This window comes from Flavobacterium poyangense (assembly GCF_011751075.1).
Taxonomy (GTDB): Bacteria; Bacteroidota; Bacteroidia; order Flavobacteriales; family Flavobacteriaceae; genus Flavobacterium; species Flavobacterium poyangense.
The window spans coordinates 115,344-173,014 of record NZ_JAALLN010000005.1; the positions used below are offsets into that span (position 1 = coordinate 115,344).

Genomic DNA, 57,671 nt, shown 5'->3' on the forward strand with positions numbered 1-57,671 from the left:
GCTTTTGAAGGATTATTTCCAAACAAAAAGCCACAACTTACTTTTGATCAAAAAGAAACAAGAGTTTACGGAAACAATGGGTGTAATGGTTATAGTGCTACTTATACTTTAAATGGAAAAAAACTTTCTTTTGGAGAGGCTGGACCAACAACAATGATGTTTTGTGAGGGCGGAGGAGAACAGCAGTTTTTGCAACAAATAGCTAAAATTACAAGTTATACTGTTGATAAAGACGGAAAATTAAATTTAATTGAAGGAGATGTTCCAATGATGAGATTTAAAAAGGTAGCAAAGTAGTTGAAATAACGGAGTACCAAAAAAAAGAAATAAACCCCTGTATATGATCAATATACAGGGGTTTGTTATTTAGGTGTCAACATTGCTCTTTAGAGAAGCTATCTGTGTTTAAAGATGTTTTATAATATAGTCGATGATATCTTTAATGATTTCGTCTACCGCATTTTGTTCAGGGTTGAACTTGCTACCATCAAAATATCTCGCATCAGTACCATTTCCGGTAGGAGAGCGATGGTGTACATCGATAGATTGTCTCCAAAATTCAGCGTGATTTTTCCACTCTTCCTTATTTACCAATGCCGGTTGTGTAAACCAAAGATTCCATGATAAAGTATTTCCGGCCTGGAGCATATTTCCTGAACCTAGATTAAAAGCGGTCATTATCAGTTTGTTAAAATCATCAACTATTTTGTCTTTGGTGAGTTTGATATCTCCAATTTCTACTGCAAGATACGCTTTAGCAAATGCTTCAGCTTCATGTAAAGCAAAGGAAGGATTTTCGAATTCCGGATTTAGTCCGTGTATGACTTCAAAGATAGGTTGACTTGGATCATTTTGTTTGTGTGTGGTAACTCGGATCGCATGCTCTTTATTAAGAGGGAATTTAGGAAAACTGTATTGCAGCAAAGGCCAAATTTCTTTTATTTTATCTCCTTGTTGTTCGTTTGGGGACAACCAAATCTTGCCTTCAACGGTCATGTCTATTGCAATTTCTTTTGTTACTTCATTCACCCAGCCTCTTTGTCCGGTAACGGTAACCTCTACGTTGATGCAAATTTCATCTTTAAGCCAGACTCCTTGCTGTGGACAGATAACAGAATATACTCTTCCTTCGTCAGTATAACCCGCTCTTGAAATATAAGGAGCAAATTGCTGATAACATCGTTTCGGATTGGGACTGCCTTTTTGCGTTTCCCAACTAAATTCCGGCCACTTTACGCCAAGTTGGCGCTGAAGAAAATTAATATTATCCATATTGCCTAACATGGGCAAAGAGGAAAGATCTCTGGTCGGATATAACATTGGCGAACCCGCTGGAGGGAATCCGCCAACCCATCCTGCCGGAATGGGTGTGCTTTGATTGTCTTGCATGGTGTTGTTACTTTTTAAGGATTAAGTAACAAACTTAATGTAATGTATAATCCTACAAGAGCGTAGAATTACCCGTTTTTATGGATTTGTACTTTACAAATCCATAAAAACAACAATCTTTACTATTGGGTTTAATGGATGCGTTTTACCAGTAGTTATTTCTGTAAAGGGCTTCTATTCTTTAAACAATATAATAGTCGCCTTATAACCTGTACCAACATTCCACTCACTTGCATTAATTACAGCCCCTTTGTCATCATAGACTTCAAATTGTGCAGTATTAGGAGAAGCAAAACCTTCGTTTAAAGCTTCAAAATCGATTTTATTAATACCTTCTGTGAGTTTTATTTTGAATTCTTTAAAAGTTCCGTCCAGGCTAACTTCGGGCTCTACTATTTTATCATTGAGGTATATTTTGATCTTATCTCCATCAACATAAGCAGCATCGCGATAACGGATTGTAGAAGTAAAGGATTTAGTCTTAAAACCTCCTAAATATTGATTTCTCCTGTAATAAATACCCTCAATATTAGCTTCTTTTTTATATAAACTCGGATCTTTAAAAAGTTCAGCCGGCTCGATTTTGAGAGGGTCCGGTTTCTCTACCGGGGCAGGAGGAGCGATTTTTGGTGCAATCTCTTTTGGAGGAATAACTTCTTTTTTTTCTGATTCTTTTGCCGGGATTCGTTTGAATTTAGGATTCAATTCATCCTGCGCATATCCTTGTAAGGATGCACCAACCAATATAATTAAAAGCAATATAGTTTTCATTTCTTCTAGATATTAATAAATATACATAATGGGTATTAAGTGAGACACTTTATAACCTATAAGTATAAACATTTAATTAAGCCATTTATTGTATGAATAGAAAGTAATAACAGGAAAAGCAATGGTATTCAGTAGGTTAAGAGGAAGATAAAAGGTTTCATTAGAATTGCTTAAATCGTTTAACATTGACGACTTATCCAATAATGTATGATAAGCCTTATTTGTGGGGATTAAATTTGGATTTTGGGAGGATTGGTTTCAGATATAAATTATAATTGATCGAGTATTGTTTAATTAAAAGGTTTTGTTTTTTTCTGTATTATTTTAGCAACTGTTTTATAGGATAAATCTTAAAAAAAGCACGTGAATTATTTTTTGATTGTAAGATGTCGTTGTTTGAAAAATGAGAGTTCATGTTCATTAATCCATGTGATGTTTTTTGGGGAAAATTAAAATTATCACTGTCAAGGAGTGATGTCTTTATTGTATTAGTAAAGAATGATAGTAAATTTTAGTTTTTTATTCTTTAAAAATAGTATTTCAGGTAATCTGTCTGTTTTTATGATATTAGGGGATGTCATCGACAGGCAGGTTCCTGTTAATACTTGTTTAGAAAAATTATGACGATTATAAATTGAAATACTTTGGTTATTAATTTCTTTAATCTGATTGACTGATTTAACGGTTTATTTGTTTTAGAAATCGAAAAAAAAGATTTAGAGGAGACTATAGAAATAAAATATTAATCAAAATAATACTAATCAGGAATATGAATATGAAATTATATTTAATTACTTTTTTTTTACACGTTGTATTTTGTTTTGGACAAAATAGTGTTGTTACAAATAATGGGATAATGTCAGTAAAAGAGAATACTGTAGTTTCCGTATACGGGGATTTCAGTAATTCATCAAACGCACATTTTCAGAATGATGGGGATGTCTCTTTTAAGCAAAATTTTCGCAATGATGGTGTAGTAGCATTTAATGACAATCAAAATGGGTATACCAGATTTACCGGTTCAAAGACACAAAACATAGAAGGTACTGCAGAATCTCAATTTAAAAATGTTCATTTTTTGAATACTAATAGTTCTGATGTCAATGTTTTTAATATCCGTGGAAATATTGCTATTGATGGAATGGCCATGTTTGAAAAGGGTATTTTAAACAATAGAGATTTTGGAGGAGCTATAAGTTTTGGTCTTGATGCAGCAAATAGTTTGGCTTCAGATTTGAGTTTTGTTAATGGAGATGTCTATAAAGCAGGTAAATCGGATTTTACATTTCCAATTGGAGCCAATAAAAGTTACAGACCTTTTATTATAACTGGTTTGGACAATGAAAAGATTTTAAATGCAATGTATTCTCCAACAAATTCAGATGCATTGTATCCACATGCGATGAAGGAAGAGTCTATTGAATTAATTGAAAATAATGAATATTGGGTAGTGGATAAGGATAAAGCCGATAATGCAGCTGTTTTTGTTTCATTAAGCTGGTCAGATGATGTGTCTCCGTCTGAAATTATTTCCGATACTAAAAAAATTGGAATTGTAAAATGGAATGTGCAAGACAAAAAATGGATCGCAATAAATAGTTCTTCCGATCCACAGAATAAGATCGTTACCGCAGTAGTGAAAAGTGATGCTAAGGGGGTTTTCGCTTTGGCTAAGATAAAATCGGTTGAATCAACTTTGCAGGTATTTAATGCCGTTTCTCCTAATAATGACGGAGTAAATGATTATTTGAAAATTGATAATATTGAAAAATACCCCTATAATACCGTTGAGGTCTATAATAGATGGGGAGCCAGAGTTTTTAAAACCAACAACTATAATTCTTTTGGAAATGTTTTTAATGGATATATGCATGGCAAAGGACTTAAAGTAGGGACAGGAAAGCTTCCGGCGGGTACCTATTTCTATCTAATTGAATATGGAGCCGGTGCAGACAAAAAATTGAATACACAATCAGGTTATTTATACCTTAGCGAATAATTGCAAGAATACTTTAGGTATTAGCTTCCAGGGGAGAGGAAAAATAAAAAATATCATTTTATTATTTGGTCGCTCGTAGATGAAAAGTACTTATTTATTCTTGTCTGGGTAGTGTGCCAATATTGAAAATTGGTTCGTTTGAACCCGATTAGTAAGTAATTACGATAGTTAAATAATTAGAGATTCAGTTTGTAATAGTAAGTACTTGTAGCTTAATATATGGATAAAAAATCTTTTTGATTAATAAATCCATTTAATCTGTGGCTGTTTTTTCCGCCATTGATTAAATGGATTTATTAATTTATTCTGTGTTCATATTCTGTGGTTTTTTAAGTTTCATAGTAGGTTTTTCGGATCAACATGAAAATCTCTGGAGAGATAAAAGTCTTCGTAAGTATTGTGTTTGTTTAATTGCAAGAGTCGCAAAGATTTTGCGCAAGGTTCGCTAAGATAAAGAATAACAGTTTCAATAAAAGCTTTGCGGATTTCTTTGCGATAATATAGTAACAAAAATCCTTGCGACTCTTGCGGTTAAACTAACTGCATATTCCGACAGAAGAAGAGGGGGGGATAAAAAGTCCACAACTTTTGAGCTTGATGCATAAAAAGGTGCCTGCATTTGTATTAATTTAAAAATTAGAATACCTGGATTTTTATTTTTTATCAAATTTTTCGGTCTTTATTTGCTTGCCGGGTTAAATATTGTAAGATTTTAGTTTTAATTCTGATTTATTCTAATTGTCTTTGTGAATTTGAATTAGTGTTTTAAAAATATTTGGATGTCAAATTATACTACTTAATTGTTAAACATTAAATTATTTGCACAATTATAATTTATAAGTAAACGATTATTAATTGGTTTTAAGCGAATGTGTTTTTTTGGATTTTCTTCGTAAGATATAAACATTATCAGAGAAGAATTTATGAAAAAAATTACAACAGGAAAAAATGTCTTTTTTCTATTACTTTTTTTAGTAAGTATTGATTTTAGCATGTGGGCACAGATGGATCCACAATATTCGCATTATATGTACACTACTACATATATCAATCCTGCGTATGCGGGAAGTGAAAATTTTACCAATATTACAGGCGCATATCGTTCACAATGGATTGGTTTAGACGGAGCGCCAAAAACGGCATTGTTATCGGTAAATGCACCATACAATGAAAAAATTGGAATTGGAGCTTCGTTGGTTAATGATAATATCGGAGCAATGCAGGAAAATAATCTGGCGATTGATTTATCATATGGACTTAAATTTGAGAATTTTAAAGTTGCTTTTGGTATTAAAACTTCTTTAAATCTATTGAGTGTTGATTTTTCCAGATTAAAGATTTATAACGAGGGAGATCCAATCTTTGCTAATAATATAAATAATCAGATTAAACCTAATATAGGTACTGGTGTTTATGCATATTCAAATAAGTTTTATGTAGGAGTGTCAGTACCCCAGATGCTTATGACGAAGCGGTATAACGCAGAAAATTATTCCGTCATTAACAAAAAGTTACATGCATATTTTATTGGGGGCTACGTATTTGATCTGGACTACAATCTAAAATTAAAACCCGCTTTTATGCTTAAAGCTGTTGACGGTGCTCCGATGCAAGCTGACGTATCAGCTAATTTCCTTTATGCAGATAAATTTAATGTCGGAGTTTCATATCGAATTGGTTCTAGTTTTAGTACACTTTGCGGATTTCAGGTAACAGACAATCTTTTTTTGGGATATGCGTATGATACAGAGGTGACTAAGTTATCTAATTATAATTCGGGATCACATGAATTATTTGTTGGATTTAAAATTTTCAAAAGAGGAAGCTCCAAGCTTATTAATCCACGGTTCTTTTAACTTTTGGGCTGATAGATTATTGGCAAAACACTATGTTTAATTAGATCATGTTTAGGTACTCATGAACTTGCATTAGCTTATAGAGGACTAGGAGAGATGTACTAAATGTTCCAAATTAATCAATAATGAAATGTAATTCTTTTTTATAGAGGTGGATTTTTATGTATGTGAATGAGCATAAATGGAATAGACGAATTGGAGTTAAATTTGGATGACTTTTTGAAGTAAAATTCAATTCTTTAAGAAGTTATTTGTGAATAAAGTAATACATTTAGAGAAGATTTTTTATCAAAATGATAACATTTAAAATGATGATTGGAAATAAATTTATTTTTCTTCTTTGTTTTGTAATTCTATTTTTAACGTCTAAAACATATGGTCAGTCTGATTTAGATTTTGAAGCAATTGATAGTGTAATTGATGGGTACCAAACGCATAAATATTCATGGTGTAGAGATAGATTAGAGATACTAAAAGATCAAAACAAAAAAATCCCAAAGATATCGCAAGTTATTTATGCAAAATCGGCTGAGTTTATGGCTTCAAGAAAATTATATGCTTCAGCCGAAATGGAAATGAAAATTGCTCTTAATACTTGTAATAATGAGAAGTGTTATCCGGAAAGAGGTATTGTAAATATGATTAATGCCGATTATTATTTTGATCGTGATAAAATTGTAAAGGCGTTAGAAATTATTCTTCAGAACAATCTTCAACTTGAAAATTTATCACCCTATTCGACAGTATTATGCGACAGTTATTTGCAGACGGTAAAGTACTATGACAATTTAGAATATTTTGGAAAAGCAAAAGAGTTTTTAAAGAAAAGTCTTTTGCTTTCTAAAAAAATCAGCTACCATGTTAATTTGTCAAAAATATACAATCAGTATGGAAGAATATTAAGCAAACAGGGAATGTCTAAAGAGGCGCTAAAGTATTTTAGAGCATCCATCGTGAATGATAACTTGAATAAGAATTTTAGCCTGCATGGTTGTACCTATAACAACATGGCTTCAGTCTACATAGGTTTGAAAAATTACGACAGTGCTTCTTTGTACTTAAGAACAGCATTGAATCATACTTCGAAGGGATATGTGCTGAATACTGATTTGAGGAGTCTCGAAACTAGTATAAATAAAAGAATGGCATTAGTTCTGGAAAGACAAAAAAAAATTGACAGTGCCCTTTACTATGGAAAAAGAGCTTTAACTTATTATTCAAGCAATAGTTTTTTTTTAAACGATCAGGAAAGTTTGTATGGAATTCTTTCTGAATGTTATGAAAAAAAAAGAATGCTTGATAGTGCACTATATTATCGAAAGTTAGAGCTAATTGAGCTTAGAAGTGTACGATTTTTAGAAAAAAAAGATTTAATAGACAAGACTACGCAACAAGCACGAATTAAATTTCAGAATGAGGATATTAAGTTATTGAATAATAGGAATCAATTGGAACAAGAAGTGTTTCAGAGTGAGCGGATTATAGTGTTTGTAATCATGCTGTTGATAGGTCTTATTCTGTACGGTTTTTATCGAAAAAATATGCTGCGGGAGGAACAAATTGCCTTACAATTAGAGCAGAAAGTACTAAGATCTCAGATGAACCCTCATTTTATATTTAATGCTCTTGTGGCTATCCAGAACTCAATGATGGATGCTAATATTTTAGTATCAGCTTCTCACGTGGCAAAATTTGCTAAGCTAATAAGACAGAACTTTGATTTTACACAAAAAGAGTATATTACCTTAGAGGAAGATTTAGATGCATTGAAAAATTATATATCGGTTCAAAAAATGAGATTTGGGGAAAGTTTTGATTACAATATAGAATATGAAAATGTTGAGATTGAGACTATTTTAGTTCCGCCTTTATTATTGCAGCCTTTTGTAGAAAATGCCATAGAGATTGGTTTTAAAGGAATTGAAGAGGTCGGGATTCTAAAAATAAAAATATTTAATGTTTCAGAGAACAGAATTGGCTTTTGTATTACAGATAATGGGGTTGGTTACAAGGTGGTTCGGGATAATAAGTTGCATTCTACAGCGATTTTTAAAGCCAGACTATCGCTACACAATAGTCAGGATTTGAAAAGTTTCAGGGTCTCGTCAAGACCAGATTTTGAAGGAACTAAAATTGAATTTAAATACACAATAAAATATGTATAAAGTATTAATAATTGAAGATGAGGTAGCTGCTGCTTCAGCTCTTGAAAAGATGTTATTTATTCTGGAGCCGGAATTTAGGATTTGTGCTAAAATTTCAAGTGTGTTTGAGAGTCTTGTCTTTTTGAAAGATACGAATGTAGACATTGTCTTTCTTGATATTCAGTTAGCAGATGGAGATTGTTTCGAATTGTTGTCAAAAATTCCGCAAATTAATTTTTCAATCATTTTTATCACAGCCTATAATAATCATGCAATAAGAGCTTTTAAGTTTAGTGCAATTGATTATATTTTGAAACCGGTTGATCCGGATGATCTTGCCAAAGCAATAGCAAAGGCAAAGGAGAAGATTAACAATAGGGCTCAGATTGAGTATTTTTTAAGCAACAGAAAGAAGGAAGTGCCGCGTTTAACCCTTAATGTGCTGTCTGAAATTTTCTATGTCGATATTGATGATATTATCAGACTGGAAGCCGATACCGCGTACACAAAGTTTGTTTTGAAGAATAAAACAATTTTGGTGTCAAAAAATATGAAATACTACGAAGACTTGTTGAGTGAATACGATTTTATAAGAGTTCATAATTCACATTTAGTGGCTAAAAATAAAATAGTATCTAAGAAACTGGCACATGTGGTGATGAGTAATGGGGATGAAGTACCTGTTTCTGTACGAAAAAGATGTTTATTTAAAAAAGGAAATCTTTGACTTTTTCTATTAAAAATAAGCCCTTTTGATTAATTGGTGTGAAATTGTTTTATTCGGGGATCAGTAAGGATGTCGGTTTGGGTAAGATTGACCAAAAAAAGATTCAGATTAGGGGCTGATGAAAAATAGATTTTTAAGCTGCTGTCTTAGTCGTTAGAGTAAATTAAAAAATGATGGGATATTTAAATTTCATCATTTTTTTTTGCTTTTGTATTTTCAAATTGGATAAACTGTATGTCGGTTTATTTTGATGTTTTTTAGCTTAATGGCATTGTTTATTAGTTAGCAGGATCAAAAAAAAGCGTATTGTAAATTTAGAAAATGCTTAGATTAATGGAATAATCAAGTCTGGATTTATAGTTTTTTGGATTAGAATTAATGGTAAACGTTTTAAAGCAATGAAAAAACAAAAAGTGAAAATCTAAAATGTTCACTTTTTTTATACTTAGTCAATTGCTTTCGCACAGATTGGCTTCATTCTTTGTTGGTACAAATTTGTTTTAGAATAAAAAGACTTAATACTGGAACATAACTTTTCTTCCATTTAAAAATGAAAAATACACTATTGCTTTTTGCTCTTCTCTAAATAGTGTCCATTTCTGTTCTAATTTATTCACTTTGTTTACTTGTAAGTCTTGAAAGAAGGTGACAATTGAATTGGTTTTGCCGTACACTAAAGCAATTAACAAAATGTGTTTTTATATCACAGAAAATCAAAAATAATAAAACAATAATATATTAAAATTTTACTAAGGAATACTTTGTAAAATGTTTTAAATGTTAAAGTGGATACTTCAAATATCAATTCGAATAGCACATCAGTAAAGTGGATTTGTTAATAATTGGACTACTTTTTTACTTAGCGTCAAATTAAAAAGAATTTATATGAAAAAAGAGGTACTTGGTTTCTTCACATTGTTTCTTATAGGAGGTCATGTTAGTAATGCTCAGGTTGGAATTGGAACTCTTGTTCCTAATGCATCAGCCCAGTTAGACGTTACTGTCGCTAATGGATTAAATAAAGGGATATTAATTCCTAGAATTTCTCTTAAAGGTACAACAGATGTTACTACTATTCAGAATGGAAATGTTGAGAGCCTTTTGGTTTTTAACACGGCAACTATTTTAGACGTAACACCCGGATATTATTATTGGTTTAATAATAAATGGAATAGGATGGTAATTTCGGATGAATTGAAAAATTTATCAGGGTCAAATGGTCTTCCAGGAGGAGCCGGAGCCCCAGGTACTCCGGGAGTAAACATCCCTGCAGGAGTAAATTTCTATTTTGATACAGCTACAAAGATTGTGTATGCACTAATTCCGGGGATGAATCCTTCATTAAAAGCAAGTTGGGTTTCTTTAAATGGTAAAAATGGATTGGACGGTTCAAATGGTATTGCTGGGGCAAATGGCGCACCTGGTGTTCCGGGTACACCAGCGATTGACAGTAGTACCGAAATGTATGTAGATTATACTACAGGAATTGTTTATGTACGTGACCCGAAAGATAAAACCAAATGGATGGCGGTGAGTAACGGTAAAGATGGTCTTCCTGGAGGAGCGGGAGCTCCAGGTACTCCGGGAGTAACTATACCAGCAGGAGCAACGTTCTATTTTGATACTGCAACAAAAGTAATGTATGCATTGATTCCCGGAGCAGATCCTTTATTAAAAACAAGTTGGGTTTCTTTAAATGGTAAAAATGGACTGGACGGTTCAAATGGTATTGCTGGGGCAAATGGTGCACCAGGTGCTGCAGGTACACCGGCGATTGACAGTAGTACCGAAATGTATGTAGATTATACTACAGGAATTGTTTATGTACGTGACCCGAAAGATAAAACCAAATGGATGGCGGTGAGTAACGGTAAAGATGGCCTTCCTGGAGCTCCTGGAGCCCCTGGTACTCCGGGAGTAAACATCCCTGCAGGAGCAACGTTGTATTTTGACACCACTACAAAGACAGTGTATGTCTTGACTCCGGGAGCGGATCCTTCATTAAAAGCAAGTTGGGTTTCCTTAAACGGTAAAAATGGATTGGACGGTTCAAATGGTATTGCTGGGGCAAATGGTGTACCAGGTGCTGCAGGTACACCGGCGATTGACAGCAGTACCGAAATGTATGTAGATTATACTACAGGAGTTATTTATGTGAGAGATCCAAATGATAAAACGAAGTGGATAGCGGTAAGTAATGGTAAAGATGGTCTTCCGGGAGGCCCTGGAGTACCGGGTGATCCAGGAGTAGTTATTCCTTCTGGGGCAACAATTTTTGTAGACACTACAACCAAAACCGTATATGTTTTAGAGCCTAAATCAAATCCGGAAAATTGGATTCCATTAAGAAGTGGAGCAAAAGGAGACAAAGGAGACAAAGGAGATACTGGTTTACAAGGTATTCAAGGTGTAGATGGTATTCAGGGTATTCAAGGAGCAAAAGGAGATAAGGGTATTCAAGGAGCCAAAGGAGACAAGGGAGAAAAAGGAGATAGCGGAGCTCAAGGGATTCAGGGTATCAAAGGAGACAATGCTATAGCCGGTATTACACCAAGAGGAGCTTATAATACGACTGTGTCTTATGCAGTAAATGATTTGGTTACTTATAATGGTTCTGCTTATTTATGTCATACTGCCTCTACAGGTAATGTTCCAACGAATCCGGGCTTTTTTCAATTATTTACTTCTGTTGGAGCCCAGGGAATTCAGGGACCAAAAGGAGATCAGGGTGTAGCAGGTGCCAAAGGAGACAAGGGAGAAAAAGGAGATAGCGGAGTTCAAGGTATTCAGGGTATTCAAGGTGCTCAGGGAGTTGCCGGAGTTCAGGGTATCAAGGGAGATAATGCTATATCAGGAATTACTCCAAAGGGAACTTATAATGCAGCTGCATCTTATGTTGTAAATGATTTAGTTACTTATAATGGCTCTGCATATTTATGTCATACGGCTTCTACAGGTAATGTTCCAACGAATCCGACCTTTTTTCAATTATTTGTTACTCAGGGTGCTCAAGGTATTCAGGGAGCCCAAGGTATTCAGGGTATTGCCGGAATAAAAGGAGATACTGGTTTACAAGGTATTCAGGGTGTAGATGGTATTCAGGGTATTCAAGGAGCAAAAGGAGATCAGGGTATGGCTGGTGCCAAAGGAGACAAGGGAGAAAAAGGAGATAGCGGAGCTCAAGGGATTCAGGGTATCAAAGGAGACAATGCTATAGCCGGTATTACACCAAGAGGAGCTTATAATACGACTGTGTCTTATGCAGTAAATGATTTGGTTACTTATAATGGTTCTGCTTATTTATGTCATACTGCCTCTACAGGTAATGTTCCAACGAATCCGGGCTTTTTTCAATTATTTACTTCTGTTGGAGCCCAGGGAATTCAGGGACCAAAAGGAGATCAGGGTGTAGTAGGTGCCAAAGGAGACAAGGGAGAAAAAGGAGATAGCGGAGTTCAAGGTATTCAGGGTATTCAAGGTGCTCAGGGAGTTGCCGGAGTTCAGGGTATCAAGGGAGATAATGCTATATCAGGAATTACTCCAAAGGGAACTTATAATGCAGCTGCATCTTATGTTGTAAATGATTTAGTTACTTATAATGGCTCTGCTTATTTATGTCATACGGTCTCTACAGGTAATGTTCCAACGAATCCGGGCTTTTTTCAATTATTTGTTACTCAGGGTGCTCAAGGTATTCAGGGAGCTCAAGGTAATCAGGGTATTGCCGGAATAAAAGGAGAAAAAGGAGAAAAAGGAGAAATGGGTGATAAGATGACTTTTGCTGATTTAACTCAGACTGAAAAAGATGCTTTAAAAGGAGAAAAGGGTGATAAGATGACCTTTACTGATTTAACTCAGACTGAAAAAGATGCTTTGAAGGGAGATAAAGGGGATAAAGGAGATAGTTCTTCAAGTATAGTTACTGTAGATAAAGACTACACAATTCTTCTGACTGACGAAACCATTATAAATAAGGGTGTCATGAAATTAAGTTTTCCTCCTGCTTCTGCCAATACGGGAAAAAAATATAACATTATTAAGACAGATGATTCACTTTTAACTTTTGGGACACCAATTGTAATTAATGGGGTTTCCCACTCTTCACTAAATTTTGCTAAACATCTTGTAATTCAGTCTGATGGCAAAGATTGGGTAGTAATTAACTAAAAAAGAATGATTAGAGGTTATTTTAATTAGATAATTCTGAATCATTTATTGAGAATAAGAATTTATAATAGAAATGGTTTAATTTAAAAAAAAAGTATGAATAAAGATTTATTTAGATTTGGAGGTATAGTATTACTTGCTATGGGGACTCAGTCCGTTTACAGTCAGACAGTTCAAAAAATTGGGGATAACCCCTTAACATTAGAGAGAACTGCTGTTTTAGAACTGGAATCAAAAACAAAAGGTTTTTTAACACCGCGAATGACTACAGTTGATCGTGATAAAATTGTTTCCCCTGCTATTGGTTTGATTGTTTATAATACTACAACAAATAGATTGGAAGTATGGAATGGAACCATTTGGTACAACACAGTAAGTGCGATAGCAACAGACGCAACGACTACGGCAAAAGGAATTGTTCAATTAGCTGGAGATTTAGGTGGTACAGCGGCATCACCTACGGTGAAAGTCGCATCAGAATCAGAAGCCGGTAAGGTTCAGTTGGCTACAGCTTTAGAAACCACTACAGGGACTTCAAATGCCAAAGCAGTTCATCCGGCCGGATTAAAAGTAGAGTTGGATAAAAAGGTAAGTGTTTCAGGAAATACTACTATGACAGGCTTATTGACTTTGTCAGCAGATCCTACAACAAATTTAGGAGCTGCTACCAAGCAATATGTAGATACAAAGATATCATCCAGTGTACCCGATGCAACGACTACGGCAAAAGGAATTGTTCAATTAGCTGGAGATTTAGGTGGTACTGCGGCATCGCCTACGGTGAAAGTCGCATCAGAATCAGAAGCCGGTAAGGTTCAGTTGGCTACAGCAACAGAAACCACTACAGGAACTTCAAATACCAAAGCGGTTCATCCGGCCGGACTGAAAGTAGAGTTGGATAAAAAGGTAAGTGTATCAGGAAATACTACTATGACAGGCTTATTGACTTTGTCAGCAGATCCTACAACAAATTTAGGAGCTGCTACCAAGCAATATGTAGATACAAAAATATCATCTGGTGTACCTGATGCAACAACGACGGCAAAAGGAATCGTTCAATTAGCTGGAGATTTAGATGGTTCAGCGACATCTCCAACAGTGAAATCAGCATCAGAAACAGCTGCCGGTAAGGTTCAGTTAGCTACAGCTGCAGAGACCACTACGGGTACTGATAATGCTAAAGCGGTTCATCCAAAAGGTTTGAAAGTAGAGTTAGATAAAAAGTTGAGTCTTTCGGGAGGTACTATGACAGGAGCCGTGTTGATGGGAAATAATTCTATTAGAAATGCGTATCAAGTAGATCTGAACTATCAAATGCGTCTATTTAGGTCGGAGGCTGATAGGATCAATTATTTTAGTTTCTATACTGGTAGTGACGGGAATTTTAGAATTTGGGGTTCTAATACTAATGTCGGGGATGCATTATTAATTAATGAAGCAACAGGAAAAACTACACTACTTAAAGCAGCAATTGGTAAAGGTACTGATGATGTAGCTCCGACTGTTGGCCAGGTGGCAACTGCCGCAGATACAGATGGTAATATCGTTTGGCGTACACCGGCAGCTGCACCTGTTGATGCATCAACTACCGTAAAAGGAATTGTCCAATTAGCTACAGCTGCAGAAACTACTACGGGAACTAATAATACTAAAGCTGTTCAACCCGCAGGTTTGAAAGTAGAGTTAGATAAAAAATTGAATCTTGCGGGAGGTACTATGTCGGGTGAGTTGAATATGGGAGGTAAGCGGATTACTAGTATAGATCAGTTGGAAATTCAAGATAAAACAGCTGCTAATACAAGCAAATTTCATTTTTTCAAACGAGATGGGAAATTTAAAATTTGGAATGCTGCAATCAGAAATACTGATGAGCTTATTATTGATGAAGTAACAGGGACAACAGCCTTAACTTCTGCAGCAATTACTAAAGGTACTGATAATGTAGCTCCGATTGCCGGGCAGGTGGCAACTGCGGCAGATAAAGATGGTAATATCGTTTGGCGTACACCGGCAGCTGCTGTTTCCGTATTGAAAAAGGTAAGTGCTAATTATACAGCCGCAAATACAGATGAAGTGGTAGTATGTACCGGAAATATGACATTGACATTGCCTGCTGTCGCAAGTAATTCAGGTAAAAAGATGAACATCGTTAAAGCAGATCAGGACACAACTTTAACTTTTAATACTGCTATTGCATATGCCGGTGGTGGTACTTTTACAACAATAAATTTTCCTAAATCAGTAACAATAATGTCAGATGGAACGACATGGACTTTGGTAGATTGGAATTAATATTTATACAGTCTCAATAATAATTTTGATATTGCTTTTATAAAGGCGTAGTAAAAAGAAAAAAACTTGCCTTTGTGTTGCCTCTTTATATTAGTATTTGAATTTGTATGAACTTAAACGGATACAGGATATCTTGAGTTTAAGTGATAAGCGATTGTTGAATAGAGGTAGTTCTATTCTCAATCGCTTATTTTATTCATACAATAATTGGACGAAAATTAGCGATTTACTATGGGTTTAAAGATGTTTATTGTGTTTATATGTAGGGTTTTATAGTTTATTATTGTCAAAAGGTATTTTGAATTAAATTAATGGGAATTTCTAATTCATATAACATAATTTTATCTAAAATAGGAAGTGATTATTAAACAGTAAGTAATGTCACGATAATGGAGAGTTTTGATTTCTAAAGAGAAAATGCACTAAGATGCATCATATTAATTTTTTCAAAATTGAACAAAAAAATGGTACTATTTAAGTTATTTAAAATTGTAAGTGTAGTAGCAATCATCAGCTCAGTTGTAAGTGTTTTTGTGTTTGTAATTGATCTGTTGTTAGCCGGTTATAGAGGGAAACTCCTGATTTTTAATTTAATTTTCATTGCCATCTCACTGATGTTGGTTTGGTTTTGGATGACCCTTAGCCTAGAAATTAAGGCTGTTTATTTAATGCACCGGGAGCGTAATATGAGCATGGAACATTGGTCTTCCATTTTTAAATGTTTGGGCTTATTAGCAGCCAGTTATATTGCAATTACTGTAATATGTTATCTTGGTTTGATAGATAGAATGTTAGATGGAACTGCACTTTTAGGATAAAAATAAAGTATAACCATTCAGAATTTAGAGAGGCTACCGTTTTTTTACTATGACTCGGGCGATAACGAATAGGCGAAGTAATCTCGTTAATATTCGCGAATTTCTTTGTTTTTATTTCGAACTCAGTTGTTGAATGTTAACTATGAATCAGAGGGAAATCTTTTTAATCTTTTTAATCTGTGGCTATATTCTCTTTAGTTGTTTTGCCACAAATTAAATGAAATAGTCTATTAATTTTCAAAATTCAATTCGTGAAAATTCGTGCAATTCGTGGCAAACTTTTTTGCTTACAGCCTAAATTAGAACCTGAATTTTAGTAATTAGAACTTTTTGGAGACTTCCCTACGACAAAAGTCAGGTTGTATTTTGTTTTTTTTAACGGTATAAATAGTATGAAATTTTAGCGCTTTTAGAGAAGGGATTATTTGTTCTTATTTTTTCGGAAGTCCCGGTATCAGTAACTAAATTAGCCTGAATACCTTAGGTTCAACTAATTTCTTTTTAGATCATTAAGGCATGAAAATGATAGCTAAACCAACTTTTTTTGGTACATTTGGGGGCGTTGTTCCTTAGGTGGCTTTGTAAAATGCATTTAGCTTTTTGGGATAAATAACTAGTTTTTGAAAAGACTTAGTTATTTATTTTTTTAAGTAATACTAAAATTAAGTTTTTGCCATATTTGAATAGGGTGGATGAATTTTGAAAACGCAAGAAAAAGGCAGGAGCAATTTTACATTTGTAGATTTCTACAAGAAAATATTCAATAATCGTTAGCAATGACAAGAAATAATTTAGCAGCTATTACAGCTGTAGGTGGCTATGTTCCTAGCACTGTACTGGATAATTATCAACTTGAAAAAATGGTCGACACCTCAAATGACTGGATTTTATCAAGAACCGGAATAAAAGAGAGACGCATACTGGCGGATCCCGAAAAAGCAACCTCAGACATGGCTGCAGAAGCGATAAAAAACCTTTTGGAAGATTCTGATACAAATGCGACAGAGATTGATTGTTTGGTACTGGCAACAGCCACACCGGATCAATTACTGGCTCCTACAGCTCCTGTAGTATGCCAGAAAGCCGGACTTACAAATGCCTGGGGTTTTGATCTTAATGGAGCTTGTAGTGGTTTTTTGTATGCTTTATCAACTGCAGCGGCATTAATAGAATCGGGAAGACATAAAAAAGTAATCGTTGTTGGTGTAGATACCATGAGTAGAATTATAGATTATACCGACCGTAATACCTGTGTGTTGTTTGGAGATGGTGCAGGTGCCGTGCTTTTGGAAGCTTCTCAGAACAATGGATTAAAGGATTTTGTATTAAAAACCAACGGAGCGGGCAGTGAATTTCTTTCGGTTTCAGGAGGTGGTTCTCTTAAACCTTTTCATGATGGTACCTTGCAAAACCGTGAACAATTCGTAAAGCAGGATGGAAGAACAGTATTTAAAAACGCTATAGAAAGCATGACCAATACCTGTAGTGAAATCCTGAACCGCAATCTCCTCGATGTAGAGGATGTTGACTGGGTGATACCACATCAGGCCAATATTCGTATTATAAATGCCGTAGCCGGTAATTTGAATGTACCAATGGAAAAAGTAAAGGTAAATATAGAGCGTTATGGCAACACTACAGCGGCTACAATACCTTTGTGTTTATGGGATTTCAAAAACGATTTTAAATCAGGAGATCGATTATTGCTTACTGCATTTGGTGCCGGATTTACTTTTGGAAGCTGCTACCTGAGTTGGGGAAAATAATAATGTAGCTTCATTTCTTTTGTTGAAGAAAGAGGAGTTAACTTTATATAGTTAAGAAAAACGTTGCATGGGATAAAATTCGATGCAACGTTTTTTTATGTGTATATCACATAGATTTCAATTTCTTCCTTTGAATCAGCACAAAATCCGTTGGTCAGATAATAAAATAAACTTTAGTATGTTTAGCCGCAAAGCTTGCAAAGTATTAACACAAAGCAAAGTCTTTTGCACGCAGATTTAGCAGATTGTTTTCATCTGAGTACAAAAAAAATCGGCTTAATCTGCAAAATCAGCGTGAAATAATTTCACTGTTAGCATAGGAGTTCGCAAAGAAAAAAAGAATTTTTTTAGATAAAGCTTTGCGAACTTTGCGTAAATCACAAGCAAAAATCCTTGCGCCCCTTGCGGTTAAAAACGTGTTGCTTTCTTCTTGTTCATTACAGAAGTTCTTGTGAGACTTTATTATTTCGGTTTAGATTTGGTATAAAGATTAAGTAACGGTATGTCCACCGCTACAAAGAATTGCCATCTGCGATTTACCTGGCTGGTGGTAGTTTCAGTTTCATTAATCTTTCTTAACTCGGGTCCTAATTGATAAGAATACCCAACTGATACCGGAAATCCCTTAAAACCGTAAACAAGGCCTATTCCGGGAGCAAAAATATTTTGCAGTGTAACTTCTGGTAATTTTTCAGTAGTTGAATCCTGAAGGCGGTAGGAAGCAATGGCTCCGAGATCAATGATACTGAGGAAACCACTTATAGCACCATAATTTTTTCCTTTGCAGTCGTTTATTCCTTTGCTAACAGTAATTCCGATAGGGGCGTAAACACCACTGATAGGAGCCCATTTATTAGCTGCTTTATCTGCCAGATATTCGTTTCCGTAAAATCCGCCTAAATATGCATTTAAAGCTATATTCCAGGAGGTTTTTTTCTTTATGGAAGCACTTCCAACAGGAAGTACTAGAGATTCGATTGCGCTTTCTACTTCGTCAGAGTTTTTGGCTTGAACCATGTTTGCAGCAAAAGACCCATATTTTATAATGAATTTTTTAAACTCATCTAATTTTGTACTTCCATCGGTAGGTGTTAATTCATTTAATATGCCAACAATAGCTGCACTATAATTTTTTACTGCAATATCATGAGCAATGGCAGTGGCAGATTGGCTCTTTTCTACAATTTGATTAATTTGATCTGGTAATTGAAAGGAGGGATTTATTACCTCAACATTTGCAATTGTTGGAATAAAATCGTTGAGAGATTGAAAAATTAAAGCCCAGTCTTCTTCAAGATTGGCGTCCGGTTTTTTCTTGTCTTCTTTTAGTTGTTCAATGGCATCGGCTAGTGGAGTAGATTGCTTAATAAAGTTTTGGATATATGTTTTGGTTCCATTGACGTTATTTTGAAGGACTGTTTTTAATTGTACAGCAGTAGCAGATTCATTGATTAGAGTTACATTTTCAGAAGCTAATTGCTGATAAAGTAAGCCAAAGAAAATATCTCTGGTTGCATTGTCTGTTAATAAAGCGTTGATTTCATTTGTTGTAACATAACTTTTGTTGATATCATTGCTTCGTAAGGCATTACTAATAATCCTTACAAACGCCAGAGTACTTATAATATTTTTTTTCTTAACAGCATCAAGTGTTTTGATGGTTTCTATTTTCTTTAGATTTTCTGCAGAAGCAACGGTGTTAATTATAGTCGGCACTTTATTACCGGACAATAGTTGACTGCCAATTACTAATGATGCAGAAATTGCAATTCCTTTATCTGAAATTAAAAAATCCTGATAACCTTTAATTCTTTGCAGGGCAATAGTATCGCATTTACAGTTTAATTCAGAATCTGTTTTTATAGATGCAATTTTTGGCACATTTAAAAGGAGATTCTTTAAATCCTTATCAAATGCTTCCCGCAGCGTATTGATAATGTTGGCATACTCCCAGGATTCAAAATTGGCAATAATATTGGAAGCATTAGGAAACAATATTTCAAATTCAGGATAGTCCCTTTTGAATTCCGGAAAACGATCAAAGAAAGTAACGATGAGTTCTTGTTTTGACCTTTTGATCAGAAATTTAGCCATACCGTCCGCAAGTTTGGTGACCGGTATAGAACCGGGATTCATTATCGATTGTGATATACTTGGAGTTAGGTTCCCAGAGTCAAGACCAGCTCCTACGTTTAGATAGGGCGCCAGTATTGGATTATAGTCATCTTCATTCGGATCTGTTAGAATACTTGTGATATCATTCCAGTTTGTAGCATTAATGTTAGGATAATATTTTTGAAGTATTCCGCCCACAATACTCAAAGAAGCCTTGTCACTTTTAAATTTTGGTGTTGGAGAGGTAGTACTAATGTATTTTGATAATTCAATAGCATCATAGTATGCTATTTGTGAATAAGAACATATCGTGTTCAAGAATAACAGGAGAAATAATAAGATTTTTGTTTTCATTTTTTTAGAATATCTGTTAATAGATTTAGTGCTGAATAAGGGTTTAAAATCCCCCATCCGTATTCTACTTTATTGTAATTTAAAATATTTGTATCTGCACTGCGTTTCAGTATATCAAATAGATCAATATTAGATAAAGGTTTATTATTGCTTTTGGCAATTGACTTTAAAAGGGCAATGACACCAGCAACAAAGGGTGCCGAATAACTTGTTCCTTTAATCGAATTATTAGCTTGAGTGAGAGAGAAAATATCTTCGCCAGGCCCCATTAAATCAAGAAAATCGCTTTTGGTTGAAGCTTTACTCCGTATTCTATTTTTGTCAATTCCACCAATAGATAAACATTCAGGAAAAGATGCGGGAAAATTGTTTGCAGGTTTAGGTTTGCTACCACTGTTTCCGGCAGAAGACACAATAGTTATTCCTTTGTTGTAAGCTTCTTTGATTTTTGAATGTGTTTTTTCTCTAATGATGTCATCGTTGGGAATGTAGAAGCTTAATGAGATAACATCAACAGATAATTTTATAGCTCTTTCCAATCCTAATAATATTGCATCAGAAGATTGTTCATCGTTGGAATCTATTATTTTTATAATATCTAGGGTTATGTTGGGAGCTACCCCCCAAAGATCATAACCTTGTGCACATAAAATCCCTGCACAATCTGTTCCGTGTCCTGAAGTATCAAAACAAGCTTCCTGACTTTCAATATCGGTACAAGCATTATAATAACTGATGTTTGTTTTGTTTTTAAAGTCATCTAGTTTGTAATTAAGTCCTGAGTCAAGAATCGCAACTTTAATGTTTTCTCCTCTGGAGAATTTCCATAATTCATCAATTTTAAAATCAAGAAAACCCCAGTCCTTTTTATCAATAGAGGTAGTTTGGATCTCTTTATTATCGATTTCACTGATTAATTGCAGCCCCCCTCCCCAATAAAACTGGTTCACAGCATCTTTGTACCATCTTCCCAGACTCGGGTTGGGTACATTTGTGACTTCTTCTAAATCTAAAACATGACCTTCGCTTATTGTTGGGAAAACGGTAGTTTTATCCGTAAAATCTGCTGGTATTGTTTTGCGTACATTAAGTTTGTGAACTATGACTTTATATCTAGCCATAGTGTATTAGGAATTAATGATTATAGATGCGTCTTTTAAAATATTAAGATCGACAGGAGAACTCTGACCAATAGTTCCATTTTCGGTGTATTGCCAGATAGCCCAATCTGTCCAGCCATTTGGTATGGTAACTTTATTGCAATCGGGTTGTTTGGGATAATAAGAGATCCATAGTTTCAGGTTGCCCAAAGTGTGTGTCTTTGGAAGCTTTCTGTCCAGATATTCTTTGCGACTGTAAAGTATCGGTGCTGCGCTCATCCCGCTTTGAATTTGGGTCACAAAAGTTTTAATCCATAGTAAATAATCGTTTGGATTTAATGGAGTATCCCAACTCGACTGATTTTCTAAATCCAGTACCAAAGGCAAGTTTGATTTAGGTAATGCTTTCATCAAATTCAGAGCCTCATTGGCTTCTGCAGTGGCATCAGAGGTAACAGTTCCTCCGTTTCGGGTGTCGGGGCGGCAGAAATGGTAGTAACCAATTTTGATATTTTTACTTACTGCATTTTGAGCATTTTCTTTTGCTTTATTATCCGGAGTTCCAACACCTTCGGACAGTTTTATATAACAAAAACTAACTCCAGCTTTTGCAAAGCCACTCCAATCGGGTTTAGCATTATGATGCGAAACGTCAACTCCTAATTGATAGTTGACAGGTAAATTTGCAGGAAGTCCTTTTAAATTTATAGTAGGAGTAGTAGAGGTAGTAGTAGGAGCGGCACTTAGTTTAGTCAAACCATTTGCCCAATAATATTGCCCTAGTTTATCCTTTAACCATTTCCCTAAATTAGGATTAGGTATATTGGTTTCTACTTCCAGTTCGAGTATCATATCTTGTGTAACCTGAGAAATGATATTTTGTGTTTTAAAATCGGCTACCGGGGCTGTTCGTACGTTAAGTCGCGGTACTATTACTTTATATCGGTCCATGGCTATCCTACTGCTTCAGTGTTAGTATTGCTGTTCACTGTTACCTGAACAGGTTGTGTTTCAGGGGTTGGAGTCGTTGGGGCATTTTCGGTTGTCTCTTTTTTGCCCGCTCCTCTTATTTTGATAAATTTTTGTAGTAAATCGAACCAAAACGGCGCACCTAAACAAATACCAAATGCCAGTAACAGGAAGCCTAAAAATTTTCTGCCGTCAAAAGACTGTTCCAATACATATTTGGCTTTGAGTTTTATCGGGTGTTTATCGTACAATTGCTTCAAAGATTGCTGCGTGTAAAATTTCGTAGAGTCTTTTGGGATTTGGAGGGTGACATCGCTTTTAAGCTCTTTTCTTATGGCTGCGAGCTCACATTTGTATGTAGTGGAGACAACTGCACTGTCTCTCTTTAAACCATAATCACCCCAGCCTATTGCTAATAAATTATTGGCATCTTTTATTCTGCCGTTTAATTGCTTTTTGACACTATCAAGCTGACTGGTAAGTAAGGCCAACGAATCTTTTACTTCTTTTTGCCCTTGTACGATAGCGTCTTTTTTTTCTTTAGAAAGAGAAGTATCGGCTGTATCTGCGGGCTGTTTTAATTGATTCTGCAATTGCGCCACTCTTGGATCGCCTTCTAAGGCATCGGCTTCCTTGATAGCCATTTCCACCAGTTTATCTCTGGCGTCTTTATCGGTGCTTATAGTGCCGGCTATTTCAATAATATCTACATTAAAGGAAATGGCAATTACCAACCCAATTCCAAACAGCCAAAATTGAACTTGCTTTTTATACCAGCCGGCAATTCTGTTCATAGTGTCGTCGTACCAGTCTTCAATTTGTTTGGTAAAGGCGTCCAGATTTAAGTAACTTTTCTTTAAATGAAGCTGCAGTATCTCAAGTGTTTCTTTGTCTATATCAATATGTTCATCTTTGAATTTCTTTTTTACAGTTTCGTCTTTTTCGTTAAGGAGATAATCGACCAGATAATAGATTTTTGTAATATCCGGTGCGTCTTCAAGTTGTAAATTTACTTGTTTTCCCTTTGCATGGGCAGTGACAGCTTCTTTATGTTTGTCCCAATACTTTTTTAAAACTTCAATTAAGATAGTCGAAAAATTCTCTTTGGAGATGTAAGAAGGAATAGAACTTCTGTTATTATAACCGTAGTTTTTTATCACGGGATGATCATAAAATTTATCCCCTAGCTTTTCTTGAGAAATAGGTTTGTAGCCCGCAATTAATTTAAAAGGTTCCAGAATCGTTTCCCAAATTCCTTTTGCCGTCTCGAACCATAACCAGGTTTTACGCTCGGTGTCGGACAACATACTGTCGACAATACCTTTTTTTAGCATTCTCGCTCTCAATCCGAAGAGGGTAGAAATGGCTTCATTTACAGAAGTTGCTAATAAACTGTACAAAAGAAAAATAAAAACCAAACCAATGGCTGTATCTAATACGGGAGAATTAAACATAATTAGTAGTTTTATGAATCATATATTTATTTTAAGAAAGATTAAAATGTACTGAATTCTATTCCGGACAGTTCCAAATATTCCCTGATTATTCAAGTCTAAAGCCGATACTTATGTACAGAATGCTTTAAGGTAATCTTATGGGAACAGGCTTAGTCAGAGTGTTCGTTAATGGATACAATTTCTGTCTAAAATAGAAAAGGTTTTTTTTCTGACGTAGCGTATTTATACCTGTTTTTGTAGTGCAATTGAGAGGTGTTTTTTCAGTATAAACATTTTTGTTTTGCCACAAATTGCACGAATTTCCACGAATTGTTTTTTACTTTGAATTTAATTGTTGACTCGCAATTAGGAAAAAAAAGAATCTTTTAAATCAGTGAAATCTGTGGCTATCTTTTTGACCACAGAGTAAATAGATAATTCTCAATTAGAGGTTACTAAATTTAAAAAATATAATTCGCGCAATTCGTGGCTTTTTTCTACCAGAATGTAGATGTATAATAGTTGAGTCAGATATAAGTAAGTATATTCTTTCCGGCCCACTACACAGGGATAACATCTGACCTCAAATGTTAATAATATGTTTAGTAAACCATTGATTTTGTTAATGTAAACGTAACCTTTTTGACCTACCCTCAGCCTTAATTTTGGAGACATAGTATAAGAAACCAATACTTGTATATATGTCGCTTTTCAGATTAAGAATTCATCGCAAAAAAACAACTAGAATAGATGCTATAGCAAACACCGTTTGTTTGATAACTGTTGCAAAAGCATTGTATTATGTATAGAAAATATACTGACGAAGAACTTGTTGAATTGTTAAAACAAGGAAAAGACAGAGCTTTTGATGAATTGTATTTTCGATACAGAGATGTATTAGTTCGTTTTGTATACCAGAGAATGAAATCGATTCCGATTTCGGAAGAAATTGTTCAGGAAGTTTTTACCACTATTTGGGAGCGACGCAATACGTTGGTCATTCAAAAAAAGTTTTCGGCTTATATGTATACTTCAGTGCGTTATGTGACACTGGATTATATCAAATCAAACCAAATGACAGATGCCTACTGTAAAGAGGTTTTTGATCGAAATACCGTTCTTGAAGATCATAACAATAGCACAGAAGAATCTATTTACCATGATGAACTGCAACAGGCTTTAGATAAAGCCACTTCCTTACTTCCTAAAAAGGCTAAAGAAGTTTTTATACTAAGTCGTTTTAAGCAATATACCAACAAAGAAATTGCAGAAGAACTTAATGTTTCGCACGAGACTGTAAAGTATCATATTGCCTATGCCCTGAAATTCATGCGACTTTATTTGGGACAATTTAATTTATAACAGATTTCGGCTTTGGGATATTCTTTTGGTTTCTTAACAAAAGGGTAACCTTGGACACCTACCTGAAATCAATATTCCTAAGACTTACTATTAAAGCAATAAATAAATAATGCCTGAGAAATTACATCAAGATATAAAAACTTTTTTAGAAGGTAAATCTTCATTAAAAGGAAAAGAAATGTGGGACAACTGGTATAACAATCCCGGAGAACTATTCGGACAGGAGATCGTTATACAATCTGATATTTCAAAATTAAAAAGAGAAATCAAAGCAATCAAAAAGTCAAATGAAATCCTTTCGTTAAACAACAGAAATTGGATTATGGCTGCTTCCGTTGTGCTTTTGGTCGGGTTATCCTGTTTTTTTTACCTGTCTTCTCAAACAAGTACGATTAAAGAATATGCGACAAAACCGGGAGAACATACCAAGATAACATTAAGTGACGGAACACAGATTTGGCTTAATGCCGGAAGTCTTCTAAAATGCCCTACTGAATTTGATGGAGATACCCGCGAAGTTTATTTAACCGGTGAAGCTTTTTTTGATGTCGCTAAAGATAAAAAACATCCTTTTATCATTCATACCAACAAAATGGATACAAAGGTACTGGGTACAAGTTTTAATGTACAGGCCTATCCAAATCAAACCACACAAGAAGTCTCCGTACTAACAGGAAGAGTAAACGTGAAATCGACTGTTACAGAAGAAAATGTTTATGTAACACCAGGTCAAAAAGTGGTTTTCAAATCAAAAAACAGCAGCCTGCATGCTTTCAGTAATATTCCGATGAGTTCGATTTCGTTATGGCGGAAGAATATTATTGTCTTCGAAGACACGCCTTTACCGGAAGTAATTGCAACGATCAACCGCAATTACAATATCGCAGTATCTGTTGAAAATAAAAACCTGAATAACCTAAAAATAAGCGCCTACTTCAAAGAGCTTCCGGCAGATCAGGTGATTCGGTTGGTATGTACCATTATCAACGCCAATTACAAACTCGAGTCGGGAGTTTACAGGATTGAATAAGTTGAACAATAACAATATTAAAAAGCAATATCAATAATTAGAGGAATAATCAAAATTAAAAATTATGAATGAAAAACAACTGCGGTACGTCGCAAAGTGTCAAAGCATTAAAAAGGGTTTTCTGACCCGATTGGTTCTGTTCACTGTTTTATTTTTTATCGGATTAATGGCAAAAGCCGAAAATGTTAACGCGGATAAAAGAGTAACTTTAAAAGTAGAGAATGAAAGTATAAAAAGTATTCTTCAAAAAATTGAAAAGCAGGTCGATGTACATTTTATGTATGAAGCCAATCAGATTAATACCAATCAAAAAGCAACTTTAAAACTAGACAATGTAACGCTGGAATATGCGTTGGATAAGATCTGTACCAGTTTTTTTCTGAAATATGAAAGAATCAGTAACAATATCGTAATTAAGAAAAATCAGAAAGTAAGCGATGCGGGACAGCATAAAATTACCGTATCAGGAACTGTTTTTGGCGGTGATGACGGAATGCCGTTACCCGGAGTAGAAATTAAAGATAAAGGTTCCAGTGCTGCCGTGGTAACTGATTTTGACGGAACTTTTACAATCCAAATCAATTCAGCTGAAGCTTTATTGGTGTTTTCTTATGTGGGATATATTACACAGGAAGTTAAGGTTACTGAGTCACGAAAAAATCTAAATATCAAATTGGCTGCCGATGTAAAACAATTGCAGGAAGTAGTGGTAATGGGATATGGAAGTGTAAAAAAGAAAGAAGTTCTGGGCGCTGTTGGCTCCGTTTCGATGAAAGAAACAGCAAGTAGAACCTACAATACCGCTGCAGATTTGCTTCAGGGAACGGTTGCAGGTGTTACGGTTATTAATAACGGAGGTGATCCTACAGGAGAGCCTACAATCAATATTCGCGGGATCGGTTCCTTAAATGCCGAAACCCCTTTGATTGTCTTGGACGGAATTATTTACAGTGGTTCATTAAACACTATTAACCCTAATGATATTGCTTCTATAAGTGTTTTGAAAGATGCGGCTTCAGCTGCTATTTATGGAGCAAGAGCGTCGGGAGGGGTGATTTTAATTACTTCTAAAAAAGGTACTTCTGAACACATTAATGTAAATGTAAATTATCAGGGTGGTTTTCAGAATGTAGCCAAAAAACTGAAAGTATTAAACGCAGCAGAATATGCCGATGCAATGAATACGGCCAGAGACAATGCGGGACTGCCAAGAATACCGGCTTTCGATCCTGCATTTGAGCCTACCGCGAGAATTACGAAGACGGATTGGATGGATGAAATTTTTCAGACAGGTGAAATTCAGGATTTATCTATTTCAGTAAATGGAAAGACAGAAAAATCCAACTTTTTTCTTTCGGGCAGCTACCGAAAAAATGAAGGAATATTGTTAAATACTTTTGCAAGACGTTATACAGCCCGTGCTAATTCTTCTTTCAAGTTGGCACCCAATTTCACAATAGGAGAGAATCTGACGTATTCGTTAACCGATGGTCAGAGCGCTAATACTTCAAGTGCTTATACCGGAGCGATTTTAGGAGCGATTTTATACCCTCCAAATGCAACTGTATACAGAGAAGACGGTTCCGGTGCTTTTGGTGGAGTTCCTGAAAAATACATCGGATCATATGGAGATGTTATCAATCCGGTAGCCTATTTAAAAAGGCTCGACAACAACAATCCGATTTCTACCATTTTGATCAATCCTTATGCGGAATGGGAAATTATTAAAGGCTTAAGAATCAAATCGAACTGGGGGTATACCAGAATTGAAAACGATTATAAAGATTTTACCGTAAAAATTACGGAACCGGGTAAGGTGTTTGACTTTAACAGATTAACCCAAAATAAAGCTACCACAACCGATTTATTGAGCGAGCAAACCCTTTCATACGATAAAACTTTTGGGAAACACAATTTTAAAGCTTTAGCCGGATACACCTACCAACAAACCAAAAAAGATTTTTATAATGTGCAAGGGACCGGTTTTGACAACGAAGATCCATCGCAACGTTATTTGCTGAACGCCAAATTAGTTCAGCAATTAGGAGCAGGAATGTCTGAAGAAATTATTTCTTCTTATGTGGGTAGATTAAATTATGATTTCAATCAAAAATACCTGTTCTCGGGAATTGTTCGTCGTGACGGAACTTCAAAATTGACTTCTGTGAATCGTTGGAGAGTATATCCTTCTGTATCTGCAGGTTGGTTAATTTCGGAAGAAAGGTTTATGAAAAGCATTAGTTCAACTGTAAACAGTTTAAAACTTCGTGCCAGCTGGGGACAGATTGGGAATTTAGGAAACTTGGGGCCTTATCAGTTTAGTGTACCATTAAACCAAACCTCAGCTTTAATCGGATCTACTCCGGTTATTAATTACGGTTATTCGGAAAACGAATTATCAAATCCGGGTTTAAAATGGGAAAGTTCAGAGCAAACCAACTTAGGTTTAGATTTTACTCTTTTTAACAATAGCCTTACAGGATCGATTGATGTTTATAAAAAAACAAACAAAGACATGTTGGTTCGTGACCAGTTACCGGGGGTATCCGGAACACCATTGGGACGTATCGTAAACTCGGGTGATGTAGAGAATAAAGGATTGGAAGCGAGTCTTACTTATCAAAAAACAAGAGGCGATTTTAAGTTTGATGTGACGGCAAATGCTGCATTTTTAGATAACAGAATCGTTTCGATCAAAGACGGTTTGACTTCTCTGGAACCTCTTAATCTGAGCAGAGTTCGTAGTTTGCCTTTAGCCAATATTTATCAGGTGGGAAGCCCTGTTGGCGCATTCTACGGCTATTCAACAGACGGCTTATTTCAAAGTAATGCAGAAGTGAAAGCCTATGTAAATGCAAGTGGTACGGTATATCAGCCAAATGCTGTTGCAGGAGATATTAAGTTTAAGGATGTGAATGGTGATGGTGTAATCAATAATAACGACAGGGTAGTGTTGGGGAATCCGTTTCCAAAAACAACATTCAGTTTAAATACCAACTTTAGGTATAAAGGATTTGACATGAATATCTTTTTAAGCGGTGCGGCAGGTAACAGTGTTTTTAATGCAGTAAAATATACAGGTTTAAATGGTTCTTTTCCGGGATATAATTTGTTGGCGGAATCTAAAAATGCTTGGTCACCACAGAATACCGGATCAAATATCCCGGTACTTTCGGCAACAGACAATAATAACAACTTCGGAAGAATCTCTGATTTTTATATTGAAGATGCCTCTTTCTTAAGATTAAAGAACGTTGCGATTGGATACACCATTAAAGACACCTGGTTGAACGGAAAAGCAAATCTAAGATTCTTTATTTCTGCTCAGAATCTGTTTACTATTACCAAATACTCAGGAATGGATCCGGAAGTAGGTCTTTCTAATTTCGGTATGGATTTAGGGAAATACCCACTTTCGAGAATTTATATGACGGGTATAAATGCTACTTTTTAAAAAACTTAAAACAAACAAAATGAAAAAAATATATATGCTATTGTTGAGTTTTACAATGCTGTTAGGTACAACAGCTTGTGAAAGTGAACTTGATCTGGTACCGCAAGGAGCTCCTTCGAGCGGAAATTTCTGGAAGACACCCGCAGATGCCAAAGCAGGAGTAAATGCTATTTATGCCTTGTATTCGGATGATAATATGTACGGACGCGGTTTTTTCTGGCTCAATAATGCCAGTGATGATATCGGAACCAAACCAAGACAAAATGCAGAACGTATCAAAAACTTTATTGTTGACGGATCAGAATCAGATACCAAAGACATTTGGAGACTTCACTATGAAGTGATGAAACGTTGTAACGATGTGCTTCGTAATATTCCAAATATTCCATTAGATGAAAAATCAAAAAAAATAATGTTGGGTGAAGCTTATTTTAATCATGCGGTAATGCATTTAGAATTGGCTTATCATTATGGTGATGATCGCGCGGGAATTCCTATTCAGGACAGAAACGATCCGACTAATGTATATGTGCCACGAACAAAAAATGTAGCAGAGAATTACGCTTACATTGCTGCCGATCTGGTTAAAGCCGCCGACTTATTGCCTTATTTTAATGAATTGACAACAGACAATTACGGACGTGCTCACAAAACAGCTGCATGGGCCTATTTGGTTCGTACGTATTTGTATGCCAAAGATTGGGACAATGCTATTAAGTATGCCAACATGGTAGTTAACAGTGGAAAGCATGCTTTGCTTCCTAATTTTGAAGATGTATTTAAAATCAAGAACAACTGGTCTTCAGAATACATTTGGTCTGTTACTTCAAGTGCTGAGAATACCTCGCTTGGATCAATCTTTCCAGGAGTTTGTCTGGAAGATAAAGGTTGGGGAGCTTATAATGGCTGGGGAAATTTCTACCCAACCAAAGAACTTTTTGATGCCTATGATCCTGCCGATAAACGTCGTAGTGCGACTATTTTACAAAAAGGAGATCAGTTTATGTATTTTGGTCAACTGGTAACTTTTAATGAAGGGAAATATGTGGTGAGTTCAAGCAACAGAACAGGCTATCAGTTTAAAAAGTATATGGAGCCGTTCGGTTATGCAAAAACAACTTCGGGAGCAATCGATATTCGTTATGTAAATGCAAATGGAGACAAACCGTCAACAGCATTAAATGTACCGCTTTTGCGTTATGCAGATGTGATTTTGATGCTGGCTGAGGCAAAACTAATGAAAGGACAAAGTGCCGATACCGAAATCAATATGATTCGTAAACGTGCCGGTCTTGGCATTATCTCCGGAGCCACAATGACCGATTTGAAAAGAGAAAGACGTTGTGAGTTAGCCGGAGAATGGACCGATCGTCATTTTGATCTGGTACGTTGGGGTGATGCTCAGGCCACTTATTCAAAACCGCTACACCATTATAACGGAACCGTGATTTATCCGGCACGTACTTTTAATCCGGCAATTCATCACGTATGGCCAATACCACCGGATGAGATTGCAGTAAGTAAAGGTGCTTTGTCTCAAAACAAAGGCTGGTAAAATAGTTTCATTTGTTTGTGTTTTGTTACGCTGTAGGCCTTTAACAGGTCTGCAGTCGTAAACAAAAGACAAATTTTTTATAGATTAATTACCCCATTGAGTGTAATTGTTTTTTAACACATAGAGACATAGCTCATTGGAGTCTGTAGAAAGTCGTTTTACTAGCGATACATACACATAGTCACGCTATTCAAAAAAAAACACCTTTTACCTTTTACCTTTTACAATTTACCTTTTACGGTTTACATTTTACATTTATCATCGCAAATATGAAAAAAATAAGCACCCTTTTTGGTTTCCTTTTTTGCCTTTTTTTGCAGGCACAGGAATACAGCTCTTCCAATATCCATTCGCATAATGATTATGCAAGTCCGCTTCCTTTTTATGAGGCATACGCTAATGAAACGGGTGTCATTGAAGCCGATGTTTTTTTAGTAAAAAATGATCTGATGGTGGCTCACACTTCAGAAGAAATTAAGTCCGGTAATTCGTTGCGTAATCTTTATTTGGAGCCTCTTTTATTGAAAATCAAATCGCTGGGTGGTAAAGCTTACAAAAGCGACAAACCTTTGTTACTGATGATCGATATAAAGTCGGAAGCAGTAGCAACGCTAAAAGTAATTGTGGAACAGTTAAAAATGTATCCTGATTTAATTGCAACCCCAAATTTTAAAGTTGTCATTTCAGGAAGCAGACCGGCTCCTTCAAAATGGAACGAGTACCCAACTTTTATTTATTTCGACGGAAGACCGAATGAAACCTATACAACGCAGGAATTGTCACGTGTAGAAATGATCAGTGAGGATTTGAAAGAGCTTACAGTTTGGAATGGAAAAGGTGTTCTGACTCAAACCGATTCGGAGAAAATACAAGCCCTGATCAAAAAAGTACACGCTCAGAATAAAAAAATCAGATTTTGGTCGACACAGGACAATGTAAATACGTGGATGACTTTAATAAATCTGCATGTAGATTATATTGCAACAGATAATACTTCGGCATTAACACAATTTATTAAAAACATTAAATCTACTTTTTACCAGAACACGGAATTCTATGAAACTTATGTTCCAAAAAATGGTGCTGTATTTCCTAAAAATAAACGTCCAAAGAATGTGATTCTCCTTATTGGTGACGGTATGGGACTGACTCAGATTTATGCCGGTTACACAGCAAATAAAGGGAGATTGAATATGTTTGCCATTCCCACAGCCGGATTTTCTATAACCAAAGCCTCCGATAGTTATATTACAGATTCGGCTGCCGGGGCAACTGCTATGGCTTCCGGACATAAAACCAATAACCGATTTATAGGAGTAGATGAAAAAGGGCAAACGTTAGAATCAATAGCAGAAAAATTAGTTAAGAAAAAGTATAAAACGGCTCTGATTTCGTGTGGTAATATTACTGATGCGACACCGGCTGCTTTTTATGCACATCAATCAGATCGTAGCTATAGCGAAGCAATTGCAGCTGATTTTTTATCCAATCCGGTTGATATTTTAATTGGTGGAGGAACAAATGAGTTCAGATCCCGAAAAGATGGTAAAAATCTTGTTATCGATTTGCAGAAAAAAGGCTATACGTTTTCGGATAAATTTAGTGCCTTAGATACAATCAATAACGATCGTTTTGTAGTATTGGATGACGCTTCAGTTGTTTCCAGAAAAAACGGAAGAGGTGATTTTCTAGCTAAATCATTGGCTAAAGCAACAAGCACTTTTTCTAAAGCATCAAACCCGTTTTTTATAATGGCCGAAGGAGCACAGATTGATTATGGCGGACATAGTAATAATGTGGAGTATGTGGTACGGGAGTTGTTAGACTTCGATCGTTTAGTCGGACAAGCGATGGAGTTTGTAGACAAAAATCCGGAAACATTACTAATTGTAACCGCAGATCACGAAACAGGCGGACTTTCCTTAATCGATGGCAGTATAGAAAAAGGATACGTACACGGAAGCTTCAGCACAAACGATCATACATCGGTAACGGTTCCCGTTTTTGCATACGGTCCCGGAGCTCAGAATTTTATGGGAGTATATCAAAATACGGAGATTTACAATAAAATAATGCAATTGCTTGAAACAAAATAAAACCTTGTTGCGGTATTTGATTGTAGGTTCGGAGAATTATTTAACACATAGGAACATAGATTTTAGAAATGTAGACTGTAAAATGTAGACTGTAAAATGTATATTGTAAAATGTATATTGTAAAAAGTAAAAAGTATTTTATCTAATAGCGTGACTATGTATATGTATATAGAGTGAAACGACTTTTTATAGACTCCAATGAGCTATGTTCCTATGTGTTAAAAAAATAACACACAGTATTAAGCATAACACAAAAAAACTTTGCGATTTTGCGTCTTCGCGAGAAATATTCTCACACAGATTTAGCAGATTTATTTTGGCTTGTTTTTATCTGAGTAGAAAAATCAAAAAAAATAGCGTGAAAAAAACACTGCGATTCTGCACGCCAGAGAAATCTTAATAGCAACAAGAACGCAAGTAATATTAATTAGCATGAATAAAACACTTTTAAGTCTAGTAATTTCACTAGGTTGTACGTTTTGTTTTGGACAACAAAAGAACACAGTTTCCGGATTTGTATTCGTTGACACAAATCAAAATGAGGTGCTTGATAAAGAGGAGGTTATATTGCCTAATGTTTTGGTTTCTAATGGAAAAGATATCGTAAAAACCAATGCAAAAGGAAAGTACAGCATTACAAAAATAGAAGGCAATACGGTGTTTGTAATTAAACCGGCAGGGTATATTTCTAAGAAAAACAAACAGAATAGCGTACAGTTTTATGTGCCTTTTGATCAAATAGAAAAGACCAAAAATTACAACTTCCCTTTAATTCCTAATGCAGAAAACACAGACTTAAAAGTGGTGCTGTTAGGAGACACGCAGGTCGATGTGATGGATGATATTCACCACGTAGGGAAATTGGTTACTGAAGAATTAATGGATCAGAAAATTGATTTTATAGTACCTCTTGGAGATCTGTCTTTCGATAATCGGACTATTTTTAAACCGTTATCAGAAACCTTGGGACTCATTGGAGCTCCCATTTTTTATACCATTGGCAATCATGATCTGAATTTTAAAGAAGCGACTTTTCAGGATCGTGATAAAAGTTTTGAAAGCATTTTTGGTCCTTCTTATTATGCATTTGAATACGGAAATAAATTGTTTTTGGTGCTTAACAATATTTACCCGGTAAATAATAAAGAATATGTCGGACGTCTTGATGAAACTCAGAAAGAGTTTATAACAAATCTTATTGCCGCAAAAAAGGGCAGTTTTGATTCGATACAGTTGTTTATGCACATTCCGCTGGAAGAAATGGAAGACAAAGATTGGATCATTAAATCTGTAGCCCCTTTTGATAAAGTCTTGATTAGTGCGGGGCATACCCACACTCAGTATCATAAATATTTTGAGCGTGAAGTCGGAGAACCCATACATGAACTGGTTGCCGGTGCCGTATGTGGTTCGTGGTGGCAAGGACCGCATGATATCGATCAGATTCCGTTTGCTTTAATGTATGACGGTACTCCAAAAGGCTATTGGACTGTAGGAATGAACACAGGCAATTATACCTATGATTACAAAGTTTCAGGAGCGCCCGCTACCAAACAAATGGACATCACAGTTCCCAAAAGCAACGAATGGGACACTGCATTAAATATTTTGAATGACAATTACATCTACGCCAACATATTTGCAGCCGACGAAACTACAAAAGTATATGTATCTTTCGACAAAGGAAATTGGACAGAAATGCTAAAGTACGAAGGCATTGCGCCCACTATTCAAAAACAGTATTATCTGCAAAGTCAGGGAAGATATGACAGCATGAAAATTTCTAAAGCTCCCAAACCGGAAGTGATCAGTACACATTTATGGAGATTAGCACAGCCCGGCAATCTATCGCCCGGAGCTCATAGTGTCAGAATAAAAGCTGTAGGGGAGAAGATCAATCTGGAAGCCCATGGCAATGCGGTGTTATGGGTAAAATAAGAACAGGGAATTTTTCTCACGCAGATTGAGCAGATTTATTTGGATTTTTTTTAACGCAATAACCAAACAAAATATCAGCTTAATCTGCTCAATCTACGTGAGTCAAAAAACTTCGCGAGAAATTTTCTCACGCAGATTTAGCAGATTTATTTGGTTTTTTTTAACGCAACAACCAAACAAAATATCAGCTTAATCTGCAAAATCTGCGAGAGCCAAAAAACTTTGCGCTTTTGCGACTTCGCGAGAAATTTTCTCACGCAGATTTAGCAGATTTATTTGGATTTTTTTATGCAACAACCAAGCAAAATATCGGCTTAATCTGCTTAATCTGCGTGAGTCAAAAAACTTTGTGTCTTCGTGATGCAACATATTTTTTTCATCTCTTTGTAACAAATTTTAAAAAGAGATTACTAATCTAGAGCTTTTCAATAGTAGCAATTGCTGAAAAGTTTATTACTGTAGACATAAAATATATAATTAAATTACTGTTCTTTGCATTTTACTACAGCACTGAAATCGGTAAAGTGATTCATTAGATTTTCAATTTGAAATGCTTACAATTTTATATTTTCAATTTTGAAGCACAATAAAATTGCCGTCAAACAGTTTAAGATTAGTTATCATATTTAATTTATGGACAATAGGAAGTTTATAGTAAGTCTGAAAAAAGGTAATGAAGCCTCCTTCAAAGAGGCTTATCTCGCTTATTACGATCGATTAGTGAGTATTGCTAAAAGATTTGATTTTAAACTTCTTACTCCTGAAGATTTTGTTCAGGAGACTTTCCTGAGACTATACGATAAAAGAGCCTTACTTCATGAGGATGTGCTGTTAGACAAACAGCTTTTTACCATTTGCAAAAATATTATCATTAACCATCTTAACAGAGAAAATAAGATTGTTCAGCTTAATCCATTAAAAGTTGAATTGGAAGATGAGGTTACAGAAACAGGAGATTTTGAGGAAAAAAGTGAAAAATTACAACTTTTCATAAATCAGCTTCCCGAACAGCAACAAAAAATATTTACTTTACACAAACTGGAAAACCTTAGCTATAAGGAGATTGCAGCGCTTACAGATCTTTCTGAGAAGACCATAGCCAATCATATTTATCTCGCCAGTAAATTTATTAGAAAAAAAATCGAAAACCATTAGGAACTTTTCTCTGTTCGTTTGTTATATATAAAAACGGATCATAGAAATGGATGTAGAGATTTACAAAACAGATGTCAGAACAAAAGAAGAAGCAAGCTATATAGTAGTATTGCTGCAATTTGTTATTTCTGATTGTATCATGAATTTTGATACGGAAGGTTCTGATACCATTTTAAGAATTGAAACCAACAGAGATATTAAGGAAATGGTTTATGGCGTTTTTAATAAACAAGGATATTATTGTCAGAAACTTTAACGCCCCAAAGATATGGATGAGAATAAACTGGAAGAAGAATTAAAAAAAATGTGGGAGGAAACCCCTGCCTCACATTCCGATAGTGCAAAAGAAGCTTCGTGGGAGCAATTCCAGGCGAAAGCTTTCCCTTCGAAACAACGAAAAATTAAACCTTGGTTCTATTACGCAGCGGCTGCGGCAGTTTTAGTTTTCTGTTTTATAGGAACTAAAATTTACACTGCTGACACTTACCTGCAAGGGGAGATTTTTATTGCTTCGACTGTGATTGAAAATCAAACTTCTAAAGTAAAAACAATTTTTTTACCGGATAGTTCAACAGTAGAATTAAAACCTGATTCAAAAATTAAATATGCCAATAATTTTGTAGAAAACAGGAAAGTTGAAGTGGGTGGAGAAGCTTATTTTAAAGTGAAAAAAGACAAAAAACATCCGTTTAGGGTCTTTTGCAACGAGACTACTACAACAGTTTTAGGAACTTCCTTTACGGTTAAGGGAGCTGCAAATAAAGAAGTTGTGGTCGAACTTTATGAGGGAAGCGTTCAGATGAATGTAAAAAACCAAAAAGAAAAATGGATATTGAAACCCGGTCAAAAGTTTACCTATAACAACAAGATTGTTGCTGTGACCGATTTCAATCGATTTGTGGATTTTGATAATGAAAAACTAGTGGCTCTCAGCACCTACATTGAGGCAAACTACGGTTACAAAATGATCATCCCAAAAGAATATGATAATCATAGCATTACCTTGAGAATCAATAAAAAAGAGAACTTAAAAACAATTATCCAATTAATCTCAGAAATGTATAACCTAAATTTTGTAATAAATGAAGAAGTAAAGCAGATTACTTTTCAATAGAAAAGAAAAGGATGCACTAGCCGCGAAACTACACATCCTCCCTTAGTACGGATAGCATAATGCTATTCCATTTAATAATTTCCAAAAATACAAATTTTTATGAAGCATATAATTACAGCATGCTTTTTTTTACTCAGTTTGAGTATGTTCTCCCAAAATGTGACGGTTACAGTAGATCAAACTGTAACATTAAAAGAATTGTTCAAGCAAATTGAGCAACAAACAGATTTTAAATTTGCCTTTACGGATCAAATAGATACCAGTCAAAAATATTTTGCAAAGAAAAACACTTATAAACAGATTGAAATTGAGAAGCTGATTGCAGAATTAAATAAGAATGCACAAATTCAATTTACAATTGTTGGGAATAATATTTTTGTAAAACACAAAGCCCCAAAAGCAACAGCAACAAAAAAAAAAAATAAGGTAACAGGTCAGGTTTTCGATGAAACCAATCAGTCTGTTATTGGAGCCAACGTTTTTGTTAAAGAACTCGAAACGGGTGTCATAACCGATAAAAACGGAAGGTTTGTCTTAGAAGTACCCAAAGGAAGTTATACCGTTTCGATCAGTTATTTGGGATACAGTATGAAAGAAAAACATATAACCGTTTCGGATGATGTTACAATTAATTTTAGTATAGCGTCTGACAGCCAGCAATTAGAGCAAGTAGTTGTAACGGGTACTAAAGCCGTAGATGTCAGAAATACACAGATGAGTGTCAACAGACTTTCGATGGAAGACATCAAAAGAATTCCGGTTGCGATGGGCGAACCGGATCCTTTAAAGTCGTTATTGACTTTACCGGGTGTGACCAATGCCGGTGATATGTCATCCGGTTTTAATGTCCGCGGAGGTGCTGCAGATCAGAACTTGATTCTTTTAGATGGTGCTCCGGTTTATGGAGACTCTCATATGTTTGGTTTTTTCTCCATTTTTAATGCCGACATCGTGAGTGCATTAGATTTGTACAAAGGAGGTATTTCGTCTAAATATGGAGGACGTGTTTCTTCTGTTCTTGATGTAGCCCAACAAACGGGAGATTTTGAAAACTATAAAGTAAATGGAGGAATTGGACTTATCTCGAGCCGACTCTTAGTGCAAGGACCTATAAAAAAAGAAAAAGGTTCCTTTATCGTGGCCGGACGTACTTCTTATGCCCATTTATTTATGAAACTGGCAGACAATAAAAACTCTGCAATGTTTTATGATTTTAATGCCAAGTTGAATTATCGTCTTAGTCCAAATAACACGCTTAGTTTCTCCGGATATTTAGGAAGTGATTTATTCGATTTGAATAAACGTTTTGCCAGTACCTACGGAAATGCCATGGGTATTTTAAGCTGGAAGCATAAATTTTCGGAGTCTTTGAATACTAATTTGTCTGTTCTTTACAGTGATTACAGATTTGATTTAACCATGACCGAGGAAAAGTTTGAATGGAACAGCAAAATCAGCAGTTACGGGCTTAAGTACAATTGGAATTATATTCAATCAGAAAAACTAAAACTCAACTACGGTATTGACGGTTTGTATTATGATTTTAATCCGGGTACTGTGAAACCTTCGGGTGCAGGTTCTCAGTTTAACTACAAACAACTGAATAAAAAATATGCCTTCGAAACCTCTGCTTATATCGATTTTGAGCATCAGATTACAGAGAAACTAAATCTTCGTTACGGACTTCGTTACAGTATGTTTTTACGATTGGGAGCAGAGGATATTAATATCTACCAGGATGGGAAAGCAGTAGTATATAATCCGTTGTATAATATTTACGAGGAAGGTACACCAATTGGAGTCAAATCTTATAAAAATGGACAGACCATTAGCAAGTTTGATAATTTAGAACCGCGTTTAGCGTTGTCATATGCTTTTAATGATGATAATTCGGTTAAAGCTAGTTACAACAGAATGGCGCAGTACATTCATATGTTATCCAATACACAGTCTCCGATGCCAATGAATGTCTGGACACCAAGTGGTCCTTTTACAAAACCTCAACTTTTGGATCAATATGCTGTTGGTTATTTTAGAAATTTTAAAGAAGGTGATTATTCTTTTGAAGGAGAGTTGTTTTACAAGAATATCCAAAATAGAATCGATTATATTGACGGGGCAGATGTAGTAGCAAACGATGATGTTGAACAGGTGATTCTAAACGGTAAAGCCAGAGCTTATGGTATGGAATTATTATTCCGCAAAAACAAAGGTAATTTCACCGGATGGGTTTCTTATACTTTGTCAAGAGCAGAACAAAAGACTCCCGGAAGAACTCCGAACGAACCGGGTATTGCCAATGGTGACTGGTATTTATCCGGATACGATAAGTTGCATAATTTAAACATTGTCGGAAACTATGATTTTAGTCCAAAATGGTCTTTTAATGCTAATTTTTCTTTGCGATCAGGTCAGCCGGTAACCTACGCGGGTAACTATTACAAGTTTGGAGAACTCAATGTACCTAATTACGGACTGAGAAACGAAAACAGGCTCCCACTGTACCACCACCTAGATATAGCTGCAAGTTACACCCCTAAACCGGACAAAAAGAAGGGATGGCAAAGCTACTGGGTATTTAGTATCTACAATCTCTATGGAAGAAAAAATGCCGCTTCTATGACGTTTACAACAAATGAAGATACAGGACTGAATGAAACCAAAAGACTGTCTATTTTCGGACTAGTGCCTAGTGTTTCTTATAATTTTAAATTTTAATGGTATGCAAAAAGTAATAAAGTATAATTTTAAAAGCAGAGCATTGGCTTTAGCAAGTAGTTTGATTGTTTTGTTTTTTTCTTCCTGTGAAGATGTGGTAAAACTTGATTTAAAAGAAGGAGCACCTAAGATCGTAATCGATGCGGAAATAATTTGGAAAAAAGGAACTACAGGAAACGAACAAACTATAAAAATTAGTAAAACAGCATCCTATTATAGTTCTGATACACCAAAAGTTTCAGGAGCACAGGTTAGGGTTGAAAATAGCAGCGGAACCAGTTTTACTTTTAACGAATCTGCTCCGGGAGTTTATGTATGTACTAATTTTGTTCCTGTTATCGGCATGGATTATGTGCTTCATGTACAGGCAGAAGGGCAAAGTTTTACCGCCGTAGAAAAGCTAACTTCTGTAACACCAATTAATAAAGTCGAGCAAAAGTATGTACCGGATATTACAGGTCCCGATTTATTGGTGGTAGGGATTTACTTTAATGACCCGGCCGCTCAGACCAATTATTACTTGACTGATTTTAAAAGCGATTTTCTAAAATTCCCTTTTTATGTTAATTCAGACGATGAGTTACTTAATGGTAATGAAATAAACATACAATTCGGAGATACAGATCTAAAACCCGGTAAAACCATCGATATTGTGAATCGCGGTATTTCTAAGAACTTTTTCAATTATATGAAGTTAATTCTGGAAGCCTCTGAAGGAAATCCTTTTGCTGTTCCACCGGGAAATATCAGAGGTAATATTGTGAATACCAAAGATGCTAATAATTATGCAATGGGTTATTTTAGACTTTGTGAAGCAGATACTGTTTCTTATTTAGTGAAATAAAAGTTTAGTCCTTAGTTAGGATTGATTTGTGATTACATCTGGCATATTCGTATTTATGTCAGATGTTTTTTTATTTAAAAGAAATTGTGTCTAGGATGTTTATAGAAAGCAAAGGCGCTTTTTTATGTTCCTGAAAAATCTCGCCAAGTCGCCAAGTTTTTTCTGCTTTTTTTTAAATTTGGTATGGTTTAGAAGTATTTTTTTCACGCAGATTTAGCAGATTTATTCAGATTACTTTTATCGCAATAACAAAACAAGAATATCAGCATAATCTGCTAAATCTGCGTGAGTAAAAAAAACTTTGCGACTTCGCGTCTTTGCGAGAAATACCACCATCACAACAAAAGCATAATTTTTTTGCGTGACACTATCATACTATTTCTCTATCCATTCCCGAAATGAGGTGGTACTGCTCTGGCTGGTTTTAAGGTGTTTCTCAAATCCTTTAATTTTTAAAGCAAAAGCATTCTTAGAATAACGCTCTACTCTTTCAATATACTTTTTTTGAACCAGTTCGCTGCGGTTAATTCTGAAAAAGCACAGGGGATCTAACAGAACCTCAACTTCTTTAAGAGTTGCTTCGTTGAGCAAATGTTTTTTTCCTGATTTATCAATCGCAAACAATACACCTTCGTTAGCTTCAAAGAACAAAATATCATTTGTTTCAATAAAGTAAATTCCTTTGTGATTGCTAATTGTGAAACGCTCTTTATAGGTTTTTAGCGGACTATTATTTTGAAGAATCTGATTTAACTTAGTGACTAAATCGCTCTCATTGGTATTTGATTTCGCTAACAACAAATATTTGTCCCAGGCTTTTTGAAAACGCTCCATCGAAAAGGGCTTCAATAGATATTCGATGCCATAATTCTCAAACGCATCCATAAGGAATTGATCATAAGCAGTGGTAAAAATAATGGGGCAGCTGATGGTAACCTGATTATAGATTTCAAAAGCATTTCCGTCCAATAGTTCAATATCAGACAGTATCAGATCAACATCTGTTGTGGACAAAAATGAAATGGCTGAGGTAACGGTATCTATTTCGCCTACTATTTCAACAGTTTCGTTAACCTGACTCAAAAACCTTTTTAGTTTTTTTCGTGCCGGAATTTCATCTTCTATGATTAGTACTTTTATCATTGTTAGGGTTTTGAAATTAGAGGAATCGAAACAGAAAAGGTAGTATCGGTTTTGCAGATTTCTAATTGTTCGTTTGTTAGCAGATAATATTGTTCTTTTAAATTTTGTAACGCTCTTCCTGATAAGGATTTTGAATTGCGTTTAGGAACAATAGTGTTGCTTACCGTCAGTTTGTTGGCTCTGTTTATTTTTATACGAATCGGATTTGCTTCTGTCCCCAGATTGTGTTGAATGGCATTCTCTAACAGCAATTGTAATGTTAACGGTACAATATGGCCGCTTAGTTCTAAAGTTTCTGTTTCCAGTACATAAGCCTTTCCGTATTTGTATTGCATCAGGTTGAAGTATTTTTTGGCAAAAGCAAATTCTTCTTCTAAGGCAATTATTTTTTTATCGGAAACTTGTAAAACGTAGCGGTAAATTTCGGCAAATTCGTTTAAGAAATCAGAAGCTTGCAATTGATCTTCTTCAATGAGCTGATCCAAAACATTAAGATTATTAAATAAAAAATGTGGATTTAGCTGCGCTTTTAGCTGATCTATTTTAGTGGCTGCCAAAGCCTGATTGTACGCCATAATTTGCTCTTGATTCTTTTTATTCTTTTGATAGTAATAATAAGCCAGAAAAAAACTTCCGTAAATAAAAGCATCCATGAACTCTGAAAATGTAGATAAAATCAGCGTTTTGCTATTAAAGTTGCGCTCAAATGTATCAAATAAGAACGCAAGAACGAGCCCAATCGTTTTCATGGTTGCCAGATATACTAGCAACGAAATACTGAATATTTTTATAACTTCCTGAAAACGGAAGAGCTCTGATTTTTGCCAGCGTTTGATAAAAAAATGCAGCACAAGAAATAAAATACATGCCGACATTAGAGAAGCAATTGGACCATCTGGAGTAAACAGAAACCAGTTTAATTTTTGTCTTATCAAAAAACGGATTTGTATCGATTGTGCGTAAGAGAATAAAAAGACAAACAGTATAAAATACCTGGCTTGTTTAAGTTGAGATAGCATGTTTTTCATTTTCTATTGACGATGTAGTAGTACAAAAATAGCATTTCTAATTAGGCAGCACTATTGACCGGATATTTATTTGGTGTTATTTTCCGGGAATGAAGCAATGATGTTACCATTGTCGTCAAAAAAGTCCAATTTGGCTTTGTTTTCCTTATCGACATAAAACATTGCTTTTGGTTTTCCTTTATCATCAAATAAAAAGAGTCCGTTGTTTTGACTTTTGGATTTTCCGAGCATTACTCGTGTAGCACCGCCTATATATCCTTGTTCTTCGTACTCCTTTAGTTTTTTCTCCATTGCTGCCGGATCTTTTTTTCGCAATTCTGCCAGTTCTTTTATGATTTCAGATGTTTTAAGCTGCGATTCTTTTGTCGGACGATCATTAAAAGCAAGAGTACTAGATACAAGTCTCTTATCTCCTTGAGTATAATCTTGTGTAAGCAATTGCATGACCTGATCGCCATCATATTGGTCATAGGTTAGCGATAAACCGGCTGAATGTCCGTTTTCTTTTTTCTGACCATCATATATAAAACCGCCACATTCAATACCTTCTTCATTAAAGAAAAGCATTCCTGAACGTTTTTTACGTCCTTCATTAGTAGGTCTTTTATTGATGATGTCTTTGCCGTTTGGAAAACGATCTACATTGGTAATAATCATTTTTACAGTTCCGTCTTTTTCCACAATATTAATACGCTCTACATCAATTTCAGTGAATTTTGGATTGCTTTTGTCTTTAAAGGCAGAGTTCATAAGTACAATCATTCCTAGTGAGGTGGCGATTGCAAACGTTCTTAAGAGTACTAATTCTTTGTTCATTGTTTTACTGTTTTTCATTGTTAATGGTTTGAATTTGTAGTACAAACCTATCTTAAGAAAAACTTCTTATCAAGCGTAAAACAATGAGCTAAGGCAAAAAGAGGATGAATCAGGTATTTCAGCAAATGAGTGCAGGCGAGTAAAAAACACTTACCGTTTCTTGAGTCAACTTCGTATCTAGGCTATAATTGCAGCTAAATAAATCCAAACGATAAAAAGAATTTGCAGCGGAATTCTAAAATACAAATAACGAAGTCCTTTACCCTCAAAAGTTCCTTTTTGGTAATCTACCTGTTTAGCAGCTGCATAGATATTGGCGGGAAGTATCAGAATAAAAAATACAATTAAGAGCCAGGCAGTTGTTATTCTGATTTGGGGAATAAATAGTCCGATGGCAGCGGCGATTTCAATGAATCCCGTTAGCCAAATAACGGCAGTTTTATACGGAATAAAGTCCGGTAACATCATCGTCATGCCTTTTGCAAATGCAAAATGTGCTATTGCAGTAAACAGAAGCATAACCGACATGGCTATTCTTGCCGCTAGAGCAAAGTTGTAATCACCGGAAATAATAGTAAGGGAAATTATGGAAATAAGGAAAACGGAAATCAATACTAGTAATGGTTTCATATCTTTTAGAATGAGGGCTTTAGTGCCCCATTCAAAATTATAAAAAAATATTCAAGTTGTATGTTTTTAGGAGCAAGTTGGAGACTAAGTGATGTTCTTATCTCTTTTAAACCCCGTATTTATTGTTTAAAAGTTGATTTTGTACTCATTTAATTTATATTTCATGAGTTCTTTGCAAGTTGTTTTAAATCAGGTATTTATACTCTTTTTTGGTTCGTTTTCTTTAACGAGTTTTGTTGTGCTTTATGAAAAAATCTTACAAAAATAAGTGGTTTTGTAAAGAAAGTAAAGCAAGTTTATTTTTCGAAAACCAAAGAATTACAATAAGACTATTTTTTATTAACCCTAAAACAACCAAAATTATGAAAATGAAAAAAAAAGCATTTTCTGAACACTCAGGGATTATGAGTAACAGAAGTCCTCCTTGTTATTATAAAGAGTTTAGAAGAACAAAAGAACCCATTAAATCACAAATCTTATGAAAAAATTATACAAAATTATTCTCTTTTGTGTCTGTGGAATAACATATTCGCAAACACAGGAAGATATCGAAAATATAAGAATCAATTCAAATATACCGGAGTTGGAAGCGCTTAGTGTACAGTACAAGAGCGAAGCACAACGAGATAAGGAACGGGCTTTTAGTTTGGCCAAAGCTAATGGCTGGAGCACTACAATTATAAATAAAGATGGTACAGTAAGTGAATTGATGGGAGTTTCCGAAGATGGAAAAGAGCCGCTTTATTTTTCACCGGAAAACGTAAATGCTGCAAAATCAACCCGTACCAATTTTCTGAACACAGGAGGAGGTCTTGGGCTTAACCTTAACGGACAAGCTTTGACTGCCTACGTTTGGGATGGAGGTGCTACACTTCCTACTCACAATGAGTTTGGAGGAAGGGTTGCTATTGGAGATGGTGTTACCACTATTGTTGCAGGTAGTAACAATAGTCAGCATGCCAATCATGTTACAGGGACTATTGTTGCCAGAGGTGCGGTAGCTGCTGCAAAGGGGATGGCCTATCAGGCCAGAGCAAGAACTCATGAATGGAACTTAGACCTGTCTGAGGCAACCACAGCCTCAACAAATGGGATGTTACTCTCCAATCATTCTTATGGTTGGGGATTAAGAAATGCCTCAGGAGGTGTTATAATGGCGCCGTGGCGATTTGGTGCTTATGAAACCGCTGCAAGAAATTGGGATGTTTTAATGTTTAACGCTCCTTATTATCTAATGGTAAAAGCAGCCGGTAATGATGGTCTTGATAATACAGCCAACCCAAGTCCGCTTGGAGGTTTTGCCAGTTATGATAAACTAACAGGATATGCAACGGCAAAAAACAATCTTGTAATCGCGAATGCCAATGATGCCGTAATCAATTCTGCGGGAGTATTAACGAGCGTTAGTATCAATACTTCGAGTAGTCAAGGACCAACAGATGATTTGAGAATAAAACCGGATCTTACCGGAAACGGAACATCTGTTTACTCTACAGCAACGCTGACAGCAACACCAACACCATTAACCAATACGAGTTATGGTAATGCAACGGGAACCTCTATGGCATCTCCAAATGTGACCGGTACTTTACTTTTATTGCAACAGCACTATAGAAATCTGAATGCCAATTTTATGCGTGCGGCAACTTTAAAAGGATTGGCGTTGCACACCGCAGATGATGCAGGTCCAACGGGCCCTGATGCTATATTTGGCTGGGGTTTACTGAATGCTAAATTTGCAGCCGAAACCATTTCTAAAAACGGAACAGCTTCTATTGTTCAGGAGCATACTTTACCAAACGGAGGTTCGTATAGTTTTCCGGTAACATCAGATGGGGTAAATCCGTTAATTGCTTCTATATCCTGGACCGATCCGGCCGGAGCTGCAAATACGGGAAGTATTGTAAATGTAGGTACTGCCCGATTGGTAAACGATCTTGATATACGTGTGACCAATTCTGCAGGTACTGTTTTCCCATACAGATTGCTGTCGGCTACCACAAACGCACTGGGAGATAATACCAGAGACCCTTTTGAACGTATCAGAATTGTTGGGGCTGCAGGTAACTACACTATAAAAATTACGCATAAAGGATCATTGGTTAATGGTAATCAGAGATATTCTGTAATTGTTACAGGTATTACGGTACCAAAAGCGGATTTGTATGTTAAAGACAGACCTTTTGATACCGGTTTAGAACCGAATCCGGATTTAGGCCCTATGTGGATAAGCAGTGATATTTGGGTAAGACAAAATATTGATGGCGGACTTGTGCATCAGAACGCCGAGTTTAAGGTGAGCTCTCCAAATGCAGTATATATTAGAGTTTATAATAAAGGAACAAGTCCTAGTTCTTCAGCGAAAGTGAGGCTTTATTTCTCAAAAGCTTCAACCGGATTGATGTGGCCTACTCATTTTGTTAATTATAATATAGGAGCAGTAAAACACGGTGATGAGATTGGAGAAGTAAGTATTCCGTCTATCCCGGTAGGAGGCAGCACTATAGTAATGGTACCATGGTATCCGCCAAACCCTGCAAATTACACTTACGATCAGCATCATTTCTGTTTAATAGCCAGAATTGAATCTCCTAGAGATCCGATGTTTAATGAAGTTAATGGTGTTGTAATTACTCCAAATGCTAAAAATAACAATAATATAGCCTGGAAAAATCTAAGTGTTTACAATTTAAACACAACTAATATTGTAGCTCCGGTTGCCGTGTTTGTAAGAGGAGTTCAGGGAAGAAATATTAATCTAAGATTTGTGGACAAAGGATTTAATGAAGATCTTAAAAACAACTTCTTTGAATTAGGAGGTACAATTGAAGCCACACTGGATCCACGTTTGTTTGAAAGAGCACAGGCAAATGGTAGCCTCAACGGAGTACAGATTATTGACAAAAATAAAATTCTGATCACTACCAGAGAAGGAGCCATAACAAAATTACCTATTGATAATGGGGAAACTTTCGGTATAACATTAGATTTTAAAGTAGCAAAAGACTTTCCTCTAGGTGAAGAAATTACTTTGGATTTGGTTCAGGAAGATGCTGACAAAGGCGAATTTGAAGGCGGAGAACGTTTTAGCCTTGTAAGAGCTGAAAAGCCTGCTAATACTAAAGGAAACGAAATTGTGCTGAAAGAAGCAGCAGAATCTCAATTGTTTACAATCTATCCGAATCCGACTGATGGAGTATTTAGAATTAGTGTCAATACGGAAGAGCAGGGAACTCTGAAAATTGTAAGCATTTACAATAAAGTGGTATTTAAAGAAAAAACTACTAAACAGAAAGAGTTTGCTGTGAACATTGCCAACCAATTACCAGGAGTTTATATTGTTCAGTTTATTTCTGACAACGGAACAGTAACTACCAAAAAAATAATTAAAAGGTAAATTTCGCTTGATTAATTTAAATTACTGGTTGAATAATGTAAAATGTATGTTGTGAAATGTAAAATGCTAGTTTGAAATGGTATATGCGTTAATTAATAGATTTTCTTGCTTTAGATGAAGTGATAGAGTTTAAATGAATTGTTACAACTATATGTTCGTACAAAGTAAGATAGTAATCAATTAAACAAACGTATTATTTTCACATTTCACATTTTACAGTATACATTTTACAGTATACATTTTACAGTATACAATATACATTTTACAATATACAGTATTCAACCAGTAACCTAAGTTAATGTAGGTAATTGTCACGCATATAAGGCTTGGTCTATTTGATGTGTTGAACCATGCCACCCAAAGAGAGGCTGTTTTACGATACGTAAGACAGTCTCTCTTTACTTTTTTATAGAAGACTTAAAAAGAAATAAAGCTAAGCCTTCGGGACCAATTACTTTGTGTATTTAATTCGCTCGGCTGGTGAGAATTATAGTCAGCATATGTAAATGCATATTTTTCTTGTTAAAACAATATGAAAAGAAACATATTTCTTTCACAGATTCAAACTATGTCTCTATGTGTTAAAATATAATTACTCCCAAGGGTTTAACTCTATAGATATAATAGATTTTTTTGATTAAGATTTGCAATATATGCAATCTTATTGCCTAATTTTGCGGGGGTGAGATCAGAATGTTATTGGGCTGATGCGAGGATTGAACTTACTTTTTAATTAAAGCATTTTTATGATCGCAGATAATTGGCCTAAACATATTCAAAAATATCTTTTTCTACTTAAGGATAGTTTTTTTGAATTCCCATACTTGTCTAATTCTCCACAAATGATGCTCGAGAGTATCATAAAATTGCCTGTTACCAATCATGCCGCTTCAAAGCAATACATCGATCTGAATACTCCTCTTTATAAAGCAATCATGCGGTATCGCAAAATCGAGGAAGGCTTTTGGATTTTAGGAACAGAAATGGAGGTGCGCGAGAATATAGTAGCCAAATCAACTTATGACAGAAATCAGCCAAGCGATTATTATTTGCTGACATTTTCTGTTTTTAAGTATAAGTTTCCATTTAAAGATTCAAAAGAGATAACGCTTCTTAGTACGTGCTGGACTTTTAGTAAGCCGAATACCGAGGTTGCCACTTATTTTTATAAAGGTACAAACGGTAATTTTTTTAGTTTCGCCATTAGCAAAGAGTGGGCGGAAAGGAATTTTACTTCCAAAAATTTTCCGCAAAGAAAAGCGATAATGAAGTTTTTAAACGGACAGAAAGGTTCTTATACCTGGTTGGATATTGCGCCTAAAGCACATGACTTAGGAAAAACGATACGGAATATCCTGAAAATGGATAGAGAAGAACCATCAGATTGCCTGATGCTTAAAAAAGAATCCATGAAACTAATGGCGGAGTTTTTTGCTAATTCCTTTGAAGACAATAGAATTTTAGATAATATCTCGCTGAGTAATTTAGATTATTACAATGTTGCCAAAGCCGAAAAGATGATTTTGCATAATTTGCATCTTCCTTTTATTGGTATTGAGGCCATTGCAAAAGAAGTGAACACTTCTCCAACTAAGCTCAAAGCAAATTTTAAAGCCGTTTTTGGGTTTTCAATGTTGCAATACCATAAAGAAAAAAATATGCTCCTGGCGATGCAATTAATGAAAAAATCGAATATTCATATTCAGATTATAGCAAATGTTACCGGCTATGATTCTGCCGGTCGATTTGCTTCCAGTTTTAAGAAACGCTTTGGCAAACTTCCATCAGAAGTGCGTTTTTTGCTTGCTGCAAATGGTTTTCTGCTGTTTTTTTCTTTTTTGTAAGGGATTTGTCAAATTGTAGTGTATTTTTATTTTTTGTTTATTTTTTCTTGGGGTAGTTGTTAAGTTTTTGATTTTTAATCACTTGAATTAATAAAATGATTTTGTGAGTTTGTTTTTTTTATTAGGAGATGGCATTTGGTTTTTCGGGATTATAAATATGTCCGAATTGACTATTCGCTTTTTTCTTTTCCCTCTAATTTTGCGTTCGAAATAAAACGCTTCAGGAGAAGAAAACAAACAAATCTTACTATTGATAATGCTGTTTTTTAGTTTCTTAGCTCCTGTTGAATTAGAGTAGAACGGCTTTGAAATTTTAAAAATGATTTTGGTTTTTATTGCTGTTTTATAGTAGAAAAAGGAAACATATTGTTTCATTTTAAGAAGATATATTAGTATTTTCTTCACGATAAAAAGACTTAGCTGTTTTTAATTGGAATTATGTAAAAACAGTTTGCAATTAAATTTAAATATAACAATTCCGATTAACTGTTTTTTATGTTTTTGAATAATACGATTGATAATTTTATGAAATATCTGGGGCTTTTTTTATTGTTGTGCGCTCTAAAAGGGCATTCACAAGAAATAACTCCCGAAATTAAGGAATTTAATGCCAGTTTAAGTCAGTACGATACTAAGAATCAATTAGACAGTATTGGGTATGCCATTGAAAAGTTTTTGGCAAAAAGCAATTTGACTCCGTTTGAGCATCAGTTTGGGCTATTCTCTCAGGGAAATTATTATAAAATTATAGGAAAACCGGATGAGGCCTTAGTTATTCTAAAAAAAGCAATTTTACTTGGAGGAGAGGGAAAGGAATCTAAAAGATTGTATTATAGATGTTTGTATATTTTGGCCGATATTTATTTCACCAAAAAAGAGTATAAGAAAGCCTTCAATTATGCACTTTTGTGCAAAGATCAACTTCCTGAAAAATCCAGTAGTTATATGATAGCACATTTAATTACAGGATATTACTACTATTTAAATTACGAACACAAGAAGAGTATGAAAGAATTTTTGCTGGCTGAAGAAGCGGCAAAAAAGTATGATTATTGTAAACTGTCGGAAGTTTATGTAAAAACAGCACGCATTTACAGTAGAGAAAATCAACTGGATAAGGCTAAAGAAGTAATTAAAAAGAGTATTAAAATTGCAGACAGTTGCGATGCGCCGGAGAATAAAATTAATGCTTTGCGAACACTGAGAGAAATCCTTGTAGAACATGGCGAATTTGAAGGGGCTCATAAAACATTTGAAAAATTAGACCACTTAGTTGGATTAGAAGATACCAAGAGAAGAAACATTAGAATTGACTCTTTTGAGATTGCCAATAAAGCCAAATTCAGAGAACAGCAGAATGCCAGTTTGAAAAGATTAAATAAGGCGAAAGAGGAGAAGTTAAAGCAACAGAAAACAGCTCTTGTCGCCTTGATTTTTGGGATTGTTTTGTTAACGATATTGCTTTATGTGGTTTTTGTTTTGACTAAAAAACAAGCCAAAACGAATGCAGCTTTAAAAATCCAAAAGGAAGAGATTGAAGCCAAAAACAAGGATTTAAAACGTCTTAATCTGCTTCACCAAAAGATTTTTACTGTGATTTCTCATGACTTTAAAGAGCCGATAACTACTTTGCGAATTTTACTGGATAAAGATGAAATTGTGAGCAACGAGAACAAATTTGTATCCCCTTACATCCAGGCAATCAGCCAGCAGTTAGAACAATCAGACGGGATGCTTAACAGTTTGCTAGACTGGGCAAAAATGGAATTGGTAGCAACGGTTTCTAGAGAAAATGAAATTAGATTGTACAACCATGTTACGATGACACTTAAGGAATTATTAAAACAGTCAGAGGCAAAAAACATCAAGATTTTAAATTATATTTCAAAGAAAACAATTATCGTTTTTAATCCAATGGTTTTGAGTATTGTCTTGCGAAATATTATCAATAATGCTATTAAGTTTAGCTACGAAAATAGTACTATTAGTATTGAATTTGAGAATAATGAAATCAGAGTAAAAGATTCGGGCAAAGGAATGGAACAGAATAAATTGCAAAAACTGTTCAAACAAAGCATAAACCCGGGAGTAGGAACAAGTCTGGAATCCGGATTTGGAATCGGACTGTATTTCTGTCAGGAGTTAATGCTTAAAAATAAAGGAGCTCTTGATGTTTTTAATAATGAATCGGGAGGTTGTACCTTCCTAATTATCTTACCAAAATAGGGAAAACCACTATTAACTTAACAATTAATAAACCGCTAATTTGTATCATGCTACACATTGCCTTTTTTGAAGATCATCCTATAGTATGTGACGGTCTTAACAGTTATTTTATAAAACAAAAAGATTTAGAAGTTCATTTTTATGCTAAAGATAAAGAAGAACTTTATTTAAAAATTTTACAACATCCTGCATTAGATCTTGTTATTGTTGATTTAATTGCAAATGATGTACAGGGACTGGAAGTTTATGAATTCCTCGCTAAGAATCATCCGGATTTAAAAGTTATTGCATTTACATCACTTTCGAGCCCGATTTTGGTAGAAAACCTGCTGGCGATGGGTGTTAGAGGATATGTAAACAAAAACCAGGATATTGATACTTTATTAGGAGCTATAAAAATAGTGTCCAATGGAGGGATTTATTTGCCTGAGGATTACTCTTTTTTATCCAAACAGAACAGGCCAAATACCACCATGACGCTTACAGCAAAAGAACTCACCATTATGCAGCTTATTATTCGTGAATTTACGACTTCGGATATTGCAAATGAGCTAAGACTTTCAGTAAATACAATCGAAAATCATAGAAAAAATATCTTTAATAAACTCGATGTAAGTAATGTTGCCGGAATGGTACGAGAAGCATCAAAGTTGGGGCATATAAACTAAGAGGCAATACAATTTCTACTGGCATTGAAAGGAAAAGATTGCGAAAAAAAACTGCCACAGATTTCACTGATTTAAGAGATTTTTTTTTTGATTTATAGTTGTTATTAAACAATCTGGTCGGAATAAAATTCGAGCTTTTTTATGATAAAATGATAGCCCCGGAGGGGCGTTATATTTATAGATAGAATTTGAAATAATGATGTTAAACTCCGGAGGAGCGGCATATCCGATTTGCATGTCTCTCCTCCGAAGCTCCCGTTGTGTTGAAAATATTTGCCATAAATCGTCGCTTCTCTGAAGCTTAAGAAATTATCCGAAAGGTGAAGATTGCGAAAAAAACTGCCACAGATTTCGCAGATTTAAAAGATTTTTTTTTGATTGATAGTTGTTATTAAATAATTAGCTTGAGTAAAAAATAAAGCAATTTGTGAAAATTTGTGCAATTAGCGGCAAAAAATAGAATTTATGGTAGTTCTTCCTTTTTGCCTGATCTCAAAAGGATTACACTGAAAATCCCCGCTGTGAAAAACATTAAAATGCTGTAGAGAGCGGCAGGTAATGCGAGAGCTTTAGATCCTAAAAGTGTCATAGCAATATAAATAGCAAGGGTTCCGTTATGAATCCCTACTTCCATAGCAATAGCGATTGACTCGGCTCGTGGTACTTTTAGTACAGATGGCAGTGCATACCCAATACCAAGACTGGCAATATTAAAGACAAGGATGGGCAGACCGACTTCAGCAATAGTAGTGGCTAAACTATTTTTCTCTTCAATAATAGCAACAACAATAATGACCAATAGTACCAGGAATGAAAAAATCTTTACGGGTCTTTCTGCGTTTTTAGAGAAATTGGTATTTCGTTTATTAACAATCATACCCAAGACAACAGGGAGAAGTACCAAAGTAAAAACTTGCAAACATTTGCCAAACTGCAGACCAATACTTGCTTCATCAGGAGAGAAATATTGCGAAGCCAAATTCACAATCAGAGGCAGACTAAAAATCGCAAAAATACTGTTAGTGGCGGTGAGTGTAATGTTTAAAGCAACATTGCCTTTAGCAAAATGGGAGTACAGGTTTGCAGTAGGCCCACCGGGACTGGCAGCCAAAATCATCACGCCTAAAGCCAAGGTTGGATTGAGGTCAAATAAAATGCAAATGATAACAGCGATAAGTGGCAATATAATTACTTGACATAAAAGTCCCAATATTATACTCTTGGGGTATTGTAGTATTCTGCTAAAATCTTTTGTAGTGAGAGAAAGCCCTAAACCAAACATAATAATGGCAAGTGCGATTGGAAGTAGTACGTTGGTGATTAAGGTCGTTAGGGTCATAAATTAAGAAGTAATTTTTTTTGATTAATAATCTCTTTCAGATTACTAAAGTAAAATCTGTAATTTTTATAAAAACATTTATTCAAAGTTAATACCTAGTTCTAAAATACAACTTGTATTTTAACAAACGGGCAGTAGTATTTAATAAGTGTTAGTTTGATGTACAGAAAAAGATTATTAGAGACCCCGAAAAGAAAGTTTCCAATCTTTGTAGATAGTCAATATGATTTCTTTTTGCATCAAAAGATAATATTGTGACAAAAAGAAATGTAAGGCAACATTCAAAAGTTTTAGGGATTATATTAATTGCCTCCTGCTTTAGCTGGAGGTAAAGAATAGTTCTATGATAGAAAGAGGCTTTAGCCGAACGTTTAAAGAAGTTCGGCTAAAGCCTTTGTTTTTTGCTAAAATTGTCTCCAGCTAAAGCAGGAGGCAATTCATAATCTGCGATTATTGTGTTATACGGAGGAAGTGAAACATCTTTTCTGTATGTTTTTTATTTGTTTTAAGTATTTGTTGCTAATGAGTTATACTATTTTAGAGCATTATACAATATACTAACAGGATGTTGCGCTTTTCGGTTGGTACCGTCCGCGATTTGATGCCTGCAACTGGTTCCTGATGCCGAAATTAAAGTAGCTTCCTTTTCGGAGCGAATAGAGGGAAATAAAACAAGTTCTCCAATTTTCATTGAGATAGCATAATGCTCTTTTTCATAACCAAAAGAGCCCGCCATACCACAACAACCACTCGGAATATTGAGTACCGTATAGTTTTTGGGAAGCATTAGAATTTTTTTCAAGGGCACTAAGGATGACAAGGCTTTTTGAAAGCAATGACCATGCATACGTACTCGTTCTTCTTTGTTTGTGAAACTATCAGAGGATATATGTTCTTTGTCTAATTCCTGAGCCAAAAACTCTTCAATAAGCAAGGTTCTGCCTGCAAATGCTTTGGCTTTTTCTTTGAGTGCTCCACGACATAAATCCGGATATTCATCGCGGAAGGATAATATAGCAGATGGTTCTATTCCGATTAGAATCGCATCATTAGGAATTGCTTCTGCAAAAGCCATTGTGTTTTTTTCCGCAATTGCACGAGCTTCTTTTAGCATTCCTTTTGATAAATAGGTTCTGCCGCTCATGCCGATTTCAGGAATCACAACTTCATATCCTAAACGGTTGAGTAATTGAACTGCTGTTTGCCCAATTTCGACATCATAATAGTTTAGAAATTCATCATTGTATAAATAGACTTTACCGTGAATAAAGTTTCCTTTTTGAAGGTATGTTTTAATCCATTTTGCGAAAGTGATTCGATGCATTTGCGGAAGCTTTCTTTCAACAGCAAATCCGGTTGAACTTTTGACAATCTTTCCCAGAAAACCTTTAGTCGATAAATTATAAACCCACGGAATAGAAGCAAAAAGAGCATTTATTTTTGGAGTGTTTCCAATCAGCTTTGAACGGAATTTGACCCCATTTGCATCATAGTTTTGCTGTAAGGTTTCCGCTTTTAGCTTGGCCATATCAACATTAGAAGGGCATTCAGATTTACAGCCTTTGCAGCTTAAACACAAATCGAGTACTTCAAGAAGCTCCTCCGCATCAAATTTGTTTTCTTTTGTTGAATTAGTGATCGTTTCTCTCAGTATGTTGGCTCTGGCACGGGTGGTGTGTTTTTCGTCTCGGGTAGCCATATAACTCGGACACATAGTACCACCGGTTTTCTCGGTTTTTCTACAATCTCCGGAACCATTACACATTTCGGCTGCTCTTAGGATTCCGTTATGCTCTGAGAAATCAAAGTACGTTTCCGGCATCGGAGTATCCTGCCCCGGAGTATACCTTAAATTAGTGTCCATTGGAGGCGTGTTCACAATTTTGCCCGGATTAAAAACATTCCACGGATCCCAGGTATTTTTGAGCTGTACAAACAGTTGGTAGATTTCTTCTCCAAGCATTAGGGGAATAAATTCACCACGCAGTCTTCCGTCACCATGTTCGCCGCTAAGTGATCCTTTATATTTTTTAACTAAATGCGCAATATCTGTGGCTATGGTTCTAAAAAGAGCCGTGCCTTCTTTTGTTTTTAAATTGAGAATAGGGCGAAGGTGTAATTCTCCTGTTGCCGCGTGTGCATAATGTACACAGCTTAAATTGCGTTGCTTGAGTATGGCATTGAATTCTTCTATAAATTCCGGCAAATCATTTACATCTACCGCCGTATCTTCAATAACCGCAACTGCTTTGGCATCTCCCGGAATATTTGACAGTAAGCCAAGTCCGGCTTTTCGTAAGTTCCATACTTTGTTGGTTTCTTCACCATAAACAATCGGAAAATGGTAGCCGAGGTTTTTAGAACGCATTAAAGCTTCCATTTCTTGTGCTATACGATCTATTTCTTCTTGTGTATCTCTTAAAAATTCAACTACCAGTATGGCCTGAGGATCTCCTTTTACAAAAAAGCGATTTTTACTTTGTTCTAAATTTTCCTTTGTGCATTCTAAGATGTAGTGGTCAATAAGTTCAACACTATCGGGATTAAATTTTAGCGCTTCCAGATTGGCTTTTAGAGAGTCATTAAGACTATCGAAATGGATACAAACCAAGGCTGCAAAAGGCTTTAAAGCAGGAACCAGGTTTAGTTTTATTGCGGTAGCAAAAAATAAAGTTCCTTCTGATCCGGCAATTAATTTGCAGAAATTAAATTTCTCATCAGAAGTTGTAAACGGCAAACTATCAGCTAATAAATCCAATGCATAACCCGTATTTCTCCTTGGAATTGATTTTTTAGGAAATTTTTTATCGAATAAATTGCGATTAGCTTCAGAAGATAATAATTCTTTAATCTGAAGATAAATAGATTGTTCCAGCGAACTTACAGTATCAATTCCGTTGCATTTATTTTCAAATTCTGTGTTGGTTAGTTCTTTGAATGTTACTTCGTTTCCATCAGCCAAAAAGCCTTTTATTTCTAAAAGATGTTCTCTTGTAGAACCGTATACAACCGATCTGGCACCACAAGCATTGTTTCCTACCATACCGCCAATCATGCAGCGGTTGCTGGTAGAAGTCTCAGGACCAAAAAAAAGTTTATACGGTTTTAGGTGAAGGTTAAGTTCATCGCGAATTACTCCCGGTTCTACCCATGCTGTTTTATTGATTTCATCTACAGCAATAATTTTGGTGAATTCCTGTGAGATGTCTACAACAATTCCGTTACCCACCACCTGACCTGCGAGTGAAGTCCCGGCCGCACGCGGAATCACACTGTTGTTGTTTTCACGGGCGAAAGCAATGATTTTCTGAATGTCTTCTTTTGTTTTAGGAATGGCAACAGCCAACGGCATTTCTTTATAAGCACTTGCATCTGTAGCATACAACAAACGCATAGTATGATCGTAGAATA

36 protein-coding genes (2 of these 36 cut by a window edge) are annotated in these 57,671 nt (G+C 35.3%); 24 read left to right on the forward strand and 12 right to left on the reverse strand.

Annotation, left to right across the window (positions count from 1 at the left end; all coding sequences use genetic code 11):
- A protein-coding gene (locus G3A47_RS11270; RefSeq protein ID WP_166922306.1) for an META domain-containing protein crosses the window boundary here: on the forward strand, positions 1-297 show its 3' portion. Its footprint begins 138 nt before the window's first position; only the last 297 of its 435 coding nucleotides appear in the window; its start codon lies off the left edge, out of view; the stop codon is at positions 295-297.
- 108 nt (positions 298-405) lie between these two features.
- Here G3A47_RS11270 and G3A47_RS11275 read toward each other — a convergent pair whose 3' ends face one another.
- On the reverse strand, positions 406-1,389 hold the full coding sequence (locus G3A47_RS11275; protein ID WP_166922308.1) for a hypothetical protein: 984 nt from the start codon (positions 1,387-1,389) through the stop codon (positions 406-408).
- Positions 1,390-1,563: 174 nt separating this feature from the next.
- Positions 1,564-2,160 (reverse strand): hypothetical protein, encoded by a 597-nt coding sequence (locus tag G3A47_RS11280; RefSeq protein WP_166922309.1) that lies wholly within the window; start codon positions 2,158-2,160, stop codon positions 1,564-1,566.
- A gap of 856 nt (positions 2,161-3,016) precedes the next feature.
- Here G3A47_RS11280 and G3A47_RS11285 point away from each other — a divergent pair.
- The 8 genes from G3A47_RS11285 (at position 3,017) to G3A47_RS11320 (ending at position 17,929) form a co-directional block, all read left to right on the forward strand.
- A complete protein-coding gene (locus G3A47_RS11285; protein WP_166922311.1) occupies positions 3,017-4,159 on the forward strand; it encodes a gliding motility-associated C-terminal domain-containing protein in 1,143 nt (380 codons plus the stop codon).
- 923 nt (positions 4,160-5,082) lie between these two features.
- Positions 5,083-6,015, forward strand: a complete 933-nt coding sequence (locus G3A47_RS11290) for a PorP/SprF family type IX secretion system membrane protein (protein WP_166922313.1) — start codon at positions 5,083-5,085, stop codon at positions 6,013-6,015.
- Positions 6,016-6,308: 293 nt separating this feature from the next.
- Positions 6,309-8,180 carry a tetratricopeptide repeat-containing sensor histidine kinase gene (locus tag G3A47_RS11295; RefSeq protein ID WP_166922314.1) on the forward strand — a complete coding sequence of 624 codons (1,872 nt, stop codon included), beginning with the start codon at positions 6,309-6,311 and terminating at the stop codon, positions 8,178-8,180.
- Positions 8,173-8,886 carry a LytR/AlgR family response regulator transcription factor gene (locus G3A47_RS11300; RefSeq protein ID WP_166922316.1) on the forward strand — a complete coding sequence of 238 codons (714 nt, stop codon included), beginning with the start codon at positions 8,173-8,175 and terminating at the stop codon, positions 8,884-8,886. Before G3A47_RS11295 ends, G3A47_RS11300 begins: the two co-directional genes overlap by 8 nt.
- Positions 8,887-9,771: 885 nt before the next feature.
- On the forward strand, positions 9,772-13,053 hold the full coding sequence (locus G3A47_RS23990; protein WP_166922318.1) for a hypothetical protein: 3,282 nt from the start codon (positions 9,772-9,774) through the stop codon (positions 13,051-13,053).
- 96 nt (positions 13,054-13,149) lie between these two features.
- A complete protein-coding gene (locus G3A47_RS11310) occupies positions 13,150-15,345 on the forward strand; it encodes a hypothetical protein (protein ID WP_166922320.1) in 2,196 nt (731 codons plus the stop codon).
- A 464-nt stretch (positions 15,346-15,809) separates the two neighbouring features.
- The gene (locus G3A47_RS11315; protein WP_166922322.1) at positions 15,810-16,163 is read left to right on the forward strand and encodes a hypothetical protein; all 354 of its coding nucleotides are present in this window, start codon (positions 15,810-15,812) and stop codon (positions 16,161-16,163) included.
- Positions 16,164-16,939: 776 nt separating this feature from the next.
- Entirely contained in the window at positions 16,940-17,929 is a 990-nt protein-coding gene (locus G3A47_RS11320) for a beta-ketoacyl-ACP synthase III (protein ID WP_166922323.1), read from the forward strand.
- A 462-nt stretch (positions 17,930-18,391) separates the two neighbouring features.
- Here the strand turns inward: G3A47_RS11320 and G3A47_RS11325 are convergent, their stop codons facing one another.
- From G3A47_RS11325 to G3A47_RS11340, 4 genes are read right to left on the reverse strand one after another with little or no spacing between them, the layout of a single operon-like run.
- Positions 18,392-20,398, reverse strand: coding sequence for a hypothetical protein (locus tag G3A47_RS11325; protein WP_166922325.1), 2,007 nt, complete (start codon positions 20,396-20,398; stop codon positions 18,392-18,394).
- Positions 20,395-21,519: a S8 family peptidase gene (locus G3A47_RS11330; RefSeq protein WP_166922327.1), complete on the reverse strand. Its 1,125-nt coding sequence runs from the start codon at positions 21,517-21,519 to the stop codon at positions 20,395-20,397. Before G3A47_RS11330 ends, G3A47_RS11325 begins: the two co-directional genes overlap by 4 nt.
- Before the next feature lie 6 nt (positions 21,520-21,525).
- On the reverse strand, positions 21,526-22,449 hold the full coding sequence (locus G3A47_RS11335; RefSeq protein WP_166922329.1) for a glycoside hydrolase family 25 protein: 924 nt from the start codon (positions 22,447-22,449) through the stop codon (positions 21,526-21,528).
- Positions 22,450-22,451: 2 nt separating this feature from the next.
- Complete coding sequence (locus G3A47_RS11340) at positions 22,452-23,921, reverse strand: hypothetical protein (protein WP_166922331.1); 1,470 nt, start codon at positions 23,919-23,921, stop codon at positions 22,452-22,454.
- Positions 23,922-24,704: 783 nt separating this feature from the next.
- Here G3A47_RS11340 and G3A47_RS11345 point away from each other — a divergent pair.
- From G3A47_RS11345 to G3A47_RS11400, 11 genes are all read left to right on the forward strand, one after another.
- Positions 24,705-25,265, forward strand: coding sequence for an RNA polymerase sigma-70 factor (locus tag G3A47_RS11345; protein WP_166922332.1), 561 nt, complete (start codon positions 24,705-24,707; stop codon positions 25,263-25,265).
- A 109-nt stretch (positions 25,266-25,374) separates the two neighbouring features.
- Positions 25,375-26,295 carry a FecR family protein gene (locus tag G3A47_RS11350; protein ID WP_166922334.1) on the forward strand — a complete coding sequence of 307 codons (921 nt, stop codon included), beginning with the start codon at positions 25,375-25,377 and terminating at the stop codon, positions 26,293-26,295.
- Between the two features lie 64 nt (positions 26,296-26,359).
- Entirely contained in the window at positions 26,360-29,749 is a 3,390-nt protein-coding gene (locus tag G3A47_RS11355) for a SusC/RagA family TonB-linked outer membrane protein (protein WP_166922336.1), read from the forward strand.
- A 19-nt stretch (positions 29,750-29,768) separates the two neighbouring features.
- Positions 29,769-31,304 (forward strand): RagB/SusD family nutrient uptake outer membrane protein, encoded by a 1,536-nt coding sequence (locus G3A47_RS11360; RefSeq protein ID WP_166922338.1) that lies wholly within the window; start codon positions 29,769-29,771, stop codon positions 31,302-31,304.
- Between the two features lie 269 nt (positions 31,305-31,573).
- Positions 31,574-33,400 (forward strand): alkaline phosphatase, encoded by a 1,827-nt coding sequence (locus G3A47_RS11365; RefSeq protein ID WP_166922340.1) that lies wholly within the window; start codon positions 31,574-31,576, stop codon positions 33,398-33,400.
- Positions 33,401-33,832: 432 nt separating this feature from the next.
- On the forward strand, positions 33,833-35,338 hold the full coding sequence (locus G3A47_RS11370; protein WP_166922341.1) for a calcineurin-like phosphoesterase C-terminal domain-containing protein: 1,506 nt from the start codon (positions 33,833-33,835) through the stop codon (positions 35,336-35,338).
- A 633-nt stretch (positions 35,339-35,971) separates the two neighbouring features.
- Complete coding sequence (locus tag G3A47_RS11380; RefSeq protein ID WP_166922345.1) at positions 35,972-36,493, forward strand: RNA polymerase sigma factor; 522 nt, start codon at positions 35,972-35,974, stop codon at positions 36,491-36,493.
- A 46-nt stretch (positions 36,494-36,539) separates the two neighbouring features.
- Complete coding sequence (locus G3A47_RS11385) at positions 36,540-36,749, forward strand: C1 domain-containing protein (RefSeq protein ID WP_166922347.1); 210 nt, start codon at positions 36,540-36,542, stop codon at positions 36,747-36,749.
- 12 nt (positions 36,750-36,761) lie between these two features.
- On the forward strand, positions 36,762-37,607 hold the full coding sequence (locus G3A47_RS11390) for a FecR family protein (protein ID WP_166922349.1): 846 nt from the start codon (positions 36,762-36,764) through the stop codon (positions 37,605-37,607).
- Positions 37,608-37,706: 99 nt separating this feature from the next.
- Positions 37,707-40,325 (forward strand): TonB-dependent receptor, encoded by a 2,619-nt coding sequence (locus G3A47_RS11395; protein WP_166922355.1) that lies wholly within the window; start codon positions 37,707-37,709, stop codon positions 40,323-40,325.
- Between the two features lie 4 nt (positions 40,326-40,329).
- Positions 40,330-41,169, forward strand: coding sequence for a DUF4249 domain-containing protein (locus G3A47_RS11400; protein ID WP_166922356.1), 840 nt, complete (start codon positions 40,330-40,332; stop codon positions 41,167-41,169).
- Positions 41,170-41,544: 375 nt separating this feature from the next.
- On the opposite strand, the gene G3A47_RS11405 is transcribed toward G3A47_RS11400, so the two are convergent.
- From G3A47_RS11405 to G3A47_RS11420, 4 genes are all read right to left on the reverse strand, one after another.
- A complete protein-coding gene (locus G3A47_RS11405; protein WP_166922358.1) occupies positions 41,545-42,312 on the reverse strand; it encodes a LytR/AlgR family response regulator transcription factor in 768 nt (255 codons plus the stop codon).
- A 2-nt stretch (positions 42,313-42,314) separates the two neighbouring features.
- The gene (locus G3A47_RS11410; RefSeq protein WP_166922360.1) at positions 42,315-43,340 is read right to left on the reverse strand and encodes a sensor histidine kinase; all 1,026 of its coding nucleotides are present in this window, start codon (positions 43,338-43,340) and stop codon (positions 42,315-42,317) included.
- 66 nt (positions 43,341-43,406) lie between these two features.
- Positions 43,407-44,174 carry a hypothetical protein gene (locus G3A47_RS11415; protein ID WP_243860420.1) on the reverse strand — a complete coding sequence of 256 codons (768 nt, stop codon included), beginning with the start codon at positions 44,172-44,174 and terminating at the stop codon, positions 43,407-43,409.
- 159 nt (positions 44,175-44,333) lie between these two features.
- The gene (locus tag G3A47_RS11420; RefSeq protein ID WP_166922362.1) at positions 44,334-44,786 is read right to left on the reverse strand and encodes a DoxX family protein; all 453 of its coding nucleotides are present in this window, start codon (positions 44,784-44,786) and stop codon (positions 44,334-44,336) included.
- 478 nt (positions 44,787-45,264) lie between these two features.
- Here G3A47_RS11420 and G3A47_RS11425 point away from each other — a divergent pair, with 478 nt between their 5' ends.
- The 4 genes from G3A47_RS11425 (at position 45,265) to G3A47_RS11440 (ending at position 52,921) form a co-directional block, all read left to right on the forward strand.
- Entirely contained in the window at positions 45,265-48,183 is a 2,919-nt protein-coding gene (locus tag G3A47_RS11425) for a S8 family serine peptidase (protein WP_166922364.1), read from the forward strand.
- 746 nt (positions 48,184-48,929) lie between these two features.
- Positions 48,930-50,027, forward strand: coding sequence for a helix-turn-helix transcriptional regulator (locus tag G3A47_RS11430; RefSeq protein ID WP_166922366.1), 1,098 nt, complete (start codon positions 48,930-48,932; stop codon positions 50,025-50,027).
- Positions 50,028-50,522: 495 nt separating this feature from the next.
- Positions 50,523-52,253, forward strand: a complete 1,731-nt coding sequence (locus tag G3A47_RS11435) for a tetratricopeptide repeat-containing sensor histidine kinase (RefSeq protein WP_166922367.1) — start codon at positions 50,523-50,525, stop codon at positions 52,251-52,253.
- A 47-nt stretch (positions 52,254-52,300) separates the two neighbouring features.
- On the forward strand, positions 52,301-52,921 hold the full coding sequence (locus G3A47_RS11440) for a response regulator (RefSeq protein WP_166922369.1): 621 nt from the start codon (positions 52,301-52,303) through the stop codon (positions 52,919-52,921).
- Positions 52,922-53,384: 463 nt separating this feature from the next.
- Here the strand turns inward: G3A47_RS11440 and G3A47_RS11445 are convergent, their stop codons facing one another.
- Together G3A47_RS11445 and G3A47_RS11450 are read right to left on the reverse strand one after the other, a co-directional pair.
- Positions 53,385-54,260, reverse strand: coding sequence for a bile acid:sodium symporter family protein (locus G3A47_RS11445; RefSeq protein ID WP_166922371.1), 876 nt, complete (start codon positions 54,258-54,260; stop codon positions 53,385-53,387).
- Positions 54,261-54,792: 532 nt separating this feature from the next.
- On the reverse strand, positions 54,793-57,671 hold the 3' portion of the coding sequence (locus G3A47_RS11450) for an FAD-binding and (Fe-S)-binding domain-containing protein (RefSeq protein WP_166922373.1). Its footprint extends 73 nt past the window's final position; 2,879 of the gene's 2,952 nt are visible here — the last part of the coding sequence; its start codon lies beyond the right edge, outside the window; it ends in the stop codon at positions 54,793-54,795.

Bases quoted from the DNA above. Each gene is read 5' to 3' on its own strand.
- G3A47_RS11385 (WP_166922347.1), top strand. From the start codon at position 36,540: ATGGATGTAGAGATTTACAAAACAGATGTCAGAACAAAAGAAGAAGCA.
- G3A47_RS11400 (WP_166922356.1), top strand. From the start codon at position 40,330: ATGCAAAAAGTAATAAAGTATAATTTTAAAAGCAGAGCATTGGCTTTA.
- G3A47_RS11435 (WP_166922367.1), top strand. From the start codon at position 50,523: ATGTTTTTGAATAATACGATTGATAATTTTATGAAATATCTGGGGCTT.
- G3A47_RS11415 (WP_243860420.1), bottom strand. From the start codon at position 44,174: ATGAAAAACAGTAAAACAATGAACAAAGAATTAGTACTCTTAAGAACG.
- G3A47_RS11340 (WP_166922331.1), bottom strand. From the start codon at position 23,921: ATGTTTAATTCTCCCGTATTAGATACAGCCATTGGTTTGGTTTTTATT.
- G3A47_RS11325 (WP_166922325.1), bottom strand. From the start codon at position 20,398: ATGAAAACAAAAATCTTATTATTTCTCCTGTTATTCTTGAACACGATA.
- G3A47_RS23990 (WP_166922318.1), top strand. From the start codon at position 9,772: ATGAAAAAAGAGGTACTTGGTTTCTTCACATTGTTTCTTATAGGAGGT.
- G3A47_RS11320 (WP_166922323.1), top strand. From the start codon at position 16,940: ATGACAAGAAATAATTTAGCAGCTATTACAGCTGTAGGTGGCTATGTT.
- G3A47_RS11365 (WP_166922340.1), top strand. From the start codon at position 31,574: ATGAAAAAAATAAGCACCCTTTTTGGTTTCCTTTTTTGCCTTTTTTTG.
- G3A47_RS11430 (WP_166922366.1), top strand. From the start codon at position 48,930: ATGATCGCAGATAATTGGCCTAAACATATTCAAAAATATCTTTTTCTA.
- G3A47_RS11280 (WP_166922309.1), bottom strand. From the start codon at position 2,160: ATGAAAACTATATTGCTTTTAATTATATTGGTTGGTGCATCCTTACAA.
- G3A47_RS11425 (WP_166922364.1), top strand. From the start codon at position 45,265: ATGAAAAAATTATACAAAATTATTCTCTTTTGTGTCTGTGGAATAACA.
- G3A47_RS11395 (WP_166922355.1), top strand. From the start codon at position 37,707: ATGAAGCATATAATTACAGCATGCTTTTTTTTACTCAGTTTGAGTATG.
- G3A47_RS11420 (WP_166922362.1), bottom strand. From the start codon at position 44,786: ATGAAACCATTACTAGTATTGATTTCCGTTTTCCTTATTTCCATAATT.
- G3A47_RS11300 (WP_166922316.1), top strand. From the start codon at position 8,173: ATGTATAAAGTATTAATAATTGAAGATGAGGTAGCTGCTGCTTCAGCT.
- G3A47_RS11330 (WP_166922327.1), bottom strand. From the start codon at position 21,519: ATGGCTAGATATAAAGTCATAGTTCACAAACTTAATGTACGCAAAACA.
- G3A47_RS11380 (WP_166922345.1), top strand. From the start codon at position 35,972: ATGGACAATAGGAAGTTTATAGTAAGTCTGAAAAAAGGTAATGAAGCC.
- G3A47_RS11275 (WP_166922308.1), bottom strand. From the start codon at position 1,389: ATGCAAGACAATCAAAGCACACCCATTCCGGCAGGATGGGTTGGCGGA.
- G3A47_RS11290 (WP_166922313.1), top strand. From the start codon at position 5,083: ATGAAAAAAATTACAACAGGAAAAAATGTCTTTTTTCTATTACTTTTT.
- G3A47_RS11295 (WP_166922314.1), top strand. From the start codon at position 6,309: ATGATAACATTTAAAATGATGATTGGAAATAAATTTATTTTTCTTCTT.
- G3A47_RS11355 (WP_166922336.1), top strand. From the start codon at position 26,360: ATGAATGAAAAACAACTGCGGTACGTCGCAAAGTGTCAAAGCATTAAA.
- G3A47_RS11390 (WP_166922349.1), top strand. From the start codon at position 36,762: ATGGATGAGAATAAACTGGAAGAAGAATTAAAAAAAATGTGGGAGGAA.
- G3A47_RS11370 (WP_166922341.1), top strand. From the start codon at position 33,833: ATGAATAAAACACTTTTAAGTCTAGTAATTTCACTAGGTTGTACGTTT.
- G3A47_RS11445 (WP_166922371.1), bottom strand. From the start codon at position 54,260: ATGACCCTAACGACCTTAATCACCAACGTACTACTTCCAATCGCACTT.
- G3A47_RS11335 (WP_166922329.1), bottom strand. From the start codon at position 22,449: ATGGACCGATATAAAGTAATAGTACCGCGACTTAACGTACGAACAGCC.
- G3A47_RS11405 (WP_166922358.1), bottom strand. From the start codon at position 42,312: ATGATAAAAGTACTAATCATAGAAGATGAAATTCCGGCACGAAAAAAA.
- G3A47_RS11345 (WP_166922332.1), top strand. From the start codon at position 24,705: ATGTATAGAAAATATACTGACGAAGAACTTGTTGAATTGTTAAAACAA.
- G3A47_RS11310 (WP_166922320.1), top strand. From the start codon at position 13,150: ATGAATAAAGATTTATTTAGATTTGGAGGTATAGTATTACTTGCTATG.
- G3A47_RS11410 (WP_166922360.1), bottom strand. From the start codon at position 43,340: ATGAAAAACATGCTATCTCAACTTAAACAAGCCAGGTATTTTATACTG.
- G3A47_RS11315 (WP_166922322.1), top strand. From the start codon at position 15,810: ATGGTACTATTTAAGTTATTTAAAATTGTAAGTGTAGTAGCAATCATC.
- G3A47_RS11440 (WP_166922369.1), top strand. From the start codon at position 52,301: ATGCTACACATTGCCTTTTTTGAAGATCATCCTATAGTATGTGACGGT.
- G3A47_RS11285 (WP_166922311.1), top strand. From the start codon at position 3,017: ATGTCAGTAAAAGAGAATACTGTAGTTTCCGTATACGGGGATTTCAGT.
- G3A47_RS11350 (WP_166922334.1), top strand. From the start codon at position 25,375: ATGCCTGAGAAATTACATCAAGATATAAAAACTTTTTTAGAAGGTAAA.
- G3A47_RS11360 (WP_166922338.1), top strand. From the start codon at position 29,769: ATGAAAAAAATATATATGCTATTGTTGAGTTTTACAATGCTGTTAGGT.